At 62.1% G+C, this 56241-nt stretch carries 51 protein-coding genes (1 of these 51 only partly in view); 27 read left to right on the top strand and 24 right to left on the bottom strand.

Annotated features, from left to right (window positions below; translation table 11 throughout):
- Positions 1-891: the 3' portion of a ring-cleaving dioxygenase gene (locus ACEW8Q_RS09110; RefSeq protein WP_373503736.1), read on the top strand. Its footprint begins 30 nt before the window's first position; only the last 891 of its 921 coding nucleotides appear in the window; its start codon lies beyond the left edge, outside the window; its stop codon occupies positions 889-891.
- A gap of 6 nt (positions 892-897) precedes the next feature.
- Here ACEW8Q_RS09110 and ACEW8Q_RS09105 read toward each other — a convergent pair whose 3' ends face one another.
- Together ACEW8Q_RS09105 and ACEW8Q_RS09100 are read right to left on the bottom strand one after the other, a co-directional pair.
- Positions 898-1899, bottom strand: a complete 1002-nt coding sequence (locus tag ACEW8Q_RS09105) for a Gfo/Idh/MocA family protein (RefSeq protein WP_373503735.1) — start codon at positions 1897-1899, stop codon at positions 898-900.
- A gap of 62 nt (positions 1900-1961) precedes the next feature.
- Entirely contained in the window at positions 1962-2876 is a 915-nt protein-coding gene (locus tag ACEW8Q_RS09100; RefSeq protein ID WP_373503734.1) for a LysR substrate-binding domain-containing protein, read from the bottom strand.
- A gap of 117 nt (positions 2877-2993) precedes the next feature.
- On the opposite strand from ACEW8Q_RS09100, the gene ACEW8Q_RS09095 reads away from it, so the two are divergent.
- From ACEW8Q_RS09095 to ACEW8Q_RS09075, 5 genes are read left to right on the top strand one after another with little or no spacing between them, the layout of a single operon-like run.
- Entirely contained in the window at positions 2994-3722 is a 729-nt protein-coding gene (locus tag ACEW8Q_RS09095) for a LamB/YcsF family protein (RefSeq protein WP_373503733.1), read from the top strand.
- Between the two features lie 25 nt (positions 3723-3747).
- Positions 3748-3978, top strand: coding sequence for an acetyl-CoA carboxylase (locus tag ACEW8Q_RS09090; protein ID WP_373503732.1), 231 nt, complete (start codon positions 3748-3750; stop codon positions 3976-3978).
- Between the two features lie 2 nt (positions 3979-3980).
- A complete protein-coding gene (locus tag ACEW8Q_RS09085; protein WP_373503731.1) occupies positions 3981-5348 on the top strand; it encodes an acetyl-CoA carboxylase biotin carboxylase subunit in 1368 nt (455 codons plus the stop codon).
- Between the two features lie 16 nt (positions 5349-5364).
- Positions 5365-6240 (top strand): allophanate hydrolase subunit 1, encoded by an 876-nt coding sequence (locus ACEW8Q_RS09080; RefSeq protein ID WP_373503730.1) that lies wholly within the window; start codon positions 5365-5367, stop codon positions 6238-6240.
- The gene (locus ACEW8Q_RS09075; RefSeq protein WP_373503729.1) at positions 6230-7198 is read left to right on the top strand and encodes a biotin-dependent carboxyltransferase family protein; all 969 of its coding nucleotides are present in this window, start codon (positions 6230-6232) and stop codon (positions 7196-7198) included. The genes ACEW8Q_RS09080 and ACEW8Q_RS09075 overlap by 11 nt, the downstream gene beginning before the upstream one ends.
- Before the next feature lie 155 nt (positions 7199-7353).
- Here ACEW8Q_RS09075 and ACEW8Q_RS09070 read toward each other — a convergent pair whose 3' ends face one another.
- Positions 7354-8310 (bottom strand): helix-turn-helix domain-containing protein, encoded by a 957-nt coding sequence (locus ACEW8Q_RS09070; protein ID WP_373503728.1) that lies wholly within the window; start codon positions 8308-8310, stop codon positions 7354-7356.
- Between the two features lie 242 nt (positions 8311-8552).
- On the opposite strand from ACEW8Q_RS09070, the gene ACEW8Q_RS09065 reads away from it, so the two are divergent.
- The 8 genes from ACEW8Q_RS09065 to ACEW8Q_RS09030 all read left to right on the top strand — a co-directional run bounded on the left by ACEW8Q_RS09065 (position 8553) and on the right by ACEW8Q_RS09030 (position 18271).
- Entirely contained in the window at positions 8553-10313 is a 1761-nt protein-coding gene (locus ACEW8Q_RS09065; protein WP_373503727.1) for a hydantoinase B/oxoprolinase family protein, read from the top strand.
- Positions 10314-10327: 14 nt separating this feature from the next.
- On the top strand, positions 10328-12409 hold the full coding sequence (locus ACEW8Q_RS09060; protein ID WP_373503726.1) for a hydantoinase/oxoprolinase family protein: 2082 nt from the start codon (positions 10328-10330) through the stop codon (positions 12407-12409).
- A gap of 9 nt (positions 12410-12418) precedes the next feature.
- Positions 12419-13162 carry an ABC transporter ATP-binding protein gene (locus ACEW8Q_RS09055; RefSeq protein WP_373503725.1) on the top strand — a complete coding sequence of 248 codons (744 nt, stop codon included), beginning with the start codon at positions 12419-12421 and terminating at the stop codon, positions 13160-13162.
- Positions 13159-13881, top strand: coding sequence for an ABC transporter ATP-binding protein (locus tag ACEW8Q_RS09050; protein WP_373503724.1), 723 nt, complete (start codon positions 13159-13161; stop codon positions 13879-13881). The genes ACEW8Q_RS09055 and ACEW8Q_RS09050 overlap by 4 nt, the downstream gene beginning before the upstream one ends.
- 1 nt (position 13882) lies before the next feature.
- Positions 13883-14797 (top strand): branched-chain amino acid ABC transporter permease, encoded by a 915-nt coding sequence (locus tag ACEW8Q_RS09045; RefSeq protein ID WP_373503723.1) that lies wholly within the window; start codon positions 13883-13885, stop codon positions 14795-14797.
- A 2-nt stretch (positions 14798-14799) separates the two neighbouring features.
- Complete coding sequence (locus ACEW8Q_RS09040) at positions 14800-15879, top strand: branched-chain amino acid ABC transporter permease (RefSeq protein WP_373503722.1); 1080 nt, start codon at positions 14800-14802, stop codon at positions 15877-15879.
- 11 nt (positions 15880-15890) lie between these two features.
- Positions 15891-17087, top strand: coding sequence for an ABC transporter substrate-binding protein (locus ACEW8Q_RS09035; RefSeq protein ID WP_373503721.1), 1197 nt, complete (start codon positions 15891-15893; stop codon positions 17085-17087).
- An 83-nt stretch (positions 17088-17170) separates the two neighbouring features.
- On the top strand, positions 17171-18271 hold the full coding sequence (locus ACEW8Q_RS09030; protein ID WP_373503720.1) for an alcohol dehydrogenase family protein: 1101 nt from the start codon (positions 17171-17173) through the stop codon (positions 18269-18271).
- A gap of 51 nt (positions 18272-18322) precedes the next feature.
- On the opposite strand, the gene ACEW8Q_RS09025 is transcribed toward ACEW8Q_RS09030, so the two are convergent.
- The gene (locus ACEW8Q_RS09025; protein ID WP_373503719.1) at positions 18323-19819 is read right to left on the bottom strand and encodes a CoA-acylating methylmalonate-semialdehyde dehydrogenase; all 1497 of its coding nucleotides are present in this window, start codon (positions 19817-19819) and stop codon (positions 18323-18325) included.
- A 103-nt stretch (positions 19820-19922) separates the two neighbouring features.
- Between ACEW8Q_RS09025 and ACEW8Q_RS09020 the strand changes: the two genes are divergently transcribed.
- The gene (locus tag ACEW8Q_RS09020; protein WP_373503718.1) at positions 19923-20810 is read left to right on the top strand and encodes a LysR family transcriptional regulator; all 888 of its coding nucleotides are present in this window, start codon (positions 19923-19925) and stop codon (positions 20808-20810) included.
- Here ACEW8Q_RS09020 and urtE read toward each other — a convergent pair.
- The 6 genes from urtE to ACEW8Q_RS08990 all read right to left on the bottom strand — a co-directional run bounded on the left by urtE (position 20807) and on the right by ACEW8Q_RS08990 (position 27651).
- Positions 20807-21505, bottom strand: coding sequence for an urea ABC transporter ATP-binding subunit UrtE (gene urtE / locus ACEW8Q_RS09015; protein WP_373503754.1), 699 nt, complete (start codon positions 21503-21505; stop codon positions 20807-20809). The genes ACEW8Q_RS09020 and urtE overlap by 4 nt on opposite strands.
- Before the next feature lie 7 nt (positions 21506-21512).
- Entirely contained in the window at positions 21513-22259 is a 747-nt protein-coding gene (urtD, locus tag ACEW8Q_RS09010; protein ID WP_373503717.1) for an urea ABC transporter ATP-binding protein UrtD, read from the bottom strand.
- Complete coding sequence (gene urtC / locus ACEW8Q_RS09005) at positions 22256-23371, bottom strand: urea ABC transporter permease subunit UrtC (RefSeq protein ID WP_373503716.1); 1116 nt, start codon at positions 23369-23371, stop codon at positions 22256-22258. Before urtC ends, urtD begins: the two co-directional genes overlap by 4 nt.
- Entirely contained in the window at positions 23368-24960 is a 1593-nt protein-coding gene (urtB, locus tag ACEW8Q_RS09000) for an urea ABC transporter permease subunit UrtB (RefSeq protein ID WP_373503715.1), read from the bottom strand. Before urtB ends, urtC begins: the two co-directional genes overlap by 4 nt.
- A gap of 69 nt (positions 24961-25029) precedes the next feature.
- Positions 25030-26274 carry an urea ABC transporter substrate-binding protein gene (gene urtA / locus ACEW8Q_RS08995; RefSeq protein WP_373503753.1) on the bottom strand — a complete coding sequence of 415 codons (1245 nt, stop codon included), beginning with the start codon at positions 26272-26274 and terminating at the stop codon, positions 25030-25032.
- A gap of 279 nt (positions 26275-26553) precedes the next feature.
- Entirely contained in the window at positions 26554-27651 is a 1098-nt protein-coding gene (locus ACEW8Q_RS08990) for an alanine racemase (RefSeq protein WP_373503714.1), read from the bottom strand.
- A 149-nt stretch (positions 27652-27800) separates the two neighbouring features.
- Here ACEW8Q_RS08990 and ACEW8Q_RS08985 point away from each other — a divergent pair, with 149 nt between their 5' ends.
- Positions 27801-28577, top strand: coding sequence for an SDR family NAD(P)-dependent oxidoreductase (locus ACEW8Q_RS08985; RefSeq protein WP_373503713.1), 777 nt, complete (start codon positions 27801-27803; stop codon positions 28575-28577).
- Between the two features lie 6 nt (positions 28578-28583).
- On the opposite strand, the gene otnC is transcribed toward ACEW8Q_RS08985, so the two are convergent.
- The 9 genes from otnC to ACEW8Q_RS08940 form a co-directional block, all read right to left on the bottom strand.
- A complete protein-coding gene (otnC, locus tag ACEW8Q_RS08980; protein ID WP_373503712.1) occupies positions 28584-29222 on the bottom strand; it encodes a 3-oxo-tetronate 4-phosphate decarboxylase in 639 nt (212 codons plus the stop codon).
- The gene (gene otnK / locus ACEW8Q_RS08975; RefSeq protein WP_373503711.1) at positions 29219-30478 is read right to left on the bottom strand and encodes a 3-oxo-tetronate kinase; all 1260 of its coding nucleotides are present in this window, start codon (positions 30476-30478) and stop codon (positions 29219-29221) included. Before otnK ends, otnC begins: the two co-directional genes overlap by 4 nt.
- 3 nt (positions 30479-30481) lie before the next feature.
- Entirely contained in the window at positions 30482-32446 is a 1965-nt protein-coding gene (locus ACEW8Q_RS08970; protein ID WP_373503710.1) for a hypothetical protein, read from the bottom strand.
- A 19-nt stretch (positions 32447-32465) separates the two neighbouring features.
- Complete coding sequence (locus ACEW8Q_RS08965) at positions 32466-33539, bottom strand: ABC transporter ATP-binding protein (protein ID WP_373503709.1); 1074 nt, start codon at positions 33537-33539, stop codon at positions 32466-32468.
- A gap of 2 nt (positions 33540-33541) precedes the next feature.
- Entirely contained in the window at positions 33542-34381 is an 840-nt protein-coding gene (locus ACEW8Q_RS08960) for a carbohydrate ABC transporter permease (RefSeq protein WP_373503708.1), read from the bottom strand.
- Complete coding sequence (locus tag ACEW8Q_RS08955) at positions 34378-35259, bottom strand: carbohydrate ABC transporter permease (protein WP_373503707.1); 882 nt, start codon at positions 35257-35259, stop codon at positions 34378-34380. Before ACEW8Q_RS08955 ends, ACEW8Q_RS08960 begins: the two co-directional genes overlap by 4 nt.
- A gap of 144 nt (positions 35260-35403) precedes the next feature.
- Positions 35404-36861 (bottom strand): extracellular solute-binding protein, encoded by a 1458-nt coding sequence (locus ACEW8Q_RS08950; protein WP_373503706.1) that lies wholly within the window; start codon positions 36859-36861, stop codon positions 35404-35406.
- Between the two features lie 79 nt (positions 36862-36940).
- Positions 36941-37984, bottom strand: a complete 1044-nt coding sequence (locus tag ACEW8Q_RS08945) for an NAD(P)-dependent oxidoreductase (RefSeq protein ID WP_373503705.1) — start codon at positions 37982-37984, stop codon at positions 36941-36943.
- A complete protein-coding gene (locus ACEW8Q_RS08940; RefSeq protein WP_373503704.1) occupies positions 37981-38751 on the bottom strand; it encodes an HpcH/HpaI aldolase/citrate lyase family protein in 771 nt (256 codons plus the stop codon). The genes ACEW8Q_RS08945 and ACEW8Q_RS08940 overlap by 4 nt, the downstream gene beginning before the upstream one ends.
- 107 nt (positions 38752-38858) lie before the next feature.
- On the opposite strand from ACEW8Q_RS08940, the gene ACEW8Q_RS08935 reads away from it, so the two are divergent.
- From ACEW8Q_RS08935 to ACEW8Q_RS08905, 7 genes are all read left to right on the top strand, one after another.
- Entirely contained in the window at positions 38859-39686 is an 828-nt protein-coding gene (locus tag ACEW8Q_RS08935) for a phosphogluconate dehydrogenase C-terminal domain-containing protein (RefSeq protein WP_373503703.1), read from the top strand.
- 81 nt (positions 39687-39767) lie between these two features.
- Positions 39768-40430 carry a TerC family protein gene (locus tag ACEW8Q_RS08930; RefSeq protein ID WP_373503702.1) on the top strand — a complete coding sequence of 221 codons (663 nt, stop codon included), beginning with the start codon at positions 39768-39770 and terminating at the stop codon, positions 40428-40430.
- Positions 40430-41443 carry an SIS domain-containing protein gene (locus ACEW8Q_RS08925; protein WP_373503701.1) on the top strand — a complete coding sequence of 338 codons (1014 nt, stop codon included), beginning with the start codon at positions 40430-40432 and terminating at the stop codon, positions 41441-41443. Before ACEW8Q_RS08930 ends, ACEW8Q_RS08925 begins: the two co-directional genes overlap by 1 nt.
- A 16-nt stretch (positions 41444-41459) precedes the next feature.
- On the top strand, positions 41460-42368 hold the full coding sequence (puuE, locus tag ACEW8Q_RS08920) for an allantoinase PuuE (RefSeq protein WP_373503700.1): 909 nt from the start codon (positions 41460-41462) through the stop codon (positions 42366-42368).
- Between the two features lie 51 nt (positions 42369-42419).
- Complete coding sequence (locus ACEW8Q_RS08915) at positions 42420-43190, top strand: SDR family NAD(P)-dependent oxidoreductase (RefSeq protein WP_373503699.1); 771 nt, start codon at positions 42420-42422, stop codon at positions 43188-43190.
- A gap of 11 nt (positions 43191-43201) precedes the next feature.
- Positions 43202-44527 (top strand): histidinol dehydrogenase, encoded by a 1326-nt coding sequence (gene hisD, locus ACEW8Q_RS08910; protein ID WP_373503698.1) that lies wholly within the window; start codon positions 43202-43204, stop codon positions 44525-44527.
- Complete coding sequence (locus tag ACEW8Q_RS08905; RefSeq protein WP_373503697.1) at positions 44524-46191, top strand: thiamine pyrophosphate-binding protein; 1668 nt, start codon at positions 44524-44526, stop codon at positions 46189-46191. Before hisD ends, ACEW8Q_RS08905 begins: the two co-directional genes overlap by 4 nt.
- A gap of 126 nt (positions 46192-46317) precedes the next feature.
- Here the strand turns inward: ACEW8Q_RS08905 and ACEW8Q_RS08900 are convergent, their stop codons facing one another.
- On the bottom strand, positions 46318-47310 hold the full coding sequence (locus tag ACEW8Q_RS08900; protein WP_373503696.1) for a sugar-binding transcriptional regulator: 993 nt from the start codon (positions 47308-47310) through the stop codon (positions 46318-46320).
- A 474-nt stretch (positions 47311-47784) separates the two neighbouring features.
- Between ACEW8Q_RS08900 and ACEW8Q_RS08895 the strand changes: the two genes are divergently transcribed.
- From ACEW8Q_RS08895 to ACEW8Q_RS08880, 4 genes are all read left to right on the top strand, one after another.
- The gene (locus ACEW8Q_RS08895) at positions 47785-49359 is read left to right on the top strand and encodes an ABC transporter substrate-binding protein (protein ID WP_373503695.1); all 1575 of its coding nucleotides are present in this window, start codon (positions 47785-47787) and stop codon (positions 49357-49359) included.
- 76 nt (positions 49360-49435) lie between these two features.
- On the top strand, positions 49436-50353 hold the full coding sequence (locus ACEW8Q_RS08890) for a carbohydrate ABC transporter permease (protein WP_373503694.1): 918 nt from the start codon (positions 49436-49438) through the stop codon (positions 50351-50353).
- Entirely contained in the window at positions 50350-51177 is an 828-nt protein-coding gene (locus tag ACEW8Q_RS08885) for a carbohydrate ABC transporter permease (protein WP_373503693.1), read from the top strand. The genes ACEW8Q_RS08890 and ACEW8Q_RS08885 overlap by 4 nt, the downstream gene beginning before the upstream one ends.
- 9 nt (positions 51178-51186) lie before the next feature.
- Complete coding sequence (locus ACEW8Q_RS08880; RefSeq protein WP_373503692.1) at positions 51187-51969, top strand: hypothetical protein; 783 nt, start codon at positions 51187-51189, stop codon at positions 51967-51969.
- Positions 51970-51982: 13 nt separating this feature from the next.
- Here ACEW8Q_RS08880 and ACEW8Q_RS08875 read toward each other — a convergent pair whose 3' ends face one another.
- The 4 genes from ACEW8Q_RS08875 to ACEW8Q_RS08860 are packed head-to-tail and all read right to left on the bottom strand — an operon-like array spanning position 51983 to position 56219.
- On the bottom strand, positions 51983-52927 hold the full coding sequence (locus tag ACEW8Q_RS08875; protein ID WP_373503691.1) for a carbohydrate kinase family protein: 945 nt from the start codon (positions 52925-52927) through the stop codon (positions 51983-51985).
- A gap of 28 nt (positions 52928-52955) precedes the next feature.
- A complete protein-coding gene (locus tag ACEW8Q_RS08870; RefSeq protein WP_373503690.1) occupies positions 52956-54218 on the bottom strand; it encodes a dihydrolipoamide acetyltransferase family protein in 1263 nt (420 codons plus the stop codon).
- 4 nt (positions 54219-54222) lie between these two features.
- Positions 54223-55215, bottom strand: coding sequence for an alpha-ketoacid dehydrogenase subunit beta (locus ACEW8Q_RS08865; RefSeq protein ID WP_373503689.1), 993 nt, complete (start codon positions 55213-55215; stop codon positions 54223-54225).
- Entirely contained in the window at positions 55215-56219 is a 1005-nt protein-coding gene (locus ACEW8Q_RS08860) for a thiamine pyrophosphate-dependent dehydrogenase E1 component subunit alpha (RefSeq protein WP_373503752.1), read from the bottom strand. The genes ACEW8Q_RS08865 and ACEW8Q_RS08860 overlap by 1 nt, the downstream gene beginning before the upstream one ends.
- Between the last annotated feature and the right edge of the window lie 22 nt (positions 56220-56241).

Below are 56241 nucleotides of genomic sequence, written 5' to 3'. Positions count from 1 at the left end.
GCCGTCACCGCCGACGCGCCCGGAAATTACAAGTTCTACACCCAGACGCTGGGGCTGAGGCTCGTCAAGAAGACGGTGAACCAGGACGATACCTCCGCCTATCACCTGTTCTATGCCGATGGCATCGGGTCGCCCGGTACAGACATCACCTTTTTCGACTGGCCCGTGGGCAAGGAGAAGCGCGGCACTCATTCGGTGACACGCACTGGTTTTCGCGTCGCCAATGAGGAGGCGCTGAAATTCTGGCAGCACCGTTTCACCATGCTGGGCGTGAAACAGGAGAAGATCGTTGATCAGGCCGGCTGGCAGACGCTCGCCTTCGAGGATTTCGAAGGCCAGCGCCTGGCGCTGGTCGCTGACAATGCGGGCGAGGCGCACACCTGGGCCGAAAGCCCGGTTCCGGCCGAGCACCAGATCCGTGGCCTCGGCCCCATCACCATGAGCGTGCCGGATATCCGTCACACCGATAAGGTGCTGACCAATCTGATGAACATGGTGCCCACGGGTACATTTGGCGGCACGCATGTCTACAAGATGGGTGCCGAGGGCGCTGTGGGTGAGCTTCACGTGACGGTCGATCCTACCCTGCCGCAGGCACAGCAGGGCGCGGGCGCCGTGCATCATCTTGCCTTCAACATTCCCTATGCCGAGTATGACGCCTGGGCCGACAGGCTGCGCTCCATGCGGGTTCCGAACTCAGGCCCGGTCGACCGCTTCTGGTTCAAGAGCCTGTATTTCCGTGAGCCGAACGGCGTGCTCTTCGAACTCGCCACTGACGCGCCGGGCTTTGCGACCGACGAGTCGATGGAGAACCTCGGCAAGACTCTCTCGCTTCCGCCCTTCCTCGAAGGCCGCCGCGAGCAGATCGAAGCGGGACTGAAGAAGCTCTAAGCCTCTTCAGGCGTAAAGCGCGGGCTTTTTCTCGTAGGAGATCTGCACGGTCTGTCCGGTTTCGAGAGACTTGACGCCGGCGTCTGTGACGGTTGTGGCGACATAACCGTCCCAGGCGCTGGAGCCTGTGGGGCTGCCCGAGCGGATCGAGTTGATCCAGGCCTGGTTCTGGATGCGATAGGCGTCGGCAAAACGCGGGCGCCAGTCAGGGGCGAGACCCGTCGAGGTGGCGAGCGTGCTGCGGACGACGGTATCAGCGGGCGGCATCAGCGACACGGTGCCTGTCTCGCAGACGAGCTCGCCCTTCACGTCATAACCATACTGCGCATTGAGGAAGAGCTCGACATCGACGAGCTGGCCCTTGTCCGTCTCGAACACCACCAGCATCGGATCATCGAAATGCGACAGCTTCGATCGCCTGGCCTTGAACACGTGAACCGAGGTGAGCTCCGCCGAGAGCACCCATCGCGAAACGTCCACCTCATGCCCGCAGGAACTGACGATCGCCATAGCCGATGTGAAGTAGGAGGGCGCCGTCGCATTCCGATGCACGCAATGCATGGCAAGCGCCTCGCCGAAACGGCCTGACTGCAGGGATTGCCGCATTTCGGCATAGCCAGGATCGAAGCGCCGCATGTAGCCGAGCTGCACCAGCCTGCGGCCCGTAGACAATTCGGCCTCGATCACCTTGAGGCCTTCGGCGGCGGTCGGCGCCAGCGGCTTTTCACAAAGCACATGCCTTCCGGCCTTGATGCAGGCCATGGCAAAATCCGGATGCGTGGCATCGGGCGATGCGATGAGGACGGCGCCGATCGCGGGGTCGTTGATGAGCCCCATCGGGTCGTTCACGCCGCGCTTCGCACCCGTCTCTGCGGCAATGGACTTGGCGCGCGCCTCGTCGGCATCCGAGATCGCCACCAGATGCGCGCCGGCGACCTGTCCCGCCAGAATGCGCGCATGGTCCGCTCCCATGATCCCCGCGCCGATGATACCAACTCCGATGCTCATGAATTCATTCTCCTGATTCCCTCCAAGATACTAGCCGAGTAGAAACCCGATCTCATGGGATTTCAGGCGGAGTTTCCAGCGCCGCCGAAGGACAGGCTCATGAATTCGTGGAACGTGCGGGTGGCCGGTGCCTGCGGCCGTGTGTGGTTCCACGCCAGCCCCACGTCCATCGTCGGGATGTCGGCGACCACGTTGCGAAGTTCGATGCGCTGGCCCTCAAGCGACCATGGCCGGTAGACCATGTCGGACATCACGGTGATACCCATGCCATCGGCCACCAGCGAGCGGATCGCCTCTACGGATGACGTCTTGAACACGATGTTGGGCCTCAAGCCCGTCGGCTTCCAGTAGCGTGACGCCGTCTGGTTCGCCTCGTCCACCGTCAGCATCATGTAGGGCTCACCCGCAATGTCGTCCAGAGTGATGGTCTCCGCGCCGAGAAGGCGGTGCTCAACCGGGAGCCACAAGCGGCGGCGCGAGCGGATCAGTGTCTCATGCGCCAGCCGCTTCTTGTCCTGCATGTTCGAGACCAGCATCACGGCAAGGTCGAGCGTGCCATCCTTCAATCCGCTTTCGATGGCGTTGCGTGGCAGTTCATAGAGTTCCGCCCGGATGCGGGGATAGCTTCGCGCAAACCGGGTGTAGTGGCGCGGCAGGAAATAGCCTGCCACCGTATAGGAAACCCCGATCCGCACCGTGCCGCTGATGGCGGGGTCCTCGGTCAAGGGCGCGTGCTGCGCCGCGGTGACGGCGGCCATTATGTTGCGGGCATGCTGCAGAAAGCGTGCGCCCTCCGCGGTAAGCGCCACGCCGGAGGGCAGCCGCTTGAAGAGCGCCACGCCTACGTCATCCTCCAGCAGTTTGATCGCGGCCGTCACCGCCGACTGCGACACATTGAGCGCCATCGCAGCCTGGCTGATCTGCCCGGCATCAGCCGTGGCGATGAAATAGCGGACTTGCTTGAGTGAAAGTGCCATATCTGTTTTATTGATACCGCAACGCAGTTTTTCTGATTTTACAATATTATGGACGTGCAGCAAGACTTGAGTCCAAGAATGGCGCTAAGCGCTCAAACAGGGCAGGGAGGTTGCAGGATGACCATCATCAACTGTGACATGGGCGAGGCCTTCGGCCTCTACAAGATGGGCGACGATGCCGGCCTGATGCCGCTGATCGACGTGGCCAACGTCGCTTGCGGTTTCCACGCCTCCGACTTCAATCACATGCGGAAGACGGTGCAACTCGCCAAGAAGCATGGCGTTAAGGTGGGTGCGCATCCCTCGCTTCCCGATCTTCAGGGCTTCGGCCGTCGCGAAATGAAAATCGGCCGGGACGAGCTGGCGAACTGCATCATCTATCAGGTAGGCGCTCTCAAGGGCTTTCTCGAAGCCGAGGGCATGACCTTGAACCACATCAAGCCCCATGGCTCGCTCTATGGCATGGCGGCGCGGATGGAGGAGATGGCACATGCGGTCTGCGATGCAGCCGATGTGTTCAAGGTGCCGCTGATGGGCATGATCAACACCTTCCACGAAAAGGTCTATACCGCGCGCGGCCACACGTTCATTGCCGAGTTCTACGCCGATCTTGATTATCGCGATGACGGCAGCCTCATCATCACCATGGAACACGACGCGAAGGACCCGGTGCAGGCCGCCGCCCTCTGCGTCCGTGCCATCCGCGAGGGCAAGGTGAGGGGTGTTGGCGGCAAGGACGTGGACGTGCGCGCCGATGCGATCTGCGTTCACTCCGACACGCCGAACGCGGTCGATATCGCAAAGGCCGTGCGTGAGGCCGTCAGACCCTATCTCGACCCAACCTGAATTTTTCACGATACGAGGACAGACAATGGCCCAGCTTCTTTCGCCGCTTCCCGGAACCTTCTACAGGAAGCCCGCACCCGACAAGCCGAACTACAAGAACGATGGCGATACCGTTGCCAAGGGCGATGTCGTCGGCCTCATCGAGGTAATGAAGTCCTTCAACGAAGTAACGGCGGAGAGCGCCGGAAAGATTTCCTTCGTCGCCGAGAACGAGGAGCCGGTGATGGCGGGCCAGCCATTGGCCGAGATCGCCTGAGCATGAAGATCACCAAGCTCCTGATCGCAAATCGCGGCGAAATCGCCGTGCGCATCATCCGTGCGGCACGGGAACTTGGATTGAAGACCGTGCAGGTGCACTCGGCGGCGGACGCGGAATCGCTGGCCGTGAAGATGGCGGACGAGGCCGTGAATATCGGCCCGCCGCATGCTGCGAAATCCTATCTCAACATCGAGAACACCCTGAAGGCCGCGAAAGATACGGGCGCGGATGCTGTCCATCCGGGCTACGGCTTTCTCGCCGAAAACGCGGGCTTCGCCGATGCGGTGGAAGCAGCGGGCCTCATCTTCGTCGGTCCCAAGGGCGATGCGATCCGCGTGATGGGCGACAAGGTCGCCGCGCGCGTGGCAGCCGAAGCGGCGGGCGTTCCCGTGGTGCCCGGCTCTGACGGCCGCATCGATGACCCCGATCAGGCCAAGGCCATTGCGCTCGCAATAGGTTTCCCCGTGATGATCAAGGCCGCTGCGGGCGGCGGCGGTCGCGGCATCCGCATCGCGCATGACATGAGCGAGTTCGAGAGCCTGATGCCGCAGGCATCCGCCGAAGCCAAGGCTGCCTTCGGCGATGGCGGCCTCTATATCGAGAAAGTGATCGAGAGGGCGCGGCACATCGAGGTGCAGATCCTGGGTGACGGCCATCGCGCGATCCATTGTTTCGAGCGCGAGTGCTCGCTGCAGCGCAGGCGCCAGAAAGTGTGGGAGGAGGCACCTTCCGCCGTTTTGCCACAGGCCGTGCGAGAGAAGCTCTGCGCGTCCGCCGTGGCGCTGGCCGAAGCCGTCAACTACCGCGGCGCCGGCACGCTCGAATATCTCTACGACGACGAAACGCACCACTTCTATTTCATCGAGATGAACACCCGCATCCAGGTCGAGCATCCGGTGACGGAGATGATCACCGGCATCGATCTGGTCCGCGAGATGATCCGCGTGTGCGGCGGCGAACGCTTGAGCCTCGCGCAATCCGACGTCACCATGCGCGGCCACGCCATCGAGGTCCGCATCAATGCCGAGGACCCGGCGAAGAATTTCATGCCTGCCCCCGGCACTGTCACCTCGCTTCGCGTGCCCGGCGGACCAGGAACACGGTTCGATACCATGCTTTATCAGGGCTATCAGGTGCCGCCCTTCTACGATTCGCTTCTCGGCAAGCTCATCGTGTGGGACGAGACGCGAGACGCCGCGATTGCCCGCATGTCGCGCGCACTTGGCGAACTCGAGGTCGGCGGCCTGAAGACCACGAAACCGCTGCATGAGCTGCTGGCCTCCGACGCCAGCGTTGCGCGGGCTGATTTTCACACGCGGTGGCTCGAACCCTGGCTCGAGGCCAATGCCCATAAACTGAATTCATGAGGGAGGCGGCGCTTACATGAAGACGCGATATTCATTTGGGGGCGACGAGCACATCTTCGTCGAGTGCGACGAGGAAATGTCGCTGGAGGCATTCTTCAAATCCCTCTCGATGTGCACAGCGGTCAAGAAGGCAAGGATCAAGGGCGTGACCGAGATCTGCCCGGCCAATGCCTCGATGCAGGTGAAGTTCAATCCTGACATCATCAAGCCCTCCGACATGCTGAAGGAGCTGAAGGCGATCGAGAAGGCGGCGGCGAAGTCCAAGCCCGTCATCAAGTCGCGCATCATCGAGATCCCGGTGCTCTACAATGATCCGTGGACGCACGAAACCCTCATGCGCTTCCGTGAGCGCCATCAGGACCCGTCCTCGACCGACATCGAATATACGGCGCGTATCAACAATCTCGATGGCGTCGATGGCTTCGTGAAGGCGCATTCGGGCGCGCCCTGGTTCGTCTCGATGGTGGGCTTCGTCGCAGGGCTCCCCTTTCTTTACCAGATGGTGGACAGGGAGCGGCAGATCCAGTCGCCGAAATACCTGAGGCCCCGCACCGACACGCCGAAGCTCACCGTGGGCCATGGCGGCTGTTTCGGCTGCATCTATTCGGTGCGCGGTGCCGGCGGTTACCAGATGTTCGGCATCACGCCGATCCCGATCTATGACCCCAACCAGAAGATCAAGCACCTGCGCGACTTCATGTGCCTGTTCAAGCCCGGCGACATCGTGAAATGGAAGCCCATCGAACGCGAGGAGTATGACGCGACCGTCGCCGCCGTGGACAAGGGCAAGTTCAATCTGAAGATGAAGGACGTGACCTTCGATCTCGCCGAGTTCAAGAAGGATATGGACGGCTACAACGCCAAGCTGATGGGGGTCCTCAATGGCCATTAAAGTCATCAAGCCCGGCCTTTCCACCACGGTGCAGGACCTGGGCCGCCCCGGCTACTATCACATTGGAATTCCGCTCTCGGGCGGCATGGATCGTCTGGCGTTGAAGGCCGCCAACTGGCTCGTCGGCAACAAGGAAGGTGCTGCCGTTCTGGAAGCCGTCTTCATGGGCCCCGAACTTGCATTCACGGAGGATGCGACCGTCGCCGTGACCGGCGCCGAGCTTCCGCCGAAGGTGAATGGCGAACCTCGCGAGACCTGGACATCATTCAAGGTGAAGAAGGGGCAGACGCTCTCGTTCGACTTCCTGAAGAAGGGTGCCCGCGCCTATATCGCCATCTCGGGCGGCATTGACGTTCCCGTGGTGCTGGGCTCGCGCTCAACTTACACGCTGGGTGCGCTTGGAGGCCACAAGGGCCGCAAGCTGGAAGCTGGCGACAAGCTTCCCGTAGGCAAGGGCAGGGCTGCCAGAGAAGGCTGCAGCATCCCCGTGAAACTTCGCCGTGCGCCCGGCGCCCCGGCAGAGCTTCGGATGCTGCCGGGACTTTACTGGCATCGCATCACCGAGGCTGCCGGCAAGCAATTCTTCGAGGATACCTGGAAGGTGGCGCCCGAGGCCGACCGCATCGGCTATCGCTTCAAGGGCGGCAAGCCCCTGGAATTCGTGCCCCGCGAGCCGCCGTTCGGCGCGGGCTCCGACCCCTCCAACATCGTCGATGCCTGCTATCCCTATGGCTCGATCCAGATCCCCAGCGGCACCGAACCCATCGTGCTCCACCGCGATGCAGTTTCGGGCGGCGGCTACTTCATGGTGGGCGCGGTGATCTCCGCCGACATGGACCTGATCGGACAATTGCAGCCGCACACGCCAGCGAAATTCGTGGCAGTCACCATGGCGCAAGCACTGAAAGCCCGAAAGGACCGCGCGAAACTGATCGAGAAGATCAAGGCATCGCTTTGAATGATCTAAGGGCGGAAAGCGTGGTCACAGGCCCTCATCCGCCCTTCGGGCACCTTCTCCCATCCTGCGGACGGGAGAAGGGCAGGAGAGAACTTGCGCCTTCTCCCGTGGCACTGCCATGGGAGAAGGTGGCCGACAGGCCGGATGAGGACTCTCTATGTGCTGCTCCGCGCCTTGTCGCGAAACTCCTTTGGCGGCAGCCCGAAGTGGGCCTTGAAGGCCCGGCTGAACTGGGCCTGGTCGCCGAAGCCGAAACGGTAGGCGATCTCCGCCACCGTCTGCCGGTTCGAGGCATCGCGCAACGTCTCGCGGCAGGCTTCCAGCCGCTGGTCCCTGATCCAGCTTCCGAGCGTCTGGTTGGTGTCGCGGAAAAGTTCATGCAAGTACCGCGTGGAAATTCCGCAGCCGCGCGCGATGGTCTCGGGGTCGAGATCGCTGTCGCCCATGTGGCGGCGGATAAACGCCTCGATGCGCGTGAGATGGGCTTCGCGCACCGTGGAGTTTCCGGTGGTGAGCGTCCGCTCGTCGGCCTTGAGCGCAAGCACGAGAAGGTCGATCAACTGCTGGCCCACGGTGGCCCGCGTCTCGGGCGTCATGGCGTCGAAGCGGTTGGGGATCAGGTGCAGCATGTCGGTGAAAAGACCGCCCGCTCCATCGGCCGCATTGAACTGCAAGGAGCAGAAGCGGTCCGGCTGGCGGATGCGCCCGCCCAAGGCCTTGGATTCCACCTTCAGCACCCAGAGGTCGGCGGCTTCCGCGTGGCTGAACTCGTAGGGCTCGTGGCTGCGTTCCAGAATGAAGCCGCCGGGATTGCAGCGGACATCCTTTCCGCATTGGGAAAAGAAGACTTCGGAACGCGCGGGAACCGTGACCAGGAAATGCTCGTCGCGCTCCGCCTTGAAGTGATGCGGCAGGCGCTTGTACTGCAGGGCTTCCGAGGTGAGGCGCGAGAGCGAGACGTCGCCCAGCGTCCACAGCGTCAGGTCGCCCGAGAAATGGTCCGGGCTGCGGAACTGCAGGTCGAGCGGAAAGTAAGCCTTGGCAATGGCGTCATGCCAATGCCGGCTGCGATCATGCGCAGGCGTTGTGGAGGTCGTGATCGTGGTCTTCATGGGCTGGCCCCGGTGAATGAAAACAGCCTAGTCCCACCATCCCCCTGTTGCAACGGCTTCGGGGCTCAGTGCGCCACGCGTCAAGACAAGATTCGCAGGCTGCAAAGACCGGGTGCCGAAAACGCGCCTAATGTCCAAACTCAGAAAGGTGCGCAAGACACCGCATGGGGGAGGATCAGGTCCAAGCAAGGCCCGAGCCTTTGTGCGCGTCAACTTGCGCTCTCCGGAACAGCGAGGGCAGCATGAAAGCGAAACGTAACTCAAATGTCGATCCGATCACCCTCTCCGTCGTGCGCGGCGTGCTGGAGACGACGCAGCGCGAAATGACGCTGTCGCTCGAAAAGACGGCGCGATCCTCGGTGTTCAATCTGGCGCATGACTACTCGACGGCGCTGTTCAACGCCCGGCCGGAGATGATACTGCAGGGGCAGGACATTCCGATCCACTTGGGCTCGCTCATTCCCGCCATGAAGGCGGTGGCCAAGTTCTTCGAGGGCGACATTCACGAAGGCGACCTCATTCTCCACAACGATCCCGCCTTCGGCGGCAGCCATGCCATCGACACCTGCATGTACAAGCCGGTCTTCTACAAGGGCAAGCTCGTCTACTGGACGGTGTGCAAGGGCCATCTGACCGACATCGGCGGCCCGGTGCCCGCTGGCTATAATCCGAATGCCAAGGAAATCTACGCCGAGTGCCTGCGCATTCCGCCGGTGAAGATCTGGGACAAGGGCCGCCCACGCAACGATGTCCTGAACATGATCTTCACCAACATGCGGGCACGCCGCGACCAGGAAGGTGATTTCAACGCGCTGATCGGTGCCTGCCAGGTGGGCGAGCGCAACCTGATCGCCATGCTCGACAAGTATGGCCAGAAGACCGTTGATGCCTGCATCAACGAATTGCTCGATATGGCCGACCACCACATGCGCTCGCTGATCAAGACGGTGCCGGACGGCACCTATGAAGGCGTGGCCATTCTGGAAGACGCAGGCCATGGCTTCGGCGACTTCGAGATCAAGGCGACGGTAACGATCAGACGAGATACGTGCCACATCGTCATCAACAGCCCGCCGCAGATTCCGTATTTCATCAATTCCTACGAAGGCAATTCGCACTCGGGCGTCTATCTCGGCCTCATGATGTTCGCGGCACTGCCGCCGCCTTACAACGAAGGTCTCTACCGCTGCGTGTCGGTGGACTTCGGACCGAAGGGCACGATCTGCAATGCGCAGGAACCGGCCCCGCATATGAACTGCACGACGACGCCGATGGAAACGCTGACGGATGCCGTGCGGCTCGCGTTCGAAAAGGCGATGCCCTCCAAGGTCTCTGCGTCATGGGGGCATGCCAACGGTCTCAACGTCGCGGGCTGGGACTCGCGCACCAACGAGGAATTCGTGACGATGGTGCTGGCCACCATCATCTCCGGCGGCGGCGCCACGCCGCAACAGGATGGCTGGCACGCGGTCGGCCCTGAGTGCTGCTTTGGCGCGCTGACGAGCGGCGACGTCGAGCTGCTTGAATATTCTTACCCGATCATCATCCACAAATACTCGCTGATGACGGACTCAGGCGGTGCGGGCAAGTTCCGCGGCGGGTCCGGAACGGCATGGGAGGTGGAGCCTCTCGACAAGGAAATGCTTTGCATCGGCTTTGGCGAAGGACGCCGCATTCCGGCAATGGGAGCGGCGGGTGCGAAGTCGAAGGACATCGACTCGAAGGTCGGCCGCGTGCAACTGAAGCGCGGCGGCAAGGTCGAAACCAAGCGCACCAACATCATGGAGACGATCCAGCCGGGCGATACCGTGACCAACATGAACCCTGGAGGCGGCGGATACGGCAATCCCTATGAGCGGCCTGTCGAAAAGGTCGTGTGGGATGTGAAGAACGGTCTCGTCTCGATCAAGGGCGCCGAGGAAGACTATGGCGTGGTGATCTCGAACCCCGAAACCCTCGATGTTGACATGGCGGCGACCAGGTCGCTCCGGTCGGCGGCTTGAAGGAGGGGATGACCATGCGCACACAATATCGTCTTGGCATCGACGCCGGCGGTACCTTCACGGATTTCGTGGTGGCGGATCGTGGAACGGGTGAAGTGAAGCTCTTCAAGGCGCTCTCCACGCCCTCCGACCCGACCAAGGCCATCGAGAACGGCCTGAAGCTGATTGCCGATGACCTGCGGATCACCGCGTCCGATCTCGTCTCCAATTGTGACCTCTGCATCAACGGCACCACCGTGGGCCTCAATGCGCTGATCACCCATCGCGGTGGCAAGACGGGACTGATCTGCACGGCGGGCCATGAGGACTCGATCGAGATCCGCAACGGCCACAAGGAAGACGGCTTCCGCTACGATCCGGAATACCCCGCCGCGACCATGCTGGTGCCGCGCTACTTGAGAAGGGGCGTGCGCGAGCGCGTCATCTCCGATGGCTCGATCCGCACGCCCATGGAGGAAGCGGATGTTCGCGCCGCCTGTGAATTGTTCCTGAAGGAGGGCGTCGAGACCGTCGCGATTTCCTTCGTGTGGTCGGTGCTGAATACCGCGCATGAGACGCGCGCCGCCGAAATCGTGCGCGAGATGATGCCCGACGCGATCCTCACCGTGGGCTCGGAGCTCTATCCGCAGATCCGTGAATATACCCGCACATCGACATCGGTGGTGAATGCCTATCTGGCACCCGTCATGCGGCGCTACGTGAAAGCGGTCGACGCCTATTTCAAGTCGCTCGGCGCGAAGCAGCCCGTGCGCTACTTCCAGTCCAATGGCGGCCTCGCCATCGGGCAGGCGATGACGGACAGGTCGGTCTATGCCATCAACTCCGGCCCTGCATCCGCTCCGCAAGCAGGACTTTATGTCTGCGCGCCGTTCAAGAAGAAGAACGTCATCACCGTCGACATGGGCGGCACATCCTTCGACATCACGCTGACGAAGGATGGCCAGACCAACCTCAACAAGAACATCGACTTCCTGCGCTACCGCATCGGCGTGCCGATGATCCAGGTGGAAACGCTGGGTGCCGGTGGCGGCTCGATCGGCTGGATCGATTCCCTGGGCCTGATCCAGGTCGGCCCGCAGTCGGCAGGCTCCGAGCCCGGTCCCGCATGCTATGGACAGGGCGGCACTGAACCCACGACGTCTGATGCCAATCTGGCGCTTGGCTATCTCAATCCCGATGGCCTCCTCGGCGGCAAGCTGCCGCTCGATCTCGACAAGGCGCGGAAGGCCATCAAGAAGGTCGCCGACCAGCTTGGCATCTCGATCGAGCGCGCGGCCTATGGCATGTATACGATCGTCAACAACAACATGGTGAACGGCATCCGCCGCGTATCGGTGGAGCGCGGCTACGACCCGCGCGACTTCGTTCTGGTGGGCGCAGGCGGTGCCACGGCCGCGCACATCACCGCGCTCGCGCGGGAGATGGGCATCGACACCATCATCCTGCCCAAGCTTGCATCGGGTCTCTGTGCCTTTGGCCAGATCATCTCGGACGTGAAGTACAATTACATGGCGACGGCGCCGCTCCGCCTCGACAATACAGCTGCCTACAAGCGCATCGACACGCTCTACAAGCAGATCGAAAAGCAGGGCGTGGCGCATCTCAAGACTGACGGGTTCAAGGCCGGACAGATTGATATCAAACGTAGCCTCGACATGCGTTATGTGGGCCAGGTGCACGAGTGCACGGTGGACATAGGCACCTTCGAGATCAACGCTAAGTCGATCGACAAGGTGAAGGAAGCTTTCCACGCGCGCCACGAGGAACTCTACACCTATTCCGAACGCCACAACGCCGTGGAGGTGGTGAATATCGAGTCCACGCTGTTTGGCCGCATCGACAAACCGAAGGCGCCGAAGCTGGGCAAGGGCGTGCCTGTTTCCAAGGCACTGAAGGGTTATCGGAAGGCCATCTTTGACGCATCCGGAAAATCGACCAAGACACCGATCTATGATGGTGGCAAGCTTGGAACAGGCGCCACGCTCACAGGCCCCGCCATCATCGAGGAAGTGACGACAACCATCGTCATCGAACCGGGCTGGACTGCGAAGCTCGATGCCAGCGGGTCTTACGTCATCACGCGCAAGAAGAAATAGCGGAGGGTCATGAGCCAGTCACTTTCAGCGGCAGATGTTTCGGTATCTTTCGAAGGACTAAAAGCCCTCTCGAAGGTGACGCTCGACGTGCCGCGAGAGAAAGTGACCGGCCTCATCGGCCCCAATGGGGCGGGCAAGACAACGCTCGTCAACGTGCTGACTGGTTTCCAGAAGCCGACCACCGGAAACGTGTCGATGGACGGCGGGAACTTCGGAGGCTTGCCGCCGCATCGCATCCGCCAGAAGGGGATCGCCCGCACCTTCCAGTCGGGCCGGCTCTTCTCAGACCTTTCTGTGCTCGATAATCTGGAAGTGACTGGCGTGGGCCTCGGCCTGTCGCGCCGCGATGCCGCAACAAAGGCCGATGCGATGCTCGACTGGATTGGGATTTCGCACCTGGCCGAACGGATGGCCGGTGGTCTTCCGTATACGGATGAACGCCGCGTGGCCATCGGCCGTGCCTTGATGCTGCAGCCGAGCTACCTGCTTCTTGACGAGCCCGCCGCCGGCATGTCGGCGGAGGAGGCGAGCGATCTAGCGAAGCTCATCCGCCGCATCATCGCTGAAATGAAATGCGGCGTGCTGCTGATCGAGCACAATATCGGGCTCGTGCTCAACATCTGTGACCACATTCATGTTCTCGACTCCGGCGAGATCATCGAGGTGGGACCGCCGTCGGTCATCAAGGCCAGCGAGAAGGTCCGCCACGCCTACATGGGCACTCAGGCTGAGACGGAAGGAGCAGTGCTGTGACATTGCTTTCTGTCGAAAACATCTCCGTCCGCTATGGCCAGCTCACAGCGTTGCGCAAGGCCTCGATCAAGGTCAGCGAGGGAGAAACTCTTTTTGTGACTGGACCCAACGGCGCCGGCAAGTCCACCTTGCTGAAAGCCATTGCGGGTGTGGTGACGCCGCGCGAGGGGTTCATCCAGTTCGCGGGCCAGCATATTGCCGGAAAGGCGCCAGAAGACATCGCCCGCATGGGTTTCTCCATGGTGCCGGAGGGCCGAGACGTGTTCGGCGGGCTGACGATCGAGGAGAACCTGAGGCTCGGCACCGGCATGCGGGCTGACAAGGACCAGGCGGCGCGCAAGCTCGAGCAGGTCTATGCTGTGTTCCCCATGCTGAAGGACCGCAAGGACAATCAGGCGGGCGTCCTCTCGGGCGGGCAGCAACAGATGCTGGTGATCGGGCGCGCGCTGATGGCCGGGCCCAAGCTGATCGCCATTGACGAGCCGTCTCTGGGCCTCGCGCCGAAAGTCATCGACGATGTCTATGCGACTCTCATCAAGCTCCGTGACAGCCGTGGCCTGACACTTCTCATCGTCGAGCAGAGCGCCACGCGTGCAAGTCTCACGGGAGGCCGCATGGTGCTGATGCGCTCGGGCGAGGTGGCGCTCGAAGGCGATGCGCGCGAACTGGTCAAGGGCGAGGCGCTGAGGCAGGCTTACTTCGGCTACGGGGACCACTGAGATGACAGCGATCCTCCAGATCCTCTTCGATGCGCTGAGCTTAGGATCGCTCTACGCGCTGGGCGCGCTCGGCATTGCGCTGATCTTCGGCGTCATGCGGCTCGTCAACTTCGCGCACGGCGACTATATCGCCTTCTGCGTCTTCGCCTTGCTGTGGCCGTCGATTGACGCCGCCGCGATCGTCTTCGCCGGAAACCTCCCGACATTCCTGCTCATCCCGCTTATCCTCGGTATTGGTGCCGGGCTCTCGGTGCTGTCCGAAATCCTCATCTTCCGCCGCTTCCGCAATGCCAACCCGGCCACCATGATGATCGCCTCCTTCGCGCTGGGTTTCATTATCAAGTATTTCCTGCTCATGCTCTATTCGAGCAGGCCGAAGTCCATCGACCTGTGGTCGAACCTCAGCCAGCAGATCGAAATCTTCGGCGCCCGCATTCCGCCGCTGCAGGTCATCACCATCTGCACCACCATCGTGATCCTCATTGCGCTCACGGCCTTCCTGAAGCGTACGCGCTTCGGCCTCGAAATGCGGGCGGCAGCCGAGAACTTCACCATGGCCCGCATGCTGGGCGTGCGGGCCAACCGGGTCATCATGCTGGCCTTCGCGATTTCCGGAATGCTGGCGGCGGCAGTGGGCCTCATCCTTGTCACGCAGACCGGCACGGTCGACATCAACATGGGGGCCAATCTCATGCTGGTCGCCTTCGTCGCAACAGTGATCGGAGGGTTGGGCAGCTTGCCGGGCGCGGTCGTTGCCGGATTCCTCATCGGCGGCTTGAGTTCGCTGATGCAGGCCTATTTGCCCGCAGATGCGCGGCCCTTCCGTGATGCCTTCGTATATGGCGCGGTCATCGTCATGCTCATATGGCGGCCCAACGGACTATTCTCGTCCAAAGCCGTAAAGCAGAGGGTGTGACCATGCATCAACGCCCTTCCATTCTCGCCCGCACCTGGACAACGCCGGTCATTCTGATCGCGATACTGCTGGCCGTGGCCCTGGCTGCGGTGGCCGTGAGTACGGGTCCGTTCAACCAGACCGTCATCGAAATCTTCATTCGCGTCGTGCTGGTGGTGGGCCTCTACGTCTTCATCGGCAATTCCGGCGTCATCAGTTTCGGCCATATCGGCTTCACCTGCCTTGGCGCCTACATGACGGCGTGGCTCACCATGCTGCCGGCCATCAAGAAGTCGAAGCTCAAGGGCCTGCCGGACATCATCCTGAACGCCAAGCTGCAATATGGCTGGGGGCTTCTTGCAGCGGCGGTGTTCGCTGCGGTTTGCGCCTATGTCATCGGCAAGGTGCTGATGCGGCTTTCGGGCATCGCGGCCTCGATCGCCAGTTTCGCCGTGCTCGCCGTCATCATCCAGGTCTATTCCAACTGGGACAGCGTCACGGGCGCACAGAGTTCCGTTGTCGGCATCCCGATCATCCGCACCATCTGGCCCTATTTTGCCTGCGCCGTGATTGTGGTTGTAGTGGCCTATTTCTATTCGATCTCCCGTTCGGGGTTGGCGCTCCGGGCGGCACGCGACGAGGCGACGGCCGCTGCGGCATCGGGCGTCGACATCCCGCGCGAGCGGCTCATTGCTTTCGTCATTTCCGGAGCCATGATGGGCCTCGGCGGCGCGCTCTTCGCGCATTCGGTCGGCGTCGTCACGCCCGATACGTTCTACCTCGGCCTCACCTTCATCACGCTCTCGATGCTTGTCGTCGGCGGCATGAACTCGCTCTCGGGCGCGGTGCTGGGTGTCGTCGTGCTCTCGACCATCATTCAGGTGCTGCGCTGGTTCGAGAAGGGAATCGATGTAGGCGGCACCGTTCTCACCATCCCGAACGGCGTCCAGGAAATCGCTATCGGCATTGTGATGATCGTCATTCTGATGTTCCGGCCCACAGGTATGACCCGCAACAGGGAACTGGTGTGGCCGGGGAAGAAGCTTTCTGCGGAGGCTGGTGCAATGCCATCGTCCGCGGATGGGAAGACTGCAAAAACCTAAAGGAGGACGTCATGAAGAGTTATCTGAAAATCGGAATGGGCGCTGCGCTGAGTGCCTTGATCCTGTCGGCACCGGGCGCTTTCGCCGACGACGAAAAGATCGTCGTGGGTTTCGCCACAGCTGCCTCGGGCTTCATGCAGGCCTATGACAAGCCTGCAGAGGATGCCGCCCGCATCCGCATCGACGAGATCAACAAGGCCGGTGGCCTGCTCGGCAAGCAGATCGAGATGGTTGCGGCCGACACCAAGACCGACCGTGCCGAAGGTGCGAAGGCCGGCCTCGAAGTGATCGACAAGGGAGCCGACCTCGTGGTCGTGTCCTGCGACTATGATTTCGGTGCGCCTGCGGCGCTGGCGGCTGAAGGTGCCGGCAAGGTCTCGTTCTTCCTCTGCGCCGAGTCGGTGAAGGCCGGTATCCAGGGCGTGGGGCCGCATTCGTTCTCTGCTTCTGTGCTGGCAGCCGTGCAGGGCGCCACCATGGCGGAATGGGCCTACACCAAGAAGAATGCGCGGAACTTCTATCGCCTGCTCGACACCTGGACCGAGTACAACAAGGGCATCTGCGACGGCTTCGACTATCAGCTGCCGAAGCTGGCCGATGCGAAACTCGTCGGCGAGGATACGTTCAAGAACGACGACCCCTCGATTGCCGCGCAGATCACGCGCATCAAGAGCCTGCCGCAGGAACCGGACGCCATCATGCTCTGCACGATGATGCCGGGCGCCGTCTCGGCCATCAAGCAGCTCCGCGCCGCGGGCATCAACTCGATGATCCTCAACGGCTCGGGCGTTTCCGGCAGCTACTGGCTCTCGGCTGTGCCGGATCTCTCGAACTTCTTCGTGCCGGATCAAGGCTCGGTCCACGGCGATGACCCGAACCCGAAGGTCAACGAGTTCAATGCCAAGTACAAGGAAGTGACGGGCGGCGATCCGTCGAGCCAGTACGTCTATCCCGGCTACGTCATGATCGACGTCTGGGCCAAGGCCGTGGAACGCGCCGGCACCACCGAGGCGAGTGCCGTCGTGGCCGAGCTCGAGAAGATGAAGGACGAGCCGACCCTGTTTGGTCCGCGCACCTTCACGTCCGAACTGCACCACCAGAACAAGGGCCGCTACCTGATCACCGAGATTTCAGGCGGCAAGCCCAAGGTGGTTGACGAGTGGACGATTTCGGAGCCGATCCCGGTCGATTACCTCGCCAGCAAGTAAGCGTCGCGGCAATCGTTGGGCCGGTCCATGCAAGTTGGCCGGCCTTTTCTTGTGCGGATGAAGGGAGCGCGATAGACTCAGGCATGTCACCTGATCGCTTCGACCTTCGCAACGCCGCCAGATCGATGAAGGCCATCGTCACCACAGGCATCGGCGGTGCCGAGTGCCTCGTCTATCGCGATGTGCCCGTGCCAGGTCCCGCGCAGCACGAAGTGCTCATCAGGGTCGCGGCGGCTGGCGTCAACAACACCGAAATCAATACAAGGCTTGGCTGGTATTCGCCGGCAGTCACGGTTGAGACGTCCGCGGCGTCGGACGCCAGGAGCGGCACGGCCAAAGAGGGCGGCTGGAACGGCGCCATTCCATTCCCCTTCATCCAGGGGACCGATTGTTGCGGTCATGTGGTCGAGTCTGGCGGTGAGGCGGGTCAGGCGCTCGTCGGAAAGCGCGTGCTGGTCAGGCCCTGCATGCGGGTCCACGGTTTTGGATCGCTCGATTGCGTGTGGCTCGGCTCCGATTTCGACGGTGCATTCGCGCAATATGTGAAGGTGCCTGCCGCGGAGGCCTTTCCGGTTGAAAGCGCATGGCAAGATGAAGAACTGGCCACCATCCCCTGCGCCTACGGCACCGCCGAGAACCTGATCCATCGTACGAAACTGAAGGCTGACGAGACAGTTCTCGTTACGGGAGCATCGGGCGGGGTCGGGTCTGCCGCCGTGCAACTTGCGTTAAGGCGCGGCGCCCGCGTGACCGCCATCGCGGCGCGTGACAAGGCGGAAGCCATTTCGGCGCTTGGCTGCGAGACGGTGATCGGCCGCGAAGAAAATCTGCTCGACGTACTTGGGGAGCGAACCATCGATGCCGTCATTGACGTGGTGGGCGGCGAGGGCTTCCCGTCGCTCTTGAAGGTGTTGAAGCGCGGCGGGCGCTATGCCACCTCGGGCGCCATCGCGGGGCCCGTCGTCAGCCTCGACCTGCGCGACCTCTATCTGAAGGACATCACCTTGATCGGCGGAACGGCCTGGGACGAACCGGTATTTCCAAACCTGATGGTCTACATCACGCGCAACGAAATTCGCCCGCTGCTGGCGAAGGTCTTTCCGCTGCATGACATTGCAGTGGCGCAGGAGGAGTTCCTTGCCAAGCGCCATGTCGGAAAGCTGGTGCTTGTTCCACCAAAATAGAAAATGGCCGGGCGAACCCGGCCATCAAGTCTTGGGAGGAAGAAGGAGAGTCTACTTCATCGTCGGCATGACGAAGTCGGCGCCGGCGCGGATGCCCGTGGGCCAGCGCGACGTGATGGTCTTGAGGCGCGTGTAGAAGCGAATGCCTTCCGGCCCGTGCATGTGATGGTCGCCGAACAGCGAGGACTTCCAGCCGCCGAACGAATGGAAGGCCATCGGCACCGGGATCGGAACGTTGATACCGACCATGCCGACCTGGATCTGGTGCGCGAATTCGCGCGCCGCGTCACCATCACGGGTAAAGATCGCGGTGCCGTTGCCGAACTCATGCTCATTGATCATCTTGGCAGCCGACGCATAGTCATTGGCGCGAACCACCGAGAGCACCGGCCCGAATATCTCTTCTTTGTAGATCTTCATGTCCGTCGTGACGTTGTCGAACAGCGTGCCGCCCACGTAGAAGCCGTTCTCGTAGCCCTGCAGCTTCAGCGAGCGGCCGTCGACCACGAGTTTTGCACCTTCGGCGACGCCGGAGTCGATATAGCCCTTCACCTTGTCCTGATGAATCTTGGTGACGAGGGGCCCCATTTCAGCTTCAGGATCGGTGCCGGGGCCGACCTTCAGTGCACGGACCTTCGGCTCGAGCTTGGCCATCAGCGCGTCCGCCGTCTGCTGGCCGATCGGAACGGCAACCGAGATCGCCATGCAGCGCTCGCCTGCCGAGCCATAGGCAGCGCCCATCAAGGCATCGACCGCCTGGTCCATGTCGGCATCGGGCATGATAATCATGTGATTCTTCGCACCACCCAGTGCCTGGCAACGCTTGCCGGTGCGGGCTGCTGTCTCGTAGATGTAGCGAGCGATCGGGGTGGAGCCGACAAAGCTCACAGCCGAGACGTCCGGCGAATGCAGGATCGCGTCGACGGCTTCCTTGTCTCCGTGGACGACGTTGAAGACGCCCGGCGGCAGGCCAGCTTCCTCAAGCCACTGAGCCATCAGCAGCGAGGCGGAGGGATCGCGCTCCGACGGCTTCAGGATGAAGCAGTTGCCGGCGGCAAGCGCTACGGGGAACATCCACATCGGCACCATGGCCGGAAAGTTGAACGGCGTGATGCCGGCCACGACGCCCAGCGGCTGGCGCAGCGAATGGCTGTCGACGCGGGTGCCGACGTTCTCGGTCACTTCTCCCTTCAGGAGCTGCGGGGCGGCGGTGGCGAACTCGACCACTTCCATGCCGCGCTGGATCTCGCCCTTGGCATCCGACAGCACTTTGCCATGCTCGGACGTGATGACGGCTGCGAGATCGTCGGTGCGCTCCTCGAGAATGCGGAGGAACTTGTTGAGGATGCGGGCGCGGCGGAGCGGCGTGGTTGTGGCCCAGCCGATGAAAGCCTTCTTCGCCACTGCGACGACGTCGTTTACCTCTGCTGTCGAAGCAAGCGAGACGGAGCCCGTCTGTTCGCCGGTTGCGGGGTTGTAGACGGGAGCGGTGCGGCCGCGGCCCTCGACCTGCTGGCCATTGATGTGGTGGGGAATGAGCTTGGGCATGGGAGTCCTCCTGAATTCTCTGCAAACATCTATGCGCTTGTCATTTTCGCACAGCAATGACCGGAATTGCGCTTCCGATGTGCAGAAAGTATAGTCAGCAGTCATGAATTGGGATCACATTCGCATTTTCCTGGCCGTGGCGCGCTCCGGCCAGATCCTTGGCGCGGCGCGTCAACTGGGCTTGAATCACGCGACCGTGGGCCGCCAGCTCACCGCGCTTGAGGAGGATCTCGGCACGCCGCTGGTGGAACGCCAGACCAACGGCTGCGTGCTCACCCCGGCGGGCGAGGCGCTGATGCGGAGCGCTGAGAAGGTGGAGTCGGAGTTGCTGCAGGCCGGCACCCGGCTGTCCGGTGCCACGGAAAGCCTCAATGGCATTGTGCGCGTGGGAGCGCCCGACGGGCTCGGCAACTACTTCCTTTCCCGCACCCTGGGGGCACTGGCCGAACGCCACCCGGACCTGACCATCCAGCTCGTGCCGCTGCCCCGCACATTCTCGCTGTCCCGACGCGAAGCCGATATCGTGGTGACGCTAGACCGCCCGAAGCAGGGCAAGATGATCGTCCGTAAACTGACGGACTACACGTTGAGCGTCTATGCCTCCGCTGACTATCTGGCCCGCCATGGCGCAATCATGGAGACCGGAGATATCGACGGGCATCTGTTCGTCACCCATGTCGAGGACTTCGTCTATTCGCGGGCGCTGGACTATGCCGCAGAGCTCGGCAAGCGCATGCGGCGGCACTACGAGTGCGGCAGCGTGGTGGCGCAGATGGAAGCGGTGCGCGCCGGGCACGGCATCGGAATCCTGCATGACTATGTCGCCCTGCAATACCCCGAGTTGACGCGATTGCTTCCCGATCTTCGTTTCACGCGCACCTACTGGCTGATGTCGCACCCCGATACGCACGACACCCGCCGCGTGGCGGAAGTCTATGCCCACATCACGGAATCGGTGCGGAGCGCAAAGGCGAGTTTCGTCCTGGGTTAGACCATCAGGTGCTTGCGAACATCCGCCTTGTCGAGATCCTCGGCGGGGCCGGAATGTACCACCTCGCCACGGTCCATGATGTAGACGTGGTCCGCAAGTTCCCGGCAGAAGTCGAGGTACTGCTCGACGAGGAGGATCGCCATGCCGCTCGTATCGCGCAAGTACCGGATGGCATTTCCGATGTCCTTGATGATCGACGGCTGTATGCCCTCGGTCGGTTCGTCCAGCACCAGAAGCTTCGGCTGCGTGACCAGCGCGCGCGCGATGGCAAGCTGCTGCTGCTGGCCGCCAGAAAGATCGCCGCCACGGCGCGACAGCATGTCCTTCAGCACGGGGAAAAGCCGGAAAACGTCTGCTCCTATGCGACGTTCGAAACGCGGCAGAACGGTGAGGCCCGTCTTGAGATTTTCCTCGACCGTCAAAAGCGGAAAGATTTCGCGGCCCTGCGGCACATAGCCCAAGCCGGACTTGACCCGGGCATGGGGAGCGAGCCCGCCAATGGCGGTCCCATCGATGGCGATGGTGCCCTTGCTCACAGTCTGCAGGCCCATGATGGCGCGAAGCAGGCTGGACTTGCCGACGCCGTTGCGGCCCAGCACACAGGTGATGGAGCCGGGCTTCACCTCCAGCGAGACACCGCGCAGCGCCTGCGCCGCGCCGTAGTAAAGGTCGAGATCATTTATCGAGAGGTTGATCACGCTATCACCGGCCCAGATAGACTTCGATGACGCGGCTGTCGGCGCTTACCGTGTCGAGCGATCCCTCGGCCAGCACTGAGCCCTCGTGCAGCACCGTCACCTTCACACCCAGTTCGCGAACGAATGACATATCGTGTTCCACCACCACCACGGCTTTTTCCTTCGCGATCTTCTTGAGCAGTTTTGCGGTTTCCGCGGTTTCGTCATCCGTCATTCCGGCGACGGGCTCGTCGACCAGCAACAGCTTCGGCTCCTGCGCGAGCAGCATACCAATCTCCAGCCACTGTTTTTGCCCGTGGCTCAAATATGCGGCGAGGCGGCTGGCCTGCGAAGCAAGCCCCACGGTGTCGAGAACTTCTTCGATCCGTGCTTTCTCTCGGGCTGAAAGCTTGTGAAACAGGCTCTCTACCACACCGCGGTGGCCAGCGAGCGAAAGCTCTATATTGTCCCACACGGTGTGGCTCTCGAACACCGAGGGCCTCTGGAACTTCCGCCCGATGCCGAGCCGTGCAATGTCGGCCTCATCGCGCTTCAGGAGGTCGATATCACCGCTGAACAGCGCGTCGCCCGCATCGGGCCTGGTCTTGCCCGTGATCACGTCCATCATGGTCGTCTTGCCCGCGCCATTGGGGCCGATGATGGCGCGCATCTCGCCTTCGCCGATGATGAGCGAGAGGTTGTTCAGCGCCTTGAAGCCATCGAAGCTCACCGTGATGCCGTCGAGATAGAGGATAGATCCCTGCTTGCTCATTCGGCGGCCTCCATGGCGGCGACGGGCGCCTTTTCAGGCTTGGACCTAGGGCGCTTCTCCCAGGCTTCGGCCAGCGTGCCGACGATACCCTTGGGCAGGAACAGCGTGACGCAGACGAAAAGCGCGCCCAGCACGAGAATCCACATATCGGGGAAGGCTGCGGTGAAATAGCTTTTGCCCGCGTTGACGGTGAGAGCGCCGATGATCGGTCCAACCAGCGTCCCGCGCCCGCCCACCGCCGTCCAGATGACGATCTCGATCGAATTGGCGGGGGCGAACTCACCGGGATTGATGATGCCCACCTGCGGCACATAGAGTGCGCCCGCAACGCCTGCCATCACGGCTGACAGCGTGAAGGCAAAGAGCTTCACATGCTCCACTCGGTAGCCGATAAAGCGTGTTCGGCTTTCGGCATCGCGTACCGCCACCATCACCTTGCCCAGCCGCGATGTGACCACCCATTGCAGCAACAGCAGGAAGACGGCGAGCGTGAGCGCGGTGATTGCGAAGAGCACCGCGCGCGTGCCCTGCGCCTGGATGTTGAAGCCGAGGATGTCCTTGAAGTCGGTAAGGCCGTTGTTGCCGCCAAAGCCCATGTCGTTCCGGAAAAAGGCGAGCAGCAGGGCAAAGGTGAGCGCCTGCGTGATGATCGAGAGATAGACGCCGGTGACCCGCGAGCGGAAGGCGAACCAGCCGAAGATGAAGGCGAGGAGGCCGGGCACCACCATCACCATCAGGGCGGCGAACCAGAACATGTCGAAGCCATACCAGAACCACGGCAGTTCCTTCCAGTTCAGGAACACCATGAAGTCGGGCAGGATCGGATCGGCATAGACACCGCGCGAGCCGATCTGCCGCATCAGGTACATGCCCATGGCATAGCCGCCCAGTGCGAAGAATGCGCCGTGGCCGAGCGAGAGAATGCCGCAGTAGCCCCAGGCAAGATCGAGAGCGAGCGCGAGGATGGCGAAGCACAGATACTTGCCCAGCAGCGGCACGAGGTAGTCCGGAACATGGAAAGCCGAACCGGGCGTAGTCGAAACGTTCAGAATGGGCACGAGAATGGCGGCAGCGATGATGAGGCCGGCCGCAACGAGGGTGAGGCGTCTCATGCGTCCACGAACCTTCCCTTGAGCGCGAAGAGCCCGCGCGGGCGTTTCTGGATGAACAGGATGATGAAGACGAGTACCAGGATCTTGCCGAGCACCGCGCCCGCGAAGGGCTCGAGGATCTTGTTGACGATGCCGAGTGTCATCGCGGCCACCAGCGTGCCCCACAGGTTGCCAACGCCGCCGAACACGACCACCATGAAACTGTCGATCGAATAGCTCTGGCCGAGATCTGGCGAGACATTATCGATCTGCGAGAGGCCAACGCCGGCAATCCCGGCGATGCCGGAACCCACCGCGAAGGTGAGGGCGCCGACCCAGGGCGTTCGGATGCCAATGGCAGATGCCATGCGGCGGTTCTGCGTCACCGCGCGAAGCTGCAACCCGAACCATGTCTTGTTGAGCAGGAGATAGAGCGCCGCGAAAACCGCGAGCGAGAAGAGCACGAGCCACATGCGATTATAGGTGATCGACATCTGGCCCAGTTCGAAGGCGCCCGAGGCCCATGAGGGATTGCCGACCTCGCGGTTGGTGGGCCCGAAGATCATGCGGATCGTCTGCTGCAGGATGAGGGAAACGCCCCAGGTGGCGAGCAAGGTTTCGAGCGGGCGGCCATAGAGCGGCCGGATGACGATGCGCTCGATGATCAATCCGGCCACCGCGGCCACCAGAAAAGCCAGAGGCAGAGCGATGAAGAGAGAGGCGTCGAAGAGCCAGGGCGCGGAATTGCGGATGATGTCCTGCACGACAAAGGTCGTGTAGGCGCCGAGCATCACCATCTCGCCATGTGCCATGTTGATGACGCCCATGACGCCGAAGGTGATCGCGAGGCCGATGGCGGCGAGCAGCAGAACAGAGCCCAGGGATATGCCGTACCAGACGTTTTGCGCGGCATTCCAGTAGGCGAGCGAGGTCTCGATGTTGGCAATGGCTGCGCTTGCATCGAGCGCCACTGGTCCTTCTCCGGTTGCCACGGAGGAGAGAACTGCGATCACGTCGCGGCTTCCGGTGGCGGACAACGTCGCGATGGCTGCGCGCTTCTCGTCATCGGAACGGTCGGACGAAAGAAGCGCCGAGGCCTTGGCCAGTTCGAGCGCAGCCTTGACTTTCGGATCGGTCTCCTTCGCCAAGGCCTCTTCTATGGCGGGAAGTGCAACGGCGTCCTTTGATTTGAAGACGGCCTGCGCCGCTTCAAGCCGCTTTACAGCATCGGGACTGGAGAGCGCGGAACCGCCAGCTGCCGCCCTGATGACACGGCGAAGCCCATTGTTGATCTTGATCTTGGTGAGATCGGATTTCGGGGCCTCGCCCGCAGCCTCTCCCGTGGCGGGATCGGTAAGCTTGAGAACGTCGCCTTCCGCCGTGGCAATGAAGACCTGGCGGTCGGATTTCCGCACATAGAGATTGCCTTCGGCCAAGGCGCTGAGGGCCGCAGCGGACTGGGGACCGGGTTCAGCTGCCACCGCCTTGATCGCGGCCTCCATGCCTTCGAGCTTCACGTTGCCGAGCGCATTCACCGACTCTTTCAAGTCGGCGGCGGCAGGCGTCGAGGCAATCAGGAGGGCGAAAAGAAATACGATGAGGCGGCGCATGGCGTGTCTCCGGCATGAGGGTTCCGGCCTCCTCCAGGAAGACCGGAACCCGTGTCGATCAGCTTGGGATCAGGCGCCGCACTTGCCCGTGGCGGTATTGAAGTTGCCGCAGGACATGGGAGCCCGCCAATCGGAGATGAGCGGCTTCGACTCAGGCAGGAAGTCCGACCATTCGTCTCCCACGACGAGGCCAGGCGTGCTCCATACGATGTCGAACTGGCCGTTCTCCTGCACTTCGCCGATCAGCACCGGCTTGGTAATGTGGTGGTTCGGCATCATGGTGGAGAATCCGCCCGAGAGGTTCGGCACGGACACGCCGATCAGCGCATCGATCACGGCGTCGCTGTCCACCGTTCCGGCCTTCTCGACGGCCTTCACCCACATGTTGAAACCAATCACGTGCGCTTCCATCGGATCGTTGGTGACACGCTTCTCGTTCTTGGTGAATTCCTTCCAGCCCTTGATGAAGGCGGCGTTCTCCGGCGTATCGACAGACTGGAAATAGTTCCACGCTGCAAGATGGCCGACGAGCGGACCGGTGTCGATGCCGGCAAGCTCTTCCTCACCTACCGAGAAGGCGACGACCGGAATGTCCTCGGCGGAGACGCCCTGGTTGGCGAGTTCCTTGTAGAAGGGAACGTTGGCGTCGCCGTTGATGGTGGAGACAACGGCGGTCTTCTTGCCGGCGGAGCCGAACTTCTTCACGTCCGACACGATGGTCTGCCAATCGGAATGGCCGAACGGCGTGTAGTTGATCATGATGTCTTCGGGCTTGACACCCTTTGCCTGCAGATAGGCCTCGAGGATCTTGTTGGTGGTGCGCGGGTATACATAGTCCGTGCCGGCGAGCACCCAGCGTTCAACCTTCTCGGTCGCCATCAGGTAGTCGACGGCGGGAATGGCCTGCTGGTTCGGCGCGGCGCCTGTGTAGAACACGTTGCGCTCGGATTCCTCGCCTTCGTATTGCACGGGGTAGAAGAGAATGCTGTTCAGCTCCTTGAACACCGGCAGCACAGACTTGCGCGACACCGACGTCCAGCAGCCGAACACGGCGGAAACCTTGTTGACGGCGATCAACTCGCGTGCCTTTTCGGCAAACAGCGGCCAGTCGGAAGCCGGATCGACAACGACGGCTTCGAGCTTCTTGCCGAGGATGCCGCCCTTCTTGTTCTGCTCCTCGATGAGCATGAGCATGACGTCCTTGAGGGTCGTCTCCGAGATCGCCATGGTGCCGGACAGCGAATGCAGCACGCCGACCTTGATCGTTTCTTCCTGAGCAAATGCAGCGTTCACGCCGCTGAAATAGGCGCCCATCGCAACGCCCGCAGCCAACTTGGCAAAACCTCTCCGCGTCAATGACATGTGTGTTCCCTCCATGGATTATTGTCATTAGAACCGGAAGGGGGAGTCGCAACCGCTGTGCCAGTTGTGCTGCGGCGCCGAAGAAAACATTTAACAATTTGATAACAGGCATGAATCTGGTGCGCATTAAATGTGCGTTGCAGCACATCACTCGCTGCAACCGCACAATAACCAAGCAATGACTAAATGATGTCCGCGTAATTATTAGGCGCGCCTGTAAATTAAGCTAACCTACTGAACAGTGCCGCGCGCATCGACTTTCACGGCCCCCAGAACCTGGTCGCCTTTCATGATGACGACCTTGTCGAAGAGGTTGGTCACGGGGCAGACATGGTTCGGCGTGATGCGCACGAGATCACCCACCTTCGGCTTGTCGTTGAGGCGGGAAATGTCAAGGAATCCATGCTCTTCCGACATGTTGTAGACACGCGCTCCGGAAAGCGCCTGCACTTCGCCATAGCCCTCCTGACCGACGAGATCGCTGGTGAGCGACTTCGATCCCGCATCGATCATGGCGCGCTCGGAAGTGGGAACGCTCACAACCGTGGAGAGCACGGTGAGCGCGCAATCGGCCGATGTCGCCGAGCCTGCCGCGATCTGCATGCGGTCGTGATAGATATATGTTCCGGCGCGATACTCGCTCACGTGGTCAAGTCCCTCGTCCTTCCACATGTCCGGTGTGCCGCCCGCCGAAACGGTGGGCGTGTCGAGTCCCGCCTTCGACAGAAGCTCTCGTGCTGTATCCAGAAACGCTGCCATCTGCCTGCGCGCGTCGTTCTTGGGCAGTGTCATCAGTCCGCCGAAGACCAGCCCTCCCGTGGAGTCGATGAGCTTCGCAAGTTCGGCTGCGGCCTGCGGTGACTGCACGCCATTGCGGGCCGCACCCGTGTCGCATTCGACCAGCACCGTGATGTCGCGCCCCGCCTCTCGCGCCGCATGGGCAAGGCCGTCGAGGACATCGGCGTTGTCAGCGACCAGCTTGATGCCGGTCGACCGGGCAAGCGCCGCCAGCCGTTCAAGCTTGTGGCGGCCCACCACATTGAAGGTGAGCAGCATGTCGGTGATCCCGGCATGGGCCATCACTTCGGCCTCGCCAAGTTTCTGCACCGTGATACCGTGGGCGCCAAGGTCCATCTGGGCCTTTGCCAGAGGCACCAGCTTGTGGGTCTTGATGTGCGGGCGGTTGGAGAGGCCCAGGGCGTCGCAACGGGCCTGCCAGAGGGTAAGATTGCGTTCCACGATATCGATGTCGATGACGGGCACCGGCGTTTCCAGGTCTTCGATCCTGCTTCCCACGTCTTCGAACTCGAAATGCTTCAGGATATCCATGTCGTCCGGCTCCGCTCGGTTGAAAGGTGAATCTAGCACCTGCTGCAGGCCAGTTTGAACATCCTGTCCCGCATGGCAGCGCTGCCCTGAGCATTGCCGTTCGCCGTGGGCTTGGCTAGTGTTGGCGCTTCAAATGGGGGAATGCCGGCATGTATCTGGAAAAGTTGCGGATCGATGGGCGCGTGGCCGTTGTGACGGGTGCCGGGCAGGGGATTGGCGCTGCCTGCGCAAGGGCGTTGGGCGAGGCGGGCGCGATTGTCATCGTCACCGACCTGATGCCGGACCGGGTGGAAAAAAGCGTTGCCGATCTCAAGGCGCAGGGCCTCCTGGCTCACGGCTATGTGCTGGACGTGACCAAATCGGGCGACGTCGACCGGGTTGCGGCAGAAATTGAAAAGAAGCATGGACCGGTTGGCATTCTCGTCAACAATGCAGGCATTGCACGTTCAAACGTCAAAGCCGAGGACACCAGCGACGACCATTGGCGCGCCCACATGGACATCAACCTCGATGCGGTGTTCTGGTGCTGCCGGACCTTTGGCAAGCAGATGCTGGCGACAGGCAAGGGCGCCATCGTCAATATTGGATCGATCTCGGGCTTCATATCCAACAAGCCGCAGCCGCAGGCTTTCTACAACGCCTCCAAGGCCGCCGTGCATCACCTGACCAAGTCTCTGGCCGCGGAATGGGCCATGCGCGGTGTGCGGGTCAATGCCGTGGCTCCCTCTTACATCGAGACCCCGCTCACCGCCTTCGGCATGCGTGAGAACCCCGAGATGTACGCCGTCTGGCGCGAAATGACGCCGATGGGCCGCGTGGGCCAGCCAGAGGAAATCGCCTCGGTGGTGCATTTCCTGTCGACCGATGCCGCGAGCTTCATGACGGGCTCCGTGGTGCTGGTCGACGGCGGCTATTGCAGCTGGTGAGCGGACTCAGCCTTGCGGCGGAAAACGCCGGTACAGGTCCGCGATCTGGTCTTCGTTGAGATAGCGCGTCGGCTTGCCGTGTAACAGCAAGTAAAGCCGCGCCGTCTCCTCAAGCTCCTCGATGGCATCGACTGCCGCCGAAAGTGATGTACCCGCCACCACCGGACCATGATTGGCGAGCAGCACGGCATTGTGTTTGGCGGCGGCCTTGCCGACGGCCTCGCCAAGCGCCTTGTCGCCCGGCGCGTAGTAAGGAATGAGCGGCAGCTTGCCGACCCGCATCACATAGTAAGCCGTGATCGGCGGCAGCACATCCTCATGGTTGATGCAGTCAAGGCAGGACACGGCAACCGAATGCGTGGAGTGGAGGTGAACGACGGCACCCGCCTTTGCGCGCTCGCGGTACATGGCGAGATGCAGGAAGCTTTCCTTTGTTGGATCATCGCCGCCGACGAGACGGCCGTGATCATCGAGCTTCGACAGCCGCGCGGGGTCAAGCCGGCCCAACGATGAGCCGGTTGGAGTCATCAGCCAGCCATCGTTGACCCGCACCGAAATGTTGCCGGAACTGCCGAAGGTGAGGCGGCGCTCGAACATCGAGCGTCCCATGTCGCAGATGAATTCACGGGCCTTTGCTTCGATCATGAGAGGGCGTCCAGCGCCTGGGTAAAGAAATCCGGTCCGCCGAAATTGCCTGATTTCAGCGCCAATGCATAGCGGGTGCCGCCGTAAGACAATGTCGCAGGCACGCCAGGAGCGATCTGCGGGCCGATCTCGAGGGCTTGCACATGAAGCGCCGAGACGACGGCGCCCGATGTCTCGCCACCCGCGATCACGAAACGCTTCACACGGGACTGCGCGAGGCCGCGCGCGAGTTCGGCGATGGCATGCTCGATCATCTCGCCGGCCTTTTCGCGCCCGAACTTTGCCTGCACGAGTGCCACCTTGTCAGGTGGCGCGCTGGCGTAGATGAGCACGGGACCGGACGCCAGTTGCGGTTTCGCCCATTCCAGCAGGGAGGCCACGGTCCGCGCGGGGTCTTCTGCAAGCTCTGCGGGATCGATGGCCCGAGCCGGATGCTTCGCGGCGAAGCGCTCGACCTGGCCCAGGGTGGCCGCCGAGCAACTGCCTGAGAGAACGACGCCGGGGCCGCCAACAGCACTAAGTGCTGCAGCACCTTCACGCTTCGGGATCAGCCGTGCAACACGATAGTTGGCCGGAAGGCCGATAGCGATGCCCGACCCGCCGGTGATCAGCGGGAGAGCGGAGGAGGCCGCGCCGATGTTGTCGAGGTCCTTGTCTTCAACCGCATCAACGATGGCATGGCGGATGCCCTGCGCTCTCAAGGCGGTATAGGCCTCGGCAATCGCGGGAGCGCCTTGCTTCACGGTTCTGTAGGGCACCAGCCCGGTCTTGTGCGGTGTCTGCTTGCCCAGCACGCGCACGAGATTGGCATCCTTCATGGGTGTCAGCGGATGATTGCGCATCGATGAGTCGGAGAGAAGATCGCCGCCGACGAAAAGATGGCCCAGATAGATGGTGCGGCCGGTCTCGGGGAAGGCCGGGCAGGCGATGGTGAAGTCGGATTTCAGTTCGTCGAGCAGCGCATCCGCCACGGGACCGATATTGCCTTCGTCGGTCGAATCGAATGTCGAGCAATACTTGAAGAAGATCTGCTTGGCGCCATTGGCCTTGAGCCAGCGGCAGGCTGCGAGCGATTGCGCCACCGCATCCGCCGCCGGAATGGTGCGCGACTTCAGCGCCACCACGATGGCATCGGCCTGTGGCGCCTCGCCCTTCGGAATGCCGATCGTCTGCACCGTATGCATGCCACGGCGCGTCAATGTGTTGGCGAGGTCGGTGGCCCCGGTGAAGTCGTCTGCGATGCAACCAAGGATCATGCGTCAGGCTGCCTTGATGCGAACGACACCATAGGGGCCGAGTTCGAGTGTGGAAACTTTCTTGACGGATTCGCCTGCCGACTCGAGATAATCCGCCTTGGTTGTGATGGTCTGGAAATTGCGGTCGCTCAGATGATGGAGCCGCGCTGCGCCCTCAAAGCCCGAAACCTTCACCTTCTGAGGCTCGGAAGATAGATTGGCGAGCCAGAGCTCCTTGCCGGCCTTCGACTGATGCCCGACCGCTGCGACGGTGGACGGCATGCTTGACACGGCATCGAGCCGCTTGTAGCCGCTCGCAGCCCCAAAACCGGCCAGCACATGATAGGTGGGATAGACCGATGCCTTGGCGCCATCGAACCATGGCTGCTTGTAGTTGGCCTTCCTGTAGATGGCACCCTGTGGGCCTGTCACGGCCCCGAGCGCAATGCTGTCCACGCCGCCCTTCGCGAAAGCGGCGATGAGCCCGAGGTTCCAGGCGGCTGCGAACAGACCACGCTGGCGCGGGTCCATGTCGGACAGGCACACGCGGCCATTGCCGGGATTTGGAGCAACCGCCGCGCCATAGGGGTTGTCACGGCAGGGAATGGAAGACGGCCCCAGATGATAAGGCGTCTTGCCCATCATGTTGCGGGTGGAGGCGATGATCGATGGAATCGCCTCCAGCGTCTCCATCACCGAGACATCGTCTGCCGCATGGACAATCGGGCAAACGGAATGGGTGACAAAGTCGAACAGGCCTTCGGGCGCGGGCTTGCGGTTCAGTTCAGTGAAGAACGACAGCATGCCGCCGCCCAGCGGAATGCCGGGGAAGGTCTCGCGCACGGCCGCCGCCATTTCCTCGTAGGTCGGGCCCCAAGGCCGTGGCGTGTTGGGCTGGAACGACTTCAGGTCGTGCACATGGGTGATCACGATGGCATCGGGGCGGTAGTCCGCCGCACGAAGCTGGCCCGCGATCTCGCGCACTTCATGTTCGGCTGAAGCCTGTGCCGGAAGCACAATTTCAAGCGTCGACCGGATGCCGGTGCGGTCCTTCAACTCCCTGAAAGCTGCGGCCGCCTCTGACTGGCCGGGGTCGCGCCCATCGATCTGGCAGACGAGATGCGAAGGCTTCATCGCCGCAATCAGATCGGCACTTTTCAGCGCCGCCTGCGCCTCGGCCATGGGAACTCCCGTGCCGATCGATGGAATGCGTCCCTTTGCGCCCCCAACGTCGACCGCGATGGCGGAACCGGCCTTGGCCGTCTTCTTCGCCGTGGGCTTTCCTTCGATGGTGACCGTGACCGACTGCGTGAACGGCTCGCCCTTCTGCAGCGTATAGGGCCACGGGTCGAGCAACGAACAGACATAGGTCTTGTAGGAAGCGTCCATCCAGTTGCGATGGTCTTCCATCTCGAACTTGTTGCCCTCCATCAGCACCGTCGCGGTGACGCCGGGGACGACCGTATGCTTGAGCGAGCGGATTTCGAAAACCGGTTGGCCGGGACTGATGAATTTCGGAAAGCGCGATTTGCGCTTCTTGCCATCCGTATGAACGATCTCGACAGGCTCACCCACCACGCCGACCAGCGGGTGCAGAACCACAAAGCCCGTGCGGTTGGTGAGGAAGTCGGTGAGCGGTGTCGCCGTCACCTGGAACATTACCGTTCCCTCGGCCTTTGCCTCGATCCGGGCCGCGTATCGCATGCCCTGTTCCTTGTCCTTCGCGGTCGCCGTGTAGGTGATCGAGAAACCGTCCTTGCCCTGCCTGATCTTCAGGTCTTCGATCGTGGGACCATAGGTGCCCCAGTTCTTGTCGCGCAGCAGATAGGCAACGCCGCGTAGCACTTCCGCGCCGCGATAGCGGATATAGCGGATGGCGCCATTGTCGAAGAGCGCGGTGATTGGCCCTGCCGTGAGCAGCCGCCGCTTCGGCTCCGGCACATCGGTTCCGGTGAGCTTGATCGCGCGGGTGAGGGCGGTCTTCGCCATGGTCTGCCTCCCAGTGACTTCAAAGGACCTTGTCGGTCTGTGGATCTATGATGATAGCGCGCATCATGTCGATGTCGATCTCGGTTTTCTCGCCGGGCCGCGACACATCATGGGCACTGAGTTCTGCAATGATGCTGGTGCCGCCCATCGGCATCGTCGCCTGCACGCGCGAGCCGGTCGGCTGAACAAGCTCGATGGTGACCGGCACGCGGGCGTGCCCCGGTGCGGTGTTCGATCCCGCAATGGAAATGTACTGCGGGCGCAAGCCGAGGATCACCGCTTGCCCGGCCTTCAGGCCTGCGCGGCCCGGAAGATCGAGTGCAAGTCCATCGCCGAGCTTCACACCGGTTTCGGTGAGCGTCGCCGGAATGAAGTTCATCTTCGGGCTGCCGAGGAAGCCCGCGACGAAGCGCGTCTTCGGGCGTTCGAACAGGTCAAGGGGAGTTCCGAGCTGTTCGATGACGCCATCGCGCAAAAGTACGATGCGGTCTGCAAGCGTCATCGCCTCGATCTGGTCGTGGGTGACGTAGATCATGGTGCGGCCCAGCTCCTGATGCAGCCGCTTGATCTCGACGCGCATGTCGTCGCGGAGCTGCGCATCGAGGTTGGAGAGTGGTTCGTCGAAGAGATAGAGGATGGCATCGCGCACGATGGCGCGGCCGATGGCAACGCGCTGGCGCTGCCCGCCCGAAAGCTCGCGCGGGAAACGTTGCAGCAGGTGGCCGATCCCGAGCATCTCCGCGGCGCGTGCCACGCGCTTCTCGACTTCCGCCTCGGCGAATTTCCGCGACCGCAGCCCGAACGCGACATTGTCCTTCACGTTGAGATAGGGATAGAGCGCATAGTTCTGGAACACCATGGCGATGTCGCGGTCGCGCGGCCGCGCCCAGGTCACATCCTTGCCGCCAATCTCGATCTTGCCTTCGCTCGAATCCTCCAGTCCCGCAATCGTGCGCAGGAGCGTGGACTTGCCGCAACCCGACGGCCCGACGAGGACGGTGAATTCGCCCGACGGCACATCGAGGTCGATGCCCTTGACCGCATGGAAAGCACCGTAGTGCTTGTGAAGGCCGGTAATCTTGAGATCGGACATGACTAACCCTTGACTGCGCCCATCGAGATGCCGCGCACCAGATAGCGCTGCATCACCGCGACGGTGATGAAGACCGGAATGGTGCCGAGCACCGACATGGCGGCGATCTTGGCCCAGAAATTCGATTGCCCACCAAAGTAATGCGTCACCTGCACGGTATAGGTGGTGACTTCGGTGCGCGTGAGGACGAGCGCGAAGAGAAAGTCGTTCCACGCGAAGATGAAGGTGAAGACTGCGGTCGCAAAGAGGCCCGAGCGCGCCATGGGGAAGACGACCTTCCACAGCACTTCCCAGCGCGTGCAGCCATCGACCAATGCGCTCTCTTCAAGCTCCAGCGGAATGTCTTCGATGTAACCGCGCATCATCCAGATGACATAGGGAAGAGAGAAGGCCGTGTAGAGAATAATGAGTCCGAAATAGCTGTCGACCCAGCCGAGCCAGACGTAGAGCAGGAACAGCGGAAAGACGATAGCGACGGGCGGCATCATGCGTTGCGAGATGATCCACACCGCAAGGTTTTCGCCCCCCGTCTTGAAGCGCACGAGGCTGTAGGCCGCAAGCGTGCCCAGCACCATTGCGATGGCGGTTGAGACGGAAGCGAGGATCAAGCTGTTGCCGACGGTCGCGGCATCGCCATCCTTGAACAGCACAGCATAGTTCGAGAACTGGATCGACTCTGGATACCAGACCGGCGGGAAGGCAAAGATCTCGTCCGGCGTCTTGAACGAGATGATGAACAGCCAGTAGACCGGAAAGACGAAGATGACGACGAGCGCCAGCGCGATCAGGTAGCGGAAGGCAAGCCGCACGCCGTGGCGGCGGTGGAAGGGAAGAGCGCTCATTTCACGAGCCCCATGCGACGGATCGCCCAGGTGCAGATCACGGTGAGGATGAAGACGACGAGGAAGGCGATGGCCGCCGTGTAGCTCGTCTCGAACTGCTTGAAGCCTTGCGTGTAGGCATAGATCGAGATGGTCTCTGTCTTTGTGCCAGGCCCGCCCTGGGTCAGCGCCCAGATGATGTCGAAGATGCGGAACAGGTCGAGCCCGCGGATGAGGATGGCGATGGCCATGACCGGCCAGATCGCCGGCAGCACGATGAAACGGAAAGTGCGGATGAAGGACGCCCCGTCAATCTCGGCGGCGTCCGTCTGCGATTTGTCGACGTTCGAGAGGGCAGCCAGCAGGATGAGGAACATGAACGGCGTCCACTGCCATATCTCGCAGAAGATGATGGCGGGATAGACGAGCGACGGGTTGATCGTCCAAAGCGCATCGATCCGCTGTCCTGCAAACCAGCTGACGATCTGGTTGACGGGCCCATACTTGTTGTCGAACAGCAGCCGCCATGTGGCACCAGCGACGATGGGCGAGATGATCGTTGGCAGCACGAGCAGCGAAATGAAGATTTGCCGGCCCGGCATCTTCTCGAGGAAAAGATAGGCCATGGCGAGCCCAAGCAGGAGTTCGAGCGGAAGCGCGATCACCGTGATCAGCAGCGTGTGCGCCAGCGACCACCAGAGGCGGCTATCCTTGAACAGGTTCTTGTAGTTGTAGAGGCCCGCGAACGAGGTGTCCGTGTCCATCATGTCGATGCGCATGAAGCTCACGACAAGGGAATAGATCAGCGGGAACAGGCCGATCAGCAGCAGCAGGAAGATGGCGGGCGCCACCAGCCAGTATTTGAAGTTGCGATCGGGATGAATGGCGATGGCGGGCATGGGTACTCAGGGGTCAGGAGGCCCTCATCCGCCTGTCGGCACCTTCTCCCATGGCTTTGCCACGGGAGAAGGCACTTGCAGCTCCAGCCCCTTCTCCCGCCGAAGATGGGAGAAGGTGGTCGAAGGCCGGATGAGGGCTCTTTGTTACATCTTCGGGTAGGCGCCCGACTTCGACGCCCAGTCGGCATAGACTGCCTTCTGCTTGTCGACGCCGATCTTCTCCGTGATCGCATCCCATTCAGCGGCGGCCGTATCGAGGATCGCCTTCGGATCGTCACCCGCCCACAGTTTCGAGACCGACTGGCGCAGCACTTCCTCGTACTTGTCGGTCTGGAGGAGCGACAGGTCGAGAAGGCCGTTGTTGGCACCATCCTGAAGTGCCTTCAGGTAGTCCTTTGCCTCGGGCCACAGCGCAGCATAGCCGGCATCCGTGAAGTGCGAGTCGCGGAAGGGGTCGCGCAGCGCGTACGGAAGCTTCACGCGTTCAAGGCTGATCGCCTCGCTGTTCAGCCACTGGATGAACAGATAAGCGGCTTCCTTGTTCTTGGACGTCGAGGACACCGACAGGCAGAAGCCTGCGGCGAGTTCCGGATGTCCGCCCGGCGTCATCGCATAACCGACCTTGCCGGCAATTGTGGATTTCGGCACCCAGCTCATCACTTCCTGATCCGTGCCGTAGCTGGCGGCCCAGCGGCCATAAGGCGGCCACGAGATCGTCATTGCAGTCTGGCCCTGCAGGAAAGCCGCGAGGTTCTCGACGAAGCCCCACTGCTGGACGCCTGCCGGTGCCCAGGTGTTCTCTGCCACCCAATCGTTGAAGACCTTGACGCCCGCGTCCGAGTTGATGGTCGCCTTCATGGTCTCCGCGTCGAAGAACTTGCCGCCTTCGTTGCGGAAGCGCTCCTGGAACATGAAGTTGCCGTAGCCCGGCTCACGGAAGAAGGCCGCGCCATAGAGCTTGCCGTCAGACACCTCGGTGATGAGCGCGCCCACCTGGTCGAAATCCTTCCAGTTGGTCGGCGGAACCGGCATGTCGGCGCCGTGCTTGTCCTTGTAGGCCTTCTGGATCGCGGGGTCGTTCAGCACGTCCGTGCGGTAATACATCACGAAGACGTCGCCGTCGTCGGGAAGGCCATAGATCTTGCCGTTCACCATCATCTGGTTGTCACGATAGGTCGGCGCGATCTTCATCAGTTCTTCGCGATAGCCGAACTTGTCCACGAAGGGATCGAGCACTTCGAGGGCGCCGGCATTGGCGAGGTCGGGCATCCATGACGGGATGACGTTCAGCGCGTCATAGGCGCCCGCACCCGACTTGAAGTCCTGCATGATCTTGGTGAACATCTCGGCCACCGGGACCTCGACCACCTTGACGTCGATCCCGGTGAGTTCCTTCCACTTCGGGCCCGAGAAGTTGAGCGGGTCAAGTGACTGAAGGCCCGCTTCCCACACGATGGTGATCGTCTGCCCGGAATATTGCTTGGCAGCCTCGACCGCCGATGCAGCGCCATCGGCGGCATAGGCCGCCCGCGGTGCCAGTCCGGCAGATCCGGCAATTCCGGCTGCGATGCCGATCTTGCCTACGTCGCGTCTTGTAACCATGTCTTTCCTCCCAGTTATGAACGGCAACTCATGGCTGCCATTCGTTGATCCCCACATTATGCTTGCGGAGAATTTCTTGTCATTTGAAGCGCTGGCTGAAACCGGCAAGCTTTGCCTTGAAACCCGGTTTCTCCAGAACCTCGCGGTTGACGACACCGCGCGGCACTTCGCCTTTCATCGCGTCCAGCACCGCCTTCACATCCGCCGCGCCGTTGCCGGCAAAGCACTGGTCGGTCCAGCACAGCGCGTGCGGTGCCGCGATGATGTTGTCGAGCTTGAGAAGCGGATCGTTCGGATCGGTCGGCTCCATTTCGAAAACGTCGAGGCCGGCGCCAGCGATCTTGCGCTCCTGCAAGACTTTCGTCAGCGCCTCCTGGTCGACGATGGGCCCGCGAGCCGTGTTGATGAAGTAGGCGGTGGGCTTCATCAGCGCCAGCCGCTCGGCGTTGACGATGTGATGGGTGTCCGTGGTCAGCGGGCAATTCACCGTAAGAATGTCGGCCCGGCTGAACAGGTCCTCGATCGAAACCAGCTCGATGCCAAGTTCGGCGGCAACCGATTTGTCAGCATACGGATCATGCGCGATGAACTTCATGTCGAAGGGCTTGGCCAGCCGGAACATTTCGGCGCCGATGTTGCCGACGCCAAGCGAGCCCAGCGTCCTGCCGACGAGGCCGACGCCCATGTGCTCGCCCCGAGCCGCGAAACCTGGCGCTCCCTGCCGCGCCAGCTTGTCCTTCACCATCATCTTGCCGGTCAGTGCCAGGATGAAGGTGATGATCGAGACGGCAACGGGACGCCTCACGCCATCGGGCGTGATGACAAGCGCGATGTCGTTTGCCGTGCAGGCTGGAACGTCCACCGTGTCGTAGCCCACGCCGAAACGCGCGACGACGGCCAGTCGGCCGCTCTTGGGAACACTCGTCGCGTCAAACCGGTGAGCGAGCAGTATCAGCGCGTCGAAATCCTCGAGCTGGTCGCCTCTGATGGGGTTTGCGTTCTCAAGAAACACCATCTCGACGTTCTTCGCGGTCTTGAGTGGCGTTAGGTCGAAATCAGGGAAGGTGGGTGAACCGTCAGCCTTTTTGAAGTCGCCCGACAAGGCCACGCGATAGGCGCTCATGACTGTACCCCGTCGCGGATTGTCTTGGCCGCCGCCGCAAGTCCGTCGCGCAGCACCCAGATGTCGCCCGAGTAGCAGATGAAGTCGAAGCCCTGCTTATAGAAGGCGATGCCCTGATCGGTGCCCGGCACCAGGCGCCCGAGCGACTTTCCATGTTTCTTCGCGGCCGCCATGATGCGGTCCATCGCGGCGGCGAATTTCGGATGGCTGAATTCACCGGGAATACCGAGCGACACCGAGAGGTCGAAATGACCAACCCACAGGGCGTCAACGCCCTTCACGGCGGCGATGGCATCGACATTCTCGGCGCCTTCCGCCGTCTCGATGAGGCAGATCACGGTGGTGCGGGCATTGGCGGCGGCGAGCGCCTCGGCAACGGGTGCAGCCCGGTAGTTGTCATGCGCCATCTGAAGGCCCACGCCGCGCTTTCCATCGGGGAAGTACTTGACTGAGTCGACCATGGCCTGCGCTTGTGCGGCCGTCGAGATCATCGGCGCGAGAAGGCCTTCAGCACCCATGTCGCAGGCCCGCGCCAGCATGTCGTTCTCGAGGGCGGGAACACGCACGATGACCGGCACGCCGGCAGCCTCGAAGTAGCGGACTGCACTCTTCAGCGTCTCGAACGAGAAGCCGGAGTGTTCCATGTCGAAGAAAGCGAAGTCCAGTCCCGCGGCTTTCAGGATGTGGCCGATGCCGGGAGTGGCAAACTCCACGATGAAATTGCCGACCTTCAGCTCTTTCGAGCGGGTCATTTCCTTCAGGCCCATTAGGCGCGTCCTCCCGGTGAATCCTGCCCGGTTGGTTCCGGGATCACTGATTGACTTGTCATACCAGTAGCATGTAAGCAATCCGAAAAGCTATCCGAGGTTTCGTCATGACGTCAATCGCTCTCTTTGGTGCCGGCGGTAAAATGGGGCATCGATTGTCCCGCAATCTCAAGGACTCGCGCTTCACCGTGCGTCATGTTGAGGTCAGCGAGGCGGGGCGTGCGCGGCTTGCACAGGATTTCGGCATCGAGTGCGTGTCTGCTGAAACGGCACTCGCCGGAGCCGAGGTTGCGGTGCTCGCCGTGCCGGACACGGCCATCGGCAAAGTGGCCGGATCGATCCAGCACCTGCTGAAGCCCGGCACCATGGTCGTGGTGCTGGACGCGGCGGCACCCTTTGCGGGTCATCTGCCGGAGCGTACTGACCTCACCTACTTCGTGACCCACCCATGCCATCCCCCGATCTTCAACGACGAGACGGCCCCCGATGCGAAGCTGGACCGGTTCGGCGGCGTTGCCGCCAAGCAGCATATCGTCAGCGCGCTCATGCAGGGGCCGGAAGAGCATTATGCCCTTGGAGAAGAAGTGGCCCGCACCATCTGGGCGCCCGTCATGCGCTCGCACCGGGTGACGGTCGAACAGATGGCCCTGCTGGAGCCGGGGCTGTCCGAAACCGTGGTCGCCTCGCTCCTCGACGTCATGCGCGAGGCCATGGATGAGGTCGTCGCCCGCGGCGTTCCCGCCGAGGCCGCCCGCGACTTCCTGCTGGGCCACATGAACATCCTCGGCGCGGTGATCTTCAAGGAACAGCCGGGTGTGTTCTCCGATGCCTGCAACAAGGCCATCCAGTTCGGCAAGCCCATGCTGATGCGCGACGACTGGAAGAAGGTCTTCGAGCCTGACGAGATCGCCGCCTCCATCCGCCGTATTACCTGAGGATTGATCCGGGCAATTCGAATGAAACTCTTGCGCTTCCCGGCCCGTTGGTGCTGAAAGCCGGGCAACGAGGAGTTTCGAATGCTTGAAGCCATTCAATCGCTGTTCTCGGCTGAGGCCATGTGGGCCCTGGGTCAGGTCATCATGATCGACCTCGTGCTGGCGGGCGACAATGCGGTGGTCATCGGCCTCGCTGCCGCCGGCCTCCCCAAGGACCAGCGCAACAAGGCCATTCTGGTCGGTATCATCGCCGCCACCGTTCTCCGTATCGCCTTTGCCAGCGTCACCACGCAATTGCTCGCCATTCTGGGTCTTCTGCTGGTCGGCGGCATCCTGCTCTTGTGGGTGTGTTGGAAGATGTGGCGTGAACTGCGCGATGGCCACCACGAGGAATACGCCGTCGAATCCGTCACCGGCCTGGACATCAACGCCGATGGAACCATTGGCGAAAAGGGACCTCCTCGGAAATCCTTCAAGCAGGCGGCCTGGCAGATCGTGGTGGCTGACGTTTCTATGTCCCTCGATAACGTGCTGGCGGTTGCAGGCGCGGCCCGCGAACACCCGACCGTTCTGGTCATCGGGCTCATCTTGTCGATTGCGCTGATGGGCCTTGCGGCGTCCTTCATTGCCAAGTTGCTGCAGCGGCATCGCTGGATTGCCTACGTTGGCCTTGCCATCATCCTCTATGTCGCGCTCGACATGATCTATCGCGGCTTCCTCGAAATCTATCCGGTGGTCACCTGATGCTGAACTTTGACGAAGACCGCTTCCTCCGCATCGAGGCGGGCGCCCTCTCGCTTGCTCCTGCCATTCATGCGGCGATCGGAACCTGCCTGGGGAACGGCGCGAAGAACATCTTCTTCCTCGGCACCGGCGGCGCCGCGATCCTCATGCAACCCGCAGCCCTGCTGCTGCAGCGGCGCTCGGGGTTTCCGGCCTTCATGGAAATTGCCGCCGAACTGGTGACGGCGGGCCATCATGCGCTGGGGAACGATTCGATCGTCGTCATTCCCTCGCTCTCCGGCACCACGAAGGAGTCGGTGGCAACTCTCGATTTCTGCAAGGCGAAGGGTGCGACCGTCATCGCCCTTGTGGGCCACAAGGAGACTCCTCTGGGCCAGAAGGCCGACCATTCCTTCGTGAACTTCGCGGAAGACGACACATCGTCCGAGTCCTTCTATCTTCAATCGCTGCTGATCGCGCTTTCGGTCATGGCGCATCGCGGCGAGTTTGCGGACTACGCTCGAACTGTCGCTGAACTCTCGGAACTTCCGAAGCAACTGCTGGCGGCAAAGCAGGCCTTCGAGCCCGAGGCGCAACGTCTCGCCGCTGCATTTGAGAACGAGCCTTACCACATCATCACCTCGGCCGGAGGCAGCTGGGCTCAAGCCTGGTACTATGGCATGTGCATCCTGGAAGAGATGCAGTGGATCAGGACGCGGCCCATCCATGCGGCGGATTTCTTCCACGGCACGCTTGAATTGGTCGAGAAGGGTGTCAGCGTCGTGATCTTCAAGGGCGAGGACGCCTACCGCCCGCTCACCGACCGCGTCGAGAATTTCGCCCGCCAGTATACCGACAAGGTGACGGTGCTCGATGCCGCGGATTTCCCCATGCCGGACATTTCGGCCGACACGCGCGCGCTGATTTCCCCCGTTATCCTGGCCACCATCCTGGAGCGGCTGTCGGCCCATCTTGAGGTGAGGCGCAATCATCCGCTCACCACGCGCCGCTACTACAAGAAGGTTGCCTACTGACGTCGAGGAGGACGGCATGACCGGTTATCCGCGCGACATGAAGGGTTATGGCCGTGCCATTCCCGACCCCAAATGGCCCGGCGGCGCCCATGTGGCCATGCAGTTCGTGCTGAACTACGAGGAAGGCGGCGAGAACAACATCCTCCATGGCGATGCCGCCTCCGAGGCTTTCCTGTCCGAGATCGTGGGTGCCGCCGCATGGCCGGGCCAGCGCCACTGGAACATGGAATCGATCTATGAATACGGCACCCGCGCCGGCTTCTGGCGGCTGTGGCGCATGTTCACGGCGCGCAAGGTGCCGCTGACCATCTATGGCGTCGCGACGGCGCTTATGCGCTCGCCTGACCAAGTCGAGGCCATGAAAGAAGCAGGCTGGGAAATCGCCAGCCATGGCCTGAAATGGGTCGAGCACAAGGACATGCCGCCAGACGTGGAGCGCCAGCAAATCGCCGAGGCGATCCGCATCCACACGGACGTGACCGGCGAGCGCCCGCTCGGCTGGTACACCGGCCGCTGCTCGATGAACACCACGGCACTGGTGATGGAGGAGGGCGGTTTCCTCTATTCCTCCGATGACTACTCCGACGATCTGCCCTACTTCCTGAAGAAGAAGGACGGAGGAAATCATCTCGTCATTCCCTACACGCTCGATGCCAACGACATGCGCTTTGCCACACCGCAGGGCTTCAACACGGGCGAACACTTTTTCCAGTACCTGAAGGACTCGTTCGATTGCCTGTATGAGGAAGGCCGGCGCGGTAGCCCCAAGATGATGTCGGTCGGACTGCACTGCCGGCTTGTGGGAAGGCCCGGCCGGGCTTTGGGGCTGGCGAAGTTCATCGACTATATCCAGTCGAAGGAAAACGTCTGGATTCCCCGCCGCATCGACATCGCGCGGCACTGGCATGCAAACTTTGGCGGTTAAGCCGCAGTCCTTCTTGTTGACTTGGACGCCCGGACGCTATGAATCGACGCCATGTCCCTTGAAACGTCCCTTGAAATCTTCTCGCTCAAAGGAAAGCGCGCGCTGGTGACCGGCGCCAGCCGTGGCATCGGCCGCGCCATCGCGGAAGGCCTCGCCATGGCAGGCGCCACCGTGGCCGTAACCGCGCGTGAACACTCTTCATTGGCTGATACAGTTGCCGCGATCTCCGCACGGGGCGTGAATGCCGTTCCGGTCGCCATGGATGTTACCGACGTCGGCAGCATCCGCGCGGGCGCTACCTCTTGCGCGCATGCCTTGGGCGGGCTCGACATCCTCGTCAACAATGCCGGCGTGGAGCAGGTGTGCCCTTCGCTCGAGATCGAGGAGGAGCTTTGGGACCGCATCCTCGACACCAACCTCAAGGGCGCCTTCTTCGCAGCGCAGGCCGCCGCGCGCGTCATGGACAAGGGCTCGATCCTCAACATCTGCTCGCTCACCTCCGAGCGCGGCATTCCGACTGCCGTGCCATATGGATCGTCGAAGACCGGATTGCTCGGCATGACCCGCGCGCTTTCCGCCGAGTGGGCCCCGCGCGGCATAAGGGTCAATGCGGTCGAGCCGGGATATTTCCGAACCGCGCTGACGGAAGTCTTTTACCAGAATGACGACTGGCAGAAGTCCATGCTCGCCAACGTGCCCATGGGCCGGTTCGGCGAGATGAAGGATCTCGTCGGTGCTGCGATCTTTCTCTCCTCCGACGCCGCCTCCTATATCACCGGAGCCTGTCTCGCCATCGACGGCGGGACGCTCGCTTCCATCTGAACGGATTGACCATGACCATCACACTTCACGATCTCTCGAAGATGACGCGCGATGAGCGTGACCGGCTCCTGAAGCGGACCGAGGCTGACCTTTCTCAGTATGAGGAGAAGGTGAAGCCCATCATCGAGGCGGTGCGGGCCGAGGGCGACGAGGCGCTGGCCCGCTTCGCGCGGCAGTTCGACAAGTCTCCGGTGCAAGCGGGCGAGATCGCCGCAACCGAGGCCGACTTCGATCTGGCGGAGAAGACGCTCGATCCCAAGGTCCGCGAGGCGCTGGAATTCATGGCGGTGTCCATCCGCAGGTTTCACGAGGACCAGAAGCCGGAAGAGATGTGGTTCCATGAAATCCGCCCCGGCGTCTTCGCGGGTGACCGCACCACGGCCATTCCTTCCGTCGCCTGCTATGTGCCGCGCGGCAAGGGCGCGTTTCCATCGTCCGTGATGATGGCCTCGATCCCGGCAAGCGTTGCCGGCGTCAAGCAGATTGCCATCATCACTCCGCCCGGTCCCGATGGAAAGATCGACGACGCGACATTGGTTGCCGCGCGGATGGCGGGCGTCAGCAAGGTGTTCAAGGCAGGTGGTGCGCAAGGCATCGCGGCCGTTGCCTATGGCACCGAAACCGTGCCGAAATGTGCCAAGGTCGTGGGACCGGGCAGCCCGTGGGTTGGTGCTGCAAAGCGGTTGCTGTCGCATGTGCTGGACACTGGCACGCCTGCGGGCCCCAGCGAACTGATCGTGCTGGCGGACGAGACCGCCGATGGCCGCCTCGCCGGTCTTGATCTCATCATCGAGTCGGAGCATGGGCCCGACAGCTCGGCCTTCCTCGTGACATGGAGCCGAAAGGTGGCCGACGATGCGATCGCCGCCATTCCTGAATTCTGGAAGCAGATGGGCGAACAGCGCGTTGCCTATTCCTCAACCGTGCTGGGCGGTCCCATGGGCGGCGTCGTTCTTGCCCGCGATGAAGAGGAAGCCATCGCGTTTTGCAACGACTATGCGCCCGAGCATCTCGGTGTTCATTCCGATGAACCCTTCCAGTATCTGGGCCGCCTCGAAAATGCCGGTGAAATCCTGCTGGGCCGCCACACGCCGCCAACGCTGGGCAACTTCGTCATCGGCGTGAACCATGTGCTGCCGACGAGCGGATGGGCCAGGACGGGTTCGCCCCTCACCGTATATGACTTCATGAAGCGCACCTCGGTCGCCTATGTCACGGGCAAGGGCTATCCTGAACTGGCGCGCCATGCCGAAGTGATCGCAACCTATGAAGGCTTCGACGGTCATGCCAATGCGGTGTCCGAAACCCGCGCCCGCCTGCTGAGGACCAATCGATGACCCATCGCACCGGAGGCCAGATCCTCGTCGACCAGTTGAAGATCCATGGCACGAGCCACGTCTTCTGCGTTCCCGGCGAAAGCTATCTCGCCGTGCTTGATGCGCTGCATGATGCCGACATCAAGACCATCGTCTGCCGTCAGGAGGGCGGTGCCGCCTTCATGGCGGAGGCCGTGGGCAAGAGCACGGGCAAGCCCGGCATCGTGATGGTCACGCGCGGGCCCGGCGCCACCAATGCGTCCCCCGGCATCCACATTGCCTCGCAGGATTCAACGCCGCTCATCATGTTCGTGGGCCAGATTGCGCGCGACATGAAGGAGCGCGAGGCCTTTCAGGAACTCGACTACAAGGCCGTCTTCGGCAGTATGGCGAAATGGGTGGTCGAGATCGACCGCGCCGAGCGCATTCCCGAAATCCTGAGCCGTGCGTTCCACGTGGCAACCCAGGGGCGCCCCGGCCCTGTGGTGATCGCGCTGCCGGAAGACATGCTGACCGACATGGCGGATGTTCCCGACGCGAAGCCCTTTGCGCCTGTTGTCATGAGTCCGGGCGCGGGCGACATGGAAGCGTTCCAACGCAGGCTGCTTGCTGCCGAGAGGCCCATCGTTCTGGCTGGCGGCTCCGGCTGGAGCGAGCAGGGCGTAGGCCACCTCGTGGCTTTTTCGGAGAACTTCGATCTTCCCGTCGCGGTCACCTTCCGCCGCCAGATGCTGTTCCCGGCGGATCACCCGAACTTTGCAGGCGATCTTGGCATCGGCCCCAACCCGAAGCTCCTGCAGCGCGTGAAAGACGCCGATCTAGTCATTCTTCTGGGCGGCAGGCTCTCCGAAATGCCGTCGCAGAGCTACACGCTGTTCGATATTCCGGGCGACGGCGAGAAGCTGGTGCATATTCATCCGGGTGCGGAGGAACTGAACAAGGTCTATCGTGCTGGCCTTGGCATCCTCGCCACGCCTCATGCCTTCGCCGGGGCCGCCGCTTCGCTTCCAAAACGCAACCGCGTGAAATGGGCGGGGACCGCCGCCTCCGCCCATGCGGACTATGAGGCCTGGAGCAACCCGCAGCCCATCCGCACGGCGGGCGAGGTGCAGATGTCGGGCGTAATGCAGCATCTGGTCGAGGCGATGCCGGCCAACACGGTCTACTGCAATGGCGCCGGCAACTATGCGACCTGGGTGCACAGGTTCTGGCCATTCCGCGCCTTCGCCTCGCAACTGGCGCCCACATCCGGCTCCATGGGCTATGGCGTTCCGGCCTCCGTTGCAGCCAAGGCCATTGAACCCGATCGCGAGGTGATTGCCTTTGCGGGCGACGGCTGCTTTATGATGAACGGTCAGGAGTTCGCCACCGCGGTCCAGTATGACCTTCCCATCATCGTCGTCGTGGTCGACAATGGCATGTATGGCACGATCCGCATGCATCAGGAGCGTGAGTATCCGGGCCGCGTCTCGGCCACAACGCTTCGCAACCCGGATTTCGCCGATCTCGCCCGCGCCTATGGCGGCCATGGCGAGACGGTGCGCAAGACCGATGAGTTCGCTAGCGCGCTTGACCGTTCGCTGAGCAGCGGCAAGCCCGCGATCATCCATGTGCTGATCGATCCCGAAGCCATTACACCGGCCCGAAGCCTGACGGACATCAGGAACGCCGCCCTGAGGAAGTAGTCGGGGCTTCTCTCTCCTATTGCGGGTGAGTGTGTCATGCGAAGCAGGACGGGTGAGGCGCTTCGCAAGGAGTCCCCCTCATCCGGCGCTTCGCGCCACCCTCTCCCGCGAGGGGAGAAGGGAATCTCACTTCTTCCTGATCAGCAATTCCCGTGCCGTCGCCTCGTTGGTGATGAGCACGTTGCAGTCAATGAGCTTGATCGCGCCCAACAGGCATTCGACCTTGTCATTGCCGCCCGATGCGATGACGCGGGTCGGAACCCCGCGCAATTGCTCAATCGGGAGTGACATGACGCGCCGGTTCACGGGATGGTCGACGAGAACGCCGTCGCGGTCATAGAAATTGAACAGAAGGTCGCCCACGGCACCCAGTTTCATCAGGGCCGCGCGTTCCTCATCGCTGATGAGGTTGAAGCGGAACGCGGTGGAGGAGGGCGCCATGGTGCCGACGCTGAGGAGCGCCATGTCGAGCCGCTCGGCACGTCGGAAGATATCACGCAATCCACAGCGCTCGATCAGTGCCTCGCGGGTCTCTGGTGAATCGACCACGGCCGGAGCCTGGAACAAGTAGCAATCGGCGGCCATCATCCGTGCGAATTGCCAGGCGAACTCCGCTGGGTTGAACTTCCGCGCCTGCACGATGCCGCCCAGAAGCGAGATCACCTGAACGTTCTCAAGTTCGCGCGGGGCGAGCGTGGCGAGCGATTCATAAAGTGTAGCACCCCAGCCCACGCCCACTGTCATGTCGTCCGCCAGCGTGTCCGACACATACATGCCGGCGGCGACGCCGATCGACTTCGTGACATTCTCCGGCGTCACCGGCTCGGGCACCACCACGGCTTCCTTGAAGCCGAAGGCCTGCTTCAGTGCGGCCTCGATCTCGAAACACTCAAGAACCTCACCTTCGATCCAGATCTTCACCTCGCGCTGCTTGATCGCTTCGTTGATGTTGCGCACGACGGTGACGCGGCCGATGCCGAGGCGATCAGCGATCTCGTTCTGCGTCAGGCCCTCGACGTAATACATCCAGGCGATGCGCATACGGTTCCGGGCGATGCGCCCCGCGCCGCGGTCGTTGGTGAGGGGGCGGCTCTTGCGTGACGTGTTCTTTTCCAACATGCTGTCCGCTACTGATTTCGCTGCCAGTTTTGACGTAGGATACATAATTATGCAAGCTGGTACTTATGTAGCGGAGCGGGGGAAGGCCTTGGAAACGCAAGGCCAATGCCACTCTGAAAGTAACGCCGGGATAATCCAGTCTGGCTGATAGGTCTTGGCTGGCTTGTTTGTGCGCCGCAAAACCTTGTTGCACTGCCGCAATACGAAACATTTGCATTCGACAATGCAATTTAGTACGCTAATTGAATGATGATGCCTTGCGGACCCCGGCGACAGAACCGGCGGCGCACTCGGGAGGACCGGACGTTTGACGACACCGTCAGTTTCACACGCCTTGTCTCATGCCGGCCCCCGCAGGCTGAACCCTTCCCTGTTCTCTGACGTAAATCGGACTTCACGGAAAAGCCCCGTCCGTCTCTGGCCTGAGGCGACGCGCGGGCAACACAACACAGGCCGCTTCAATGGAGGAAAGAAATGCTGATCAACAAGCCGGGTCTCATCACCCGCCGGTCCTTGCTCAAGTCCACGGCGGCCGCTGGCGCCGCATTGGCCGTCGGCACGGGTGGCGTGTCGATGTTCAACGTCCGCAGCGCCTATTCGCAGAACCTGCCGAACCCCGCCGACGTGCTGGCGAAGATCAACGTCGGCACCATGGTCAAGAAGGAATACCGCGACCAGTACAAGCTCGGCGACAACGACGAACTCTGGGATCCGAAGAGGGATTGGATCCGCACCGTCGATTGGGAAGCAGTCCGCAAGGAACACGCCGGCAAGACCGTGCGCTTCGCCATCGGCGCTGCCGACCGTGAATCCGCCCAGGAGCAGATCGAGCCCTTCGCGCAGCTCTCCGGCATCAAGATCGAGCTCGTCGCGATTCCGGACGATTCGATGTACGACAAGGTCGTGGCCGAGTTCCTCTCGGGCAATGCGTCCTTCGACGCCATTCAGTTCTTCTCGCCCTGGCTCGGCGACTTCGGTGCCCAGGGCTTCCTGAAGCCGCTCGATGAGTACATCTCGAAGTGGGGCGTGCCCTTCGATGACTTCTACGAGACCTATCAGCGGAACTATGGCCACTGGGCCGACAAGGGCGTGCTTGGCCTGCCCTTCGACTGCGACATCCAGATGGTCCATATCCGTCCGTCGATCTTCAAGAAGATCGGCATCGACGCCGACCGCATCAAGTCTGTGCCGACCTATGACGAGATGATCCGCCTCGCGCCTGAGCTCAACAAGGCCGAGAAGGGCGTCAACGGCATCGGCATGATGTGCGGCCGTGGCTTCTGGGCCACCTACACCTGGCAGCATGTCGCCGCCCAGTACGGCCTCCAGCTGTTCAACGAGAACTGGGAACCGACCTTCAACAACGACGCGGGCGTCAAGGGCCTCGAGACCATCGTCGCCCTGTCGAAGCACGCGATCGAAGGCGTTGCCGCCGCCGACTGGCCGACCAACCGCGCCGCATGGCTCGGCGGTCAGGTGGCCTGCAACATCTCGTGGCAGGACTCCGGCACCCAGGCCACGCGCGCCGACCAGAGCAAGATCGGTGACGACGTTCTCACCATTTACGAACCCCGCGTTGCCGGCGGCACCTATGCGCCGCCGAACATCGCAGGCTCCACCTCTTGCGTCACCGCCACCTCGCCGGAACCGGAAGCGGCATTCCTCATGCTCGCCTTCCTGACGACGGCTTCGATCATGGCGATGAACGAAGCCAACGCCAACGGCGTGGCGCCCGGCTACAAGTCGGTCCTGAAGAACGAGAAGCTTCAGGCCGTCGCCCAGCCCGCCAAGGTCTGGTCGGAAGAGCTCGACTACGCCTGGTGCGCTCCGCGCCTGCCGTCCGGCTTCCAGATCGACCAGGAAATCGGCTTCCTCATCAACAAGGTCGTCGTCGGCGAAATGCAGCCGAAGGCCGCCCTCGACGAAGCTGCGGTGAAGGTGAAGGACATCATGACCAAGAACGGCTTCTATGCCGGCAAGGACCCGATGAACTACGCCGCCACCGAACCCGGCTTCTGGATGGGCAAGGGCAAGCCTCTCCCGTTCTGATCTGAAACAACTTCCTCCGTCCCCCTCTCCTTGCCTTCGGGCGTGAGAGGGGGAACTTTTTCCAGCGGCAAGGCACATGACAGACGCGGTTCTCGCCACATCATCGATCCGGACCACAGCGCGCCGCCGCAGTCCCTTCCGGCGCAAGGCCTTCCCGTATCTTCTTCTCGCGCCCGCGGTGATCTACCTGCTGGGCATCACGCTGTGGCCCGCCATCTACGCCATCAAGCGCAGCCTGCAGACCGGCAAGTTCAAGCTGGAATGGGTGGGCCTGCAGAACTACCGCGAACTCCTCGTCGACAATGCCTTCTGGACTTCGATCTGGAACACGCTGTTGCTTGGCTCGATCACCCTCGCCATTGAATTCGTCATTGCCATGGGGCTGGCGGCACTCGTCTATCGCAGCGGCTGGGCGCGCGGCTGGCGCATCGTCTTCACGCTCCCGATGCTGTTCATGCCATCGGCCGTATCCTATTTGTGGAAGCTGCTGTTCAATGATGGCCGCGTCATCGCCGACCTCATCAACCGCATCGGTTTCGATGTCGGCAACATCGACTGGATGGGCAACGTATTCAACGCCCGCCTCGTGCTGGTGGTGGCGGACGTGTGGCAGTGGACGCCCTTCCTCTTCATCATCTTCGTCGCGGGCCTGCAGGGGCAGGACAAGGAAATCGAAGAAGCCGCGCGGCTTGACGGGGCCTCCTGGACCAAGCTCTTCTTCAACATTTCGCTCCCCATGATGCGGCCTGTCATCGCGATCGCGCTGGTGCTGCGCGGCGTTGACATCCTCAGCAATTTCGCCGGCGTGCACATCATCACGCAAGGAACCCCGGGCGGTGCCACCGAGACAGTGAGCTATTTCATCTACCGCACGGCCTTCAAGAGCTTCGAGCAAGGTTACGCGTCAGCTGCGTCGGTGATTGTGCTGGTTGCCACCATCATACTGGCGCAGTTGCTGTTGCGCCGCTTCTTCAAGTCGGGGACTGACGCATGAAAAGGCGCTTTGAAATCTCGCCGTGGAGTTCGGTGATCCTCTGGGCGTGGGCTGCCGTGTGCATGCTGCCTATCATCTATTTCGCCAGCATCGCGCTCAGGCCGCGCAACGAGATCATCGCGCCATCACCCATCTATTTCCCGACGATTTCGATCGAGACCTGGGCCAAGATCTTCGCTGAATGGCCCATCCTCAATTATTTCAAGAATTCCATGCTGGCGGTGTCCGGCAGCGTCTTCATCTGTCTGCTGCTGGGCATTCCCGCTGCCTATGCTCTCGCCCGCTATGATTTCAAAGGCCGGGAAGACATCGGCTTCTATATCCTGTCGACCAAGTTCATGGCGCCTGCGGCCGTCGCCATCCCCATCTTCGTCCTGTTCGGACAGCTCAAGCTGCTCGATTCGGTTTGGGCTCTGATGCTGGTTTATGCGGCGATGAACCTGTCCATCGTCGTATGGATCATCCGCAGCTACATGGTTGATATTCCTCCGGCCATCGAGGATGCGGCCCGCACCGATGGCGCGTCGGACCTGCGCATCCTGTGGGAAATCATCATTCCCATGTGCCTTCCCGGCATCATCACCGCCGCCGTCATCGCCGCCATCTTCGCCATGAACGAGTACCTGTTCACGCTCATCATCGCCTCAAGAAATGCCTATCCCCTGTCGGTGGCGCTGGCCAATTTCTCCGGCGGCTCGGATGGCATCATCTACAACGCCATAGCACTCGTCGCCTTCCTCGCATTCATCCCGGCGCTGCTGCTGGTCGTTCTCATCCAGAACCACCTTTCACGCGGCTTGACGATGGGGGCGGTTAAGGGCTGATATAGGCTCATGACCAGCGCTTCACGAACCGCCAGCATTCCCTTCGCCGCCCATGCCGTCTGCGCCGCAGCGGGCGTCCGCGATGGACTGCGGGCAGCCCAGTTTTACGTCCGTGACCTGGCCAATGCCGACCGCTTCGGCGAGGGCAAGCCGGAACGTGTGCCGTTCCTCTCCCGCGTGGTGGCGCAGGGGGCACGCTTCGTCGACCGGCTGATGAGCTGGGGCGCGAATGTCTCGATCGCACTTTTCCTGCCGAGCTGGCGGAAGCTTCCCTCGCCATTCACGCCGGGCCTGATGCATGAGGTGGCCAAGGGCATCCGCGAGGACAGCCTCGTCCACAATCCAACCTTCAACGCCTATTTCTTCCGCGCCGCCATCCACATCGCACAGCGCTACTCGGCACCGCCCTACCTCATTCTCGAACACCGGGTCGACGCCGCCCGGCGCGAGCTGGCGACACGGCCCGATGAGACAGCATCCGAGAATCGCATGCTGGCGCGCATCCTCATGGCGCTCGTCGAGCAGGGCCCGGTGGCACGGATCGGACCCGTGGCAGACCGCAATCGCTTCTTCGCCCAGGTGGAGCCCAACATCGCGGTGAATGCGATCGCCTGCGTGGCGCTCATGTTCGCGGAAGAGGGCAGGCCGACCGAGGCCATCGATGAAGACGAGTTCTTTTCGGTAACGGGCGCATTGATCGGCCCCAGGCTTCAGGTCATCGCGGATCTCGTCGCCGCGAAGGACGAGGCCGGGCTTGCGAACGAGCTCGCCGACATCAAGTCGATGTACTGAAACCCGGATTTTGCTACTTCGACTTCGTCGTCTTCATGAAGTTGAGCGTATGCTCGAAATCCTTCACGCCTGCCTGTGAGCCGAGCCCTGTTGCATTGAGAGCCGAGGTGGCTTGCGCAAACCGGACGCAGGTCTCGGCATCAAATCCGTGGTTGAGCGCCACCGCAAAACCGGCGTCGAAGGCGTCACCGCAGCCGCACGTGCATTTCACATGCACGTCGAAGGCCGGGATGCGGAACGTCACGCCGTCGCGATCATGGTAATGGGCGCCGTCACCGCCCAGCGTCAGCACGCAAGCCTTCACGCCCATGTCGATGAAGAACTTCGACGTGTCACCGTAGTCCGAGAGTCCGCACAGTGCCTGCGCCTCCTCGATCGACGGCATGAAATAATCCGTATACGGCAGAACATGGGCGATGGCCGGCAGGTCCTTCGGCGAACCCGCGAAGACATCGACGGTGGTGATGGCGCCACCGGCCTTGGCGGCCTTCATGACGATGCCGCTCTGGCCCTTGTCCATGGCGTCCATCAGGCCCACGCCGCCGGCATGGAACACCTTGGTATCAATCACGCGCGGGATCATCGTGTCATCCACGAAGAAATTCCCGGTGGCACCTTTCATGTGAAGTGCTGGCCGCGAGCCATCGGCCCGCGTGGTGACGATCGATGATGACGTCTTCCAGCCCGGCTTGCGCTGCACGCCCCAGGTATCGACGCCGAAATGCTGCAGCCGCTGCAGCACCCAGTCGCCCATCAGGTCGTCGCCGACACCGGTGACGGCAAGTGTCTTGAGGCCCATCTTCGCCGCGGCAATAGCGGCCGTGCCCCCGGCACCCGAAACAGCGAGCGTGATTTCGTCGATGAAGACCGTGCCGCCGCCCGGAGGCACTTCCGTGAAGGGCCAGCCCAGGCAATCATAGGTGAAGAAACCCATGGACACATAGTCGTAGCGCGGCATCGAGAACTCCCAGTTTGGCGTGCCGGTTCTATGCCAGCATCAGCAGCGGATCTTCCATAAAGGACCGGAACGCCTGCAGCAACTCAGCTCCGACCGCGCCATCGACAGCGCGATGGTCGCAGGAGAGCGTGCAGGTCATTTGCGTTGACAGAACCGGCTGTCCCTTGACCGGCACGAAGCGCTCGACGCCAGCGCCAACAGCGAGAATGGAGGCATGCGGCGGGTTGATGATCGCCGTGAATTCCTCGATGCCATACATGCCGAGATTGGAGATGGCGGATGTGCCGCCCTGATATTCCGAGGGAACGAGCTTCCGCGCGCGGGCCTTTGCGGCCAGTTGCTTCATCTCGGTGGAGATTGCGGACAAGGTCTTCGTCTCGACGCCGCGCAACACGGGCGTGAACAATCCCCCATCGACGGCCACCGCCACGCCGACATCGCTGGTGCGATGCCGCAGGATCGCGTCGCCTGCCCATGTCACGTTTGCTGCTGGCACTTTCTGAAGCGCCAGGCTCATGGCCTTGATCACGAAGTCATTGATCGAGAGGCGCCACAGCGGCTTCTTCTCGCCGTCCCTGGGAGCTGACGCATTGAGGGACTCGCGGGCCGCCAGAAGCTTGTCGAGCGTGCAGGTCACAGAGAGGTAGAAATGCGGAACCGTCTGCTTCGACTGCGTGAGCCGGGCTGCGATGGTGCGGCGCATGCCATCGACAGGAAGCACATCGAAGCTGCCGGGCTGATAAAGCTTCTGCACGTCATCCATGGCAGCGGGCTGCGGCGCTGCGGCGCGTAAGGGTGCCGCCACCTTTGCGTCTGCCGCCGCACGCACATCAGCCGCAACGATGCGGCCACGAGGGCCGGAGCCGGTGATGACATCCAGCGACAGCGTGGCCTCCTTCGCAAGCCTGCGGGCCAGAGGCGTGGCGCGCGGCGCCTCGCCGTTGATGTGAGCACCCGGTGCTGAGGAAGCTGGCGCGCTTGCCGGAACTGCTGCGTCGGTCTTCTGCGCAACGGGTTTTGCCGCTGCGGGCGCCGCCGATGAAATGGCCTCGCCCTCCGCATAAATATAAGCCACGGCCGCGCCGACGTCCGCCACGCCACCTTCGGCGACAAGAATGTTACGCAGAATGCCATCGGCTGGCGCGTCGATCTCCATCGCCGCCTTGTCAGTCTCGATCTCGAAGAGGGCAGCGCCCTTGGTGACTTTCTCGCCGTCCTTCACATGCCACTTGCTGATCTTGCCGGTGGCCATGTCCATGTCGACGCGCGGGAGGATGACTTCGACAGCCATGGCTCTACGTCCTGCCCGTCACGAGATTGCGGAGCGAGTCGATGATGCCCGGCACCTGCGGCACCGCGGCCTTCTCCAGAACCGGATTGTAGGGAATGGGCGATTCAGCGCCGCCCAGCCGCATGATCGGCGCGTCGAGATAGTCGAAAGCCTCGCTCTCGGCAATGCGCGCGCTGATCTCGGCGCCAATGCCCAGCGACTTCACACCTTCATAGACACAAGCCAGACGCGACGTCTTCTTGACACTCTCGATGATGGTCGCGGTATCGATGGGACGCAGCGTGCGGAGGTCGATGACTTCGATGTCGATCCCTTCGGCAGCAAGCGTCTCGGCGGCCTCAAGTGACTTGTGCACCATGATGGACGTGGCGACGACTGTCGCGTGAGTGCCCTTGCGCACCACATTCGCCTTGCCGATGGGAATGCGATAGGCCTCTTCAGGCACTTCGCCCTTGGTCTTGTAGAGAAGCTTGTGCTCGAACACCATGACAGGATCGGGATCGTCGATGGCGGCGAGAAGCATGCCCTTGATGTCATAGGGCGTGGAAGGCTGGATGACTTTCAATCCGGGCACATGGGCGAGCCACGCATCGAGCGACTGCGAGTGCTGTGCCGCGGCACCCGTGCCGGAGCCTGCGGGAAACCGCATGACCAGCGGCACGTTCACCTTGCCGCCCAGCATGAAGCGGAGCTTTGCTGCCTGGTTGACGATCTGCTCCATCGCCAGCGTTGCGAAGTCGGAGAACTGGAATTCGAGAACCGGCTTGCAGCCCGCAAGAGCAGCACCCACGGCGACGCCCGCTTGTCCGAGTTCAGAGATCGGTGCGTCCATCACCCGGTCTTCGCCATAGCGATGAACCAGATCGCCCGTCACCTGAAAGGCACCGCCATAGACGCCGATGTCTTCGCCCATGAGGAACACGGCGGGATCGGCATCCATCGCCTGCGCGAGGGCTTCCTGGATCGCCTGGGCATAGGTCAGTTCACGGACGGTCATCAGGCGGCCTCGGGGGAATAAACGTCGCGGGTCACTTCTGTCGGATCAGGATCAGTACCATTTCGCGCAAACTCGATGCCGTTGGCGATTTCAGCTTCGGCAGCTGCTCTGATCCCGGCAATTTCATCTTCGCTCGCAATGCCATGCGCCATCAACTCGGCCTCGAAAAGCGGGATCGGGTCCTTTCCCTTCCACTCCTCGATTTCTTCCTTGCTGCGATAGCGGTTGCGGTCGGAGCGCGAGTGGCCGCGCCAGCGGTAGGTGACGTTCTCGATCAGGCTGGGGCCTTCGCCCGCCCGCGCCCGCTCAACGGCGGCGAAGCTGGCCTCGGCCACCGCCCTGAAATCGTTGCCGTCCACCGTGACGCCGGGCATGGCGTAGGCGCTGGCGCGGTCGGCGACGTTGGCGACGGCGGTCGAGCGTTCGGTGGAGGTGGACATGCCGTATTTGTTGTTCTCGCAGACGAACACCACCGGCAGCCTCCAGACCGAGGCGATGTTGAGCGCCTCGTGAAACGCGCCCTCGTTGTTGGCGCCGTCGCCGAAGAAGCACAGCGCCACATCCTTGCGGCCCAGCCGCTTGATGCTGAGCGCCGCGCCCACCGCGATCGGCAGGCCGCCGCCGACGATGCCGTTGGCGCCGAGGTTGCCGGTCTTCACGTCGGCGATGTGCATCGAGCCGCCGCGCCCGCGGCAATAGCCGTCGATCCGGCCGAAGAACTCGGCGAACATCCGCCCCACGTCGGCGCCCTTGGCGATGCAATGGCCGTGGCCGCGATGGGTGGAGGTGATGTAATCCGCGTCGGTCAGCGGCAGACAGGCGCCGACCGCGCTCGCCTCCTGCCCGATGGACAGATGCATCGTGCCGTGGATCTGGCCGCGCATGTAGGCCTGTTCGGCGCCCTCCTCGAAGGCGCGGATCAGCCGCATCTTGCGCAAGGCTTCGCGCAGCGTGGCGACCGGCAGGCGGCGGTAGAGGTCGGGCAGGTTGGCGGGTGCGGTCATGCCGCAACCGCCGCCGCCGCGT

Source organism: Aestuariivirga sp. (genome assembly GCF_041738905.1).
Taxonomy (GTDB): domain Bacteria; phylum Pseudomonadota; class Alphaproteobacteria; order Rhizobiales; family Aestuariivirgaceae; genus Aestuariivirga.
Note: the sequence above shows the minus strand (reverse complement) of the source record. Positions and strands in the feature narration are given on the sequence as shown.

What these genes read in the sequence shown, in the direction of transcription:
- ACEW8Q_RS09105 (WP_373503735.1), bottom strand. Translation starts at nt 1,899, where the DNA reads ATGAGCATCGGAGTTGGTATCATCGGCGCGGGGATCATGGGAGCGGAC.
- ACEW8Q_RS09100 (WP_373503734.1), bottom strand. Translation starts at nt 2,876, where the DNA reads ATGGCACTTTCACTCAAGCAAGTCCGCTATTTCATCGCCACGGCTGAT.
- ACEW8Q_RS09095 (WP_373503733.1), top strand. Translation starts at nt 2,994, where the DNA reads ATGACCATCATCAACTGTGACATGGGCGAGGCCTTCGGCCTCTACAAG.
- ACEW8Q_RS09090 (WP_373503732.1), top strand. Translation starts at nt 3,748, where the DNA reads ATGGCCCAGCTTCTTTCGCCGCTTCCCGGAACCTTCTACAGGAAGCCC.
- ACEW8Q_RS09085 (WP_373503731.1), top strand. Translation starts at nt 3,981, where the DNA reads ATGAAGATCACCAAGCTCCTGATCGCAAATCGCGGCGAAATCGCCGTG.
- ACEW8Q_RS09080 (WP_373503730.1), top strand. Translation starts at nt 5,365, where the DNA reads ATGAAGACGCGATATTCATTTGGGGGCGACGAGCACATCTTCGTCGAG.
- ACEW8Q_RS09075 (WP_373503729.1), top strand. Translation starts at nt 6,230, where the DNA reads ATGGCCATTAAAGTCATCAAGCCCGGCCTTTCCACCACGGTGCAGGAC.
- ACEW8Q_RS09070 (WP_373503728.1), bottom strand. Translation starts at nt 8,310, where the DNA reads ATGAAGACCACGATCACGACCTCCACAACGCCTGCGCATGATCGCAGC.
- ACEW8Q_RS09065 (WP_373503727.1), top strand. Translation starts at nt 8,553, where the DNA reads ATGAAAGCGAAACGTAACTCAAATGTCGATCCGATCACCCTCTCCGTC.
- ACEW8Q_RS09060 (WP_373503726.1), top strand. Translation starts at nt 10,328, where the DNA reads ATGCGCACACAATATCGTCTTGGCATCGACGCCGGCGGTACCTTCACG.
- ACEW8Q_RS09055 (WP_373503725.1), top strand. Translation starts at nt 12,419, where the DNA reads ATGAGCCAGTCACTTTCAGCGGCAGATGTTTCGGTATCTTTCGAAGGA.
- ACEW8Q_RS09045 (WP_373503723.1), top strand. Translation starts at nt 13,883, where the DNA reads ATGACAGCGATCCTCCAGATCCTCTTCGATGCGCTGAGCTTAGGATCG.
- ACEW8Q_RS09040 (WP_373503722.1), top strand. Translation starts at nt 14,800, where the DNA reads ATGCATCAACGCCCTTCCATTCTCGCCCGCACCTGGACAACGCCGGTC.
- ACEW8Q_RS09035 (WP_373503721.1), top strand. Translation starts at nt 15,891, where the DNA reads ATGAAGAGTTATCTGAAAATCGGAATGGGCGCTGCGCTGAGTGCCTTG.
- ACEW8Q_RS09030 (WP_373503720.1), top strand. Translation starts at nt 17,171, where the DNA reads ATGTCACCTGATCGCTTCGACCTTCGCAACGCCGCCAGATCGATGAAG.
- ACEW8Q_RS09025 (WP_373503719.1), bottom strand. Translation starts at nt 19,819, where the DNA reads ATGCCCAAGCTCATTCCCCACCACATCAATGGCCAGCAGGTCGAGGGC.
- ACEW8Q_RS09020 (WP_373503718.1), top strand. Translation starts at nt 19,923, where the DNA reads ATGAATTGGGATCACATTCGCATTTTCCTGGCCGTGGCGCGCTCCGGC.
- urtD (WP_373503717.1), bottom strand. Translation starts at nt 22,259, where the DNA reads ATGAGCAAGCAGGGATCTATCCTCTATCTCGACGGCATCACGGTGAGC.
- urtC (WP_373503716.1), bottom strand. Translation starts at nt 23,371, where the DNA reads ATGAGACGCCTCACCCTCGTTGCGGCCGGCCTCATCATCGCTGCCGCC.
- urtB (WP_373503715.1), bottom strand. Translation starts at nt 24,960, where the DNA reads ATGCGCCGCCTCATCGTATTTCTTTTCGCCCTCCTGATTGCCTCGACG.
- urtA (WP_373503753.1), bottom strand. Translation starts at nt 26,274, where the DNA reads ATGGGCGCCTATTTCAGCGGCGTGAACGCTGCATTTGCTCAGGAAGAA.
- ACEW8Q_RS08990 (WP_373503714.1), bottom strand. Translation starts at nt 27,651, where the DNA reads ATGGATATCCTGAAGCATTTCGAGTTCGAAGACGTGGGAAGCAGGATC.
- ACEW8Q_RS08985 (WP_373503713.1), top strand. Translation starts at nt 27,801, where the DNA reads ATGTATCTGGAAAAGTTGCGGATCGATGGGCGCGTGGCCGTTGTGACG.
- otnC (WP_373503712.1), bottom strand. Translation starts at nt 29,222, where the DNA reads ATGATCGAAGCAAAGGCCCGTGAATTCATCTGCGACATGGGACGCTCG.
- otnK (WP_373503711.1), bottom strand. Translation starts at nt 30,478, where the DNA reads ATGATCCTTGGTTGCATCGCAGACGACTTCACCGGGGCCACCGACCTC.
- ACEW8Q_RS08970 (WP_373503710.1), bottom strand. Translation starts at nt 32,446, where the DNA reads ATGGCGAAGACCGCCCTCACCCGCGCGATCAAGCTCACCGGAACCGAT.
- ACEW8Q_RS08965 (WP_373503709.1), bottom strand. Translation starts at nt 33,539, where the DNA reads ATGTCCGATCTCAAGATTACCGGCCTTCACAAGCACTACGGTGCTTTC.
- ACEW8Q_RS08960 (WP_373503708.1), bottom strand. Translation starts at nt 34,381, where the DNA reads ATGAGCGCTCTTCCCTTCCACCGCCGCCACGGCGTGCGGCTTGCCTTC.
- ACEW8Q_RS08955 (WP_373503707.1), bottom strand. Translation starts at nt 35,259, where the DNA reads ATGCCCGCCATCGCCATTCATCCCGATCGCAACTTCAAATACTGGCTG.
- ACEW8Q_RS08950 (WP_373503706.1), bottom strand. Translation starts at nt 36,861, where the DNA reads ATGGTTACAAGACGCGACGTAGGCAAGATCGGCATCGCAGCCGGAATT.
- ACEW8Q_RS08945 (WP_373503705.1), bottom strand. Translation starts at nt 37,984, where the DNA reads ATGAGCGCCTATCGCGTGGCCTTGTCGGGCGACTTCAAAAAGGCTGAC.
- ACEW8Q_RS08940 (WP_373503704.1), bottom strand. Translation starts at nt 38,751, where the DNA reads ATGGGCCTGAAGGAAATGACCCGCTCGAAAGAGCTGAAGGTCGGCAAT.
- ACEW8Q_RS08935 (WP_373503703.1), top strand. Translation starts at nt 38,859, where the DNA reads ATGACGTCAATCGCTCTCTTTGGTGCCGGCGGTAAAATGGGGCATCGA.
- ACEW8Q_RS08930 (WP_373503702.1), top strand. Translation starts at nt 39,768, where the DNA reads ATGCTTGAAGCCATTCAATCGCTGTTCTCGGCTGAGGCCATGTGGGCC.
- ACEW8Q_RS08925 (WP_373503701.1), top strand. Translation starts at nt 40,430, where the DNA reads ATGCTGAACTTTGACGAAGACCGCTTCCTCCGCATCGAGGCGGGCGCC.
- puuE (WP_373503700.1), top strand. Translation starts at nt 41,460, where the DNA reads ATGACCGGTTATCCGCGCGACATGAAGGGTTATGGCCGTGCCATTCCC.
- ACEW8Q_RS08915 (WP_373503699.1), top strand. Translation starts at nt 42,420, where the DNA reads ATGTCCCTTGAAACGTCCCTTGAAATCTTCTCGCTCAAAGGAAAGCGC.
- hisD (WP_373503698.1), top strand. Translation starts at nt 43,202, where the DNA reads ATGACCATCACACTTCACGATCTCTCGAAGATGACGCGCGATGAGCGT.
- ACEW8Q_RS08905 (WP_373503697.1), top strand. Translation starts at nt 44,524, where the DNA reads ATGACCCATCGCACCGGAGGCCAGATCCTCGTCGACCAGTTGAAGATC.
- ACEW8Q_RS08900 (WP_373503696.1), bottom strand. Translation starts at nt 47,310, where the DNA reads ATGTTGGAAAAGAACACGTCACGCAAGAGCCGCCCCCTCACCAACGAC.
- ACEW8Q_RS08895 (WP_373503695.1), top strand. Translation starts at nt 47,785, where the DNA reads ATGCTGATCAACAAGCCGGGTCTCATCACCCGCCGGTCCTTGCTCAAG.
- ACEW8Q_RS08890 (WP_373503694.1), top strand. Translation starts at nt 49,436, where the DNA reads ATGACAGACGCGGTTCTCGCCACATCATCGATCCGGACCACAGCGCGC.
- ACEW8Q_RS08885 (WP_373503693.1), top strand. Translation starts at nt 50,350, where the DNA reads ATGAAAAGGCGCTTTGAAATCTCGCCGTGGAGTTCGGTGATCCTCTGG.
- ACEW8Q_RS08880 (WP_373503692.1), top strand. Translation starts at nt 51,187, where the DNA reads ATGACCAGCGCTTCACGAACCGCCAGCATTCCCTTCGCCGCCCATGCC.
- ACEW8Q_RS08875 (WP_373503691.1), bottom strand. Translation starts at nt 52,927, where the DNA reads ATGCCGCGCTACGACTATGTGTCCATGGGTTTCTTCACCTATGATTGC.
- ACEW8Q_RS08870 (WP_373503690.1), bottom strand. Translation starts at nt 54,218, where the DNA reads ATGGCTGTCGAAGTCATCCTCCCGCGCGTCGACATGGACATGGCCACC.
- ACEW8Q_RS08865 (WP_373503689.1), bottom strand. Translation starts at nt 55,215, where the DNA reads ATGACCGTCCGTGAACTGACCTATGCCCAGGCGATCCAGGAAGCCCTC.
- ACEW8Q_RS08860 (WP_373503752.1), bottom strand. Translation starts at nt 56,219, where the DNA reads ATGACCGCACCCGCCAACCTGCCCGACCTCTACCGCCGCCTGCCGGTC.